Raw genomic sequence first — 57,671 nt, 5'->3', positions numbered from 1 at the left:
GCCGGACGGACTGGCGGTGGAAGGAGTTCGCGATGTTGCTTCTCATCTCCCCGGACGGCGTCGAGGAGGCTCTCGACTGTGCGAAGTCGGCGGAGCATCTCGACATCGTCGACGTCAAGAAGCCTGACGAGGGCTCTCTCGGCGCGAACTTCCCCTGGGTCATCCGGGAGATCCGCGACGCGGTACCGGCGGACAAGCCGGTGTCCGCGACCGTGGGGGACGTCCCGTACAAGCCGGGTACGGTGGCACAGGCCGCGCTCGGCGCGGTCGTCTCCGGCGCCACGTACATCAAGGTCGGCCTCTACGGATGCACGACGCCCGACCAGGGCATCGACGTCATGCGGGCGGTCGTCCGGGCGGTGAAGGACCACCGCCCCGAAGCGCTCGTCGTCGCCTCCGGCTACGCCGACGCCCGCCGGATCGGCTGCGTCAACCCGCTGGCCCTGCCCGACATCGCCGCCCGCTCCGGTGCCGACGCCGCCATGCTCGACACCGCGATCAAGGACGGGACGCGGCTGTTCGACCACGTGCCGCCGGACGCCTGCGCCGAGTTCGTCCGGCTGGCCCACGCCGCCGGCCTGCTCGCCGCCCTCGCGGGCAGTGTCGAGCAGGCCGACCTCGGCCCGCTGACCCGCATCGGAACGGACATCGTCGGGGTCCGCGGAGCGGTCTGCGAGGGCGGCGACCGCAACGCGGGACGGATCCGGCCGCACCTGGTGGCCGCCTTCCGGGCGGAGATGGACCGGCAGGCCCGGGAGCACGCGGCCGGCGTCACCGCCGTGAGCTGACCGCCGGCATGCCGACCTTCGAGCCCGGCCGCGTCCCCGGACGCCGAGCCGCACGTCTCGCCGTCGTCGATCCGGCCACCGGGGAGGTCTTCGACGAGGTCCCCGACCAGCAGCCGGACGCACTGGACGCCGTCGTCGACCGGTCCCGCCGGGCCTGGCACGGCTGGCGCGCCGATCCCGCCGCCCGCACCACCGCTCTGCACGCGGCGGCAGGCGCCGTGGAGGCGGCCGCCGACGACCTCGCCCGGCTGCTCACCAGGGAACAGGGCAAACCACTGGCCGAGTCCCATGCGGAGATCGCCCGTACGGCGGCCCGCCTGCGCTACTTCGCCGACCTGGCCCCCAGGACCCGGCGCATCACCGACGGCCGGCCCGTGGACAGCGAGCTCCGCTGGCGATCCCTCGGACCCGTCGCCGCGATCGTGCCGTGGAACTTCCCCCTCCAGCTCGCGGCGGCGAAGTTCGTGCCCGCGCTCGCGGCGGGCAACACCGTGGTCCTCAAACCGTCCCCCTTCACCCCGCTCGCCACCCGGCTGCTCGGCTCCGTCCTCGCCACCGTCCTGCCCGAGGACGTGCTGACCGTCGTCACCGGCCGCGAACCGCTCGGCGCCCGCCTCGCCTCCCACCCCGGCATCCGCCACGTCACCTTCACCGGCTCGGCGCCCACCGGGCGGGCCGTCGCCGAGGCGGCGGCGGCCTCGCTCGCCCGGGTGACCCTGGAACTGGGCGGCAACGACGCCGCCGTCCTGCTGGACGACGTGGAGGTGGACCGGATCGCGGACCGGCTGTTCTGGGCCGCCTTCCGCAACTGCGGGCAGGTCTGCATGGCGGTCAAGCGCGTCTACGCCCCGGCCCGGCTCCACGCCCGGGTCGTCGAAGCCCTCGCCGAGCGGGCCAGGACCGTCGCCGTCGGTCCCGGCCTCGATCCGGACACCCGGCTGGGACCGGTCAACAACACACCCCAGCTGGCCCGGGTCGAGCGGATCACGCGTCGGGCCCTGGCGGACGGGGCCCGGGCGGCGGCCGGCGGCCACCGGGCGGCCGGGCCGGGGTACTTCTTCGCCCCCACGATCCTCACCGACGTCCCGCCCGACAGCCCGGTGGTGACCGAGGAGCAGTTCGGGCCGGTCCTGCCGGTGCTGCCGTACCGGAACCTCGACGAAGCCGTCGACGCCGCCAACGGCACCGGCTTCGGGCTGGGCGGCTCCGTGTGGGGCGCCGACCTCGACCGGGCCGAGGCGGTGGCCGACCGGCTCGAATGCGGCACGGCCTGGATCAACCACCACGCCGAGCTGTCCCTCGCCCAGCCCTTCGCGGGCGCCAAGGACAGCGGGGTCGGTGTGGCGGGCGGACCGTGGGGGCTGTACGGCAACCTGCGGCCGTTCGTCGTCCACCGCCCGCGGGAGGCGTGACGGTGAGGTTCCGGGCGGCGGTACTGCGCTCGTACGAGGATCCGTTCACGCTCGAGGAGGTGGCCCTGCGGACGGAGCCCGCCGCCGGTGAGGTCCTGGTCGAGATCGCCGGCTGCGGGATGTGCCGGACCGATCTCGCGGTCCGGCGATCGGCCGGCAGCAGCCCGCTGCCGGCGGTGCTCGGCCACGAAGGGTCCGGGGTCGTGGTGCGGACGGGCGGCGGCCCGGACACCACGATCGGCGTCGGTGACCACGTCGTGCTGAGCTTCGACTCCTGCGGGCACTGTCGCAACTGCCGCGCCGCCGCCCCCGCCTACTGCGACTCCTTCGCCTCCCTCAACCTCTTCGGGGGACGCCGGGAGGACGCGCCGCGGCTCACCGACGCGGCCGGGGGAGCGCTGGCCCCCCGGTGGTTCGGTCAGTCCGCCTTCGCCGAGTACGCGCTCGTCTCGGCCCGCAACGCCGTCCGGGTCGACCCCGCGCTGCCCGTCGAACTGCTCGGGCCGCTCGGCTGCGGCTTCCTCACCGGCGCCGGAGCCGTGCTGAACACCTTCGCCGCCGGCCCGGGCGACAGCCTCGTCGTGCTCGGCGCGGGAGCCGTGGGCCTGGCCGCGGTGATGGCGGCCACCGCCGCCGGCGCGCTGACCGTGGCCGTGGACCGGCACCCCCGACGGCTGGCCCTGGCCGAGCGGTTCGGCGCGATCCCGCTGCCCGCCGAAACGACCGGACTGGCCGAGCGGATCCGGCAGGTCATCGGCGGCGGCGCGCAGTACGCGCTCGACACCACGGCCTCCGCCCCGCTCATCAACGACGCACTCCGGGCGCTGCGCCCCACCGGCAGCCTCGGCCTGGTGGCACGGCTGCGCACCGCGCTGCCGCTCGAACCGGGCACGCTCGACCGGGGCCGCAGCATCCGCCACATCTGCGAAGGGGACGCCGTCCCCGGACTGCTGATACCGCTGCTGATCCGGCTCTGGCAGGCCGGACGCTTCCCCTTCGACCAGCTCATCCGCACCTATCCGCTGGCCGACATCAACGAGGCCGAGCGCGACTGCGGCGCCGGCCGCGTGGTCAAACCCGTCCTGCTCCCGACCGGGAGAAGCCGGTGAGCGCGGCCCCCGGCACTGCGGACGACCCACCGCATCCGACGAGCAGAAAGCTCGCGGCCCCACTCCCGTCAACGGAGGAGACATGACCGGCACGGCGCCGCAGCACACGGAAGCGGAAGGCGTGGACGGGGGTGTGGGCCTGACCGCCCTCCTGGTCGCCGCGGCACGGGCGATCGAGACCCACCGCGACGACAGCCTGGCCCAGGACGCCTACGCGGAACACTTCGTGCGCGCCGCCCCGGCGTGCACGCACTGGCCGGTGCGCATCCAGCAGGTCCCGGAGGGGGACGGCGACCCGCTGTGGGGGCGGTTCACCCGCTACTTCGGCCTGCGGACCAGGGTCCTCGACGACTTCCTGCTCCGGTCGGTCCGTACGGGCCCCCGGCAGGTGGTCCTGCTGGGAGCGGGGCTGGACACGCGCGCCTTGCGGCTGGACTGGCCGTCCGGCTGCGAGGTCTTCGAGATCGACCGGGCGGGCGTGCTGGAGTTCAAGGAGCAGGTGCTCACGGACCTGGCGGCCACCCCGAAGGCGAAGCGTGTCACCGTACCGGTCGATCTGCGCGCGGACTGGGTCGGCGCGCTGACCACCGCCGGCTTCGACCCCGCCGCGCCGAGCGTCTGGCTGGCCGAGGGACTCCTCTTCTACCTACCGGGCCCCGCCGAGACGTCTCTCATGGACGCGGTGGACGGGCTGACCGCCAAGGGCAGCGCTCTGGGCTTCGAGGCCAAGCTGGAAAAGGACCTGCTGGCGTACCGCGACAGCCCGATCTACACGGCGACGCGAGAGCAGACCGGCATCGACCTGCTCCACCTCTTCGACAAGGGGCCACGGCCCGACTCCGCGGGCGCACTGACGGCCAAGGGCTGGTCCACCTCGATGCACACGCCCTTCGAGTTCACCCGCCGGCACGGACGTGGCCCCCTTCCCGAGCCGAACGACGCTCTGGAAGGAAACCGGTGGGTGTTCGCGTACAAGCCCCGGCCATGACACCGGCAGTGCTCACGACGACTCACGCACGCGGGCTGAGGGCGGGGCCTGCCGCAGGCCCCGCACGGTGGGACGCCTTCCGACGGGGGTGGTGGCAGCTCGGTTGCGTCGCAGCGGTCGCCGCCCACGCCGGTGCTGCCACTGACCGGCCGTGTCAGACGGACGGGGCGGCGACGAGCCGGTCGCCAGGGATCCCGGCCAGGTCCGGCGCGTAGTAGTCCTCGATGCCGGCGGCCCACGTACCCACGGCGATGCGGTCCTCGGCGTCCGGGCCGAAGGCGTCGAACAGGGCGTGGATGTTCGCCTCCTCGAAGCCGATCGCCGTCATGAGCGACACGAAGAGGGGACGTTCGATCAGGCCGTCGCCGTCGGGATCGCCGAGTGCGGCGAGGGCCTCGGCGAACTCGGCGATCGTGGGACCGAAACGCTCGGGGTCGAGCACGAAGGGACGGAACTCGTCCAGGGTGATCACGCCGTCGCCGTCGGCGTCCAGCTCAGTGGCCAGCGTCGTCCAGTAGCGGCGGAACGCGGCCCGGATGGCGGCCTTGGCGCCGTCGTCCGACGCGGCCGCCGCTTCGAGAACACGGTCCGTCATCAGGTCGAAGTCTGCGGAGTCGATGACTCCGTTGCCGTTGGCGTCGAAGAGGGAGAAGACCAGTTCGACCCGCTGGGCGGCCTCGGTTCGCATGTCCATCACCTGTTCTCTGCAACCCGAGGATCCCGGGCCTGTCCAATGGATGCCGCTACCTGACCGTTGGGAACACACGCCGATCCGGCGCGTGCAGCGGCCATGACCCATGGAACCGCCATCGAGGCCCGCAGACTCCCGATCTCCGCTTGTGGTGACAGAAGGACTGCTGGATGAGCATGTGTGACAAGTCGGATGCCTCGCCTGCGACAATCAGACTGTTTCGACCGATCCGTTCGTCAGCTCATACGACTCCGCTGGTGACGATTCCTGTCCCGCATCCGCTCGGGGCGGGGTGGACCGATCGGCTTGGCGGACCATCACGGGGTCTGGTGGCCGACGGGATGCGCGTCGGGGTCGTCGGCGAGTGCGACGGAGGCGGTGATGCGTTTGCCGACCGGTTCGCGGTGGATGCCGAAGGCGTGGGAGACGGCCATGACGATTTCCAGGCCGTGCTGGCCGATCCGTCCGGGGTCGGGTTCCCGGACGGACGGCAGGCTGGTGCTGCTGTCCCACACGCTGATCCGGACGGCGCCGTCGATGATCTGCAGGTCCAGCAGGCACGGGCCCGGCGCGTATTTGGCGGCGTTGGTGACCAGCTCGCTCACCACCAGTTGCACGGCGCCCATCGCCTGTTCGGGGACCGGCAGTCCGTGTTCAGCCTGCAGGGAGGTGAGGAAGGTGCGGGCCAGGGCCCGGGCCTCGGCGATGCCGGTGCTGCCGTCGTACGCGGCGCAGGCCGCGACCGGACGGTCGGGAACCGGCTCGAGGCCCTGCTCCAGGGCAGCCATGTTCATGGACCCGCCTCACTTCCGAAGCGCCACTCGTCATTGCGCACTCCGCCTACCCCCGGAACGTCACACCATCCCATCCTCCTTCCTCCGGGTCGCCCCACACGCCCGTTGTCTGAAAACACTCGGTCTGTGACGTGGGCGGGAGCGCGAGCCGACAGGGGCCGCAGTCCTGCCGTCGGCGAAACTGCCTGATCGGGCGGGTCGAGGGATGCGGGACCAGGTCGGGTCATGCACTGGTGTTCGGGAGAGGATCAAGGACCGCTAACATCCCCGCATGTCCGAAACGGCCGCGCAGCGCCTCCTGAAGAACGACCACCGCACCGCCAGGGCCGCCGCCGGCGAGAGCATCTCCCTTCCCGACGACTGCGCGAAGGCGCTCCTCGGCGAGCTGGCGTCCGGCGAGGTGGTCAGGGCCCTGTACCACGACGGCTGGGGCTACGCCGCACTCACCACCCGCGGTCTCGTTCTCGTCCGGAACCTGCCGGCGCCGAAGACGGCCCGCGTTCCCGCGCCCCTGCTGATCCTGCGCCCCGCGTACGGCATGTTCGGCTCCGTCGACGTCCTGGTCGACGGCAAGCCGCACAAGCTGCACGGCTCGAGACTGGACCCGAAGGGAGAGCTCCTCGGCGCGCTGGGGCGGCTCCTGCCCCCCGACTCGCCGTTGCGCCCCGGCCGCGGCAGGCGGCTGTCCACATGGGTGCGCAGGCACCCCGTCTCGGTGGCCGCCGCCGCGGCCGTGGTCGCCGTCGCCGGACTGAACCCGGGTTCGGGCGGGGAGAAGACCGTGGCGCAGGACCGGACGTACCGCACCGTGGACGTGCCCGACTTCAACGGGACGCCCCTGGCCCCGGCGGTGGCGAAGGCGCGCCTCGACGGGTGGCGCAAGGTGTCCGCCGCCGACGCCTCCTCCGACCGTCGGCCGGTGAAACCCACCGCGCCGGGCTGGCGGGTGTGCTTCCAGAGCCCGTCCGCCGGCGTGCCGACCTGGCCGTCCCTCACCACGCTGACGCTCTACGCGGTGCCGGAACGGGAGGCGTGCCCGGCATGGCTGCACGACTCCCGCCGGATCCTGATGCCCGGGTTGGTCGGCGAGCGGTTCGACGACGCCTCGCGCGCCCTCGACGACCGGGGGCTCGACCTCGTCGACGCCATCCACGCCCACACCGGTGAGCGCCTGGACGAGGGAGGTTCGCAGAACCTGGCCGACTGGCAGGTGTGCCGGCAGCGCCCGGAAGCGGGCAGCGAGGTCTCGACCACGACGCGGCCCGACCTGTGGCTGACCGGTCCCGGCGTCTCCTGCACCGAACCCAGCCCGAGCCCGAAACCGAGCCAGAAACCGAAACCTGAGCCGAAGCCGCGTCCTCAGCCGTCCTACGGTGCCACGGGCGGCGGCAGCGGAGCGGGCGGAACCGGTGCGGGCCCGTCGAGGGGCACGGGTTCCGGCAACGGCGGCTCCTCCAGCGGGTCGGGCAGCAGCACGGGCGGTTCGGGCGGCGCCGGCGGCGGCCTGGCGGGTGTCCAGTTCGGCCAGTACTGCTCTCCCGTCGGCGCCACCGCGACGACCGGCGACGGGCGGCCGGCGAAGTGCTTCATGGGCAGGGACGGCCAGGCTCGGTGGGGCTACAACTCCGGGTGACGCCACCACGATGCCGGCGCATCGCCGAGCCTGCCCACCAACCGACACCGACTCGGGCTTGTCCTGGTACCCGCGTACCTCGCGCGTGTCCGGCTGACGGCGAACGGGCCCGCCGTGTGAGGCACTGCAGCTGGTGGGCGTCACCGCCGGACTGACCGCAGGCGGCTCCGTAGCACGACCGGTCGTCTCGCGGTCACGACGCCGCTCCGGCTGCTTCGAGGCGTGAGCACATGTGCGCGGACGGGCGGTCCGGGGGAAGGAGAGAATGAGGCCATGGCGATGTGTGGGAAGTGCGGTGCGCAGAAGCGCCGTTGGCCTCGTTCCTGTACCCGGTGCCCTTCCCGGTCGGACCGGGGGGACACGGCCGCGGACGCTGCCGAGCTGGCCGCGGAGACAGGACTGCTCGGATGGGTCGGGCGAGGAATCATGAGCGTCGTACGGCTGGTACTGCGCGCGGTCGACTGACCGCCCCACGCGGATGCCCCGCCACCGAGCGCCTCGCCGCTGTTCATCCGCGTCGCCTCGGAGCGGGTGGGATGGGCGGGTATCCGGATGGAGCGGGCGGTATGAACAGACAGGACCGGGCGGATGCGGCGTGCAGTACGCCAAGGAACCGGCCGACACGCACATCCTGATCAACGCCGTCTGCCCCGGCTTCACCGCGACCGACCTGAACGGCTTCCGGGGAGTGCGCACCCCGCGGCGAGGCGCAGCCGCCGCGATCCGGCTGGCCACCGTGGAGGGCCACGGGCCGACAGGCCGCTTCTTCGACGACGGGGGAGAGGTGCCCTGGTGACGAACGGTCTGCGTGCGCCGTTCCAGGGGAACGGCGCACGCGCGTCCCGGAGCAGCCGTCGCCTGCTGGGCCGGCGTCCGGCGGGCGAAGTGCAGCAGCCGCAGCCGCGACGGCTCATCGTGCACGCGCGCTTTCAGGCGGCCTGTGCTGCGCACGAACATGGGGCAGACCCCGTTCCGGAGGGCACTGTCAGTGGCGGCTGAGAGGCTGCGCGCATGGACCGTGATGACGAGCAGCTGTTGCGCGGCCGGGTCTACGGCGCCGACCACGAGCGGCCGGGCCCGGTACCGGGCCGTCGCTACGCCGAACTCATCGGCGGGCCGCTGGACGGTCTCCTGCTCGACATCACCGATCGGACGCCGGACGAGACCGGCGTCGGCGTCGCGCTGGCCACCGAGCTGGGGCGTTTCGGCGCCGGCGGCCGAGCTCTGTACGATCCGCGTCCCGGTGATCCGGCCCGGTTCGACTGGACCGGCGACGCCCCCTGACCGCATCGGCCGAGTCGCCCCGCGGACCGGCCGGGGGCAGGCTGGAAGGCGTGAGCAGCGCGCCGATCGTCGTGCACCGGCCCGCCGGCACGGGCGGCCGCAGGGTCAGCGTGCGCAGTCACGGCCGGGACGAGATCCTCGGCACCGCCTACAGCGACCACGACCTGGTCGTGTTCCTGCAGAACGCAGGCGTCGACGACCCGGAGGGCGTGCTGGACGATCCGGGCTGGGTGGAATGGCGAGGCGGCCACGCCCACGAGTTCAGCGCGGCCTAGCCGGGACTGCCCGGTCGGCCCTTCACCACGCCGAGGAACGTGTCCGGACCAGGCTCGCCGACGGTCCTCGAACCGTCCGCAAGCCCACGCGTACGATCAGATCGGTGCTCGACACCCGCGACGCCTCCTCCTTCCGCGTGATGACTGTCGGACACGACTGGCTGCCTGTCCGTTCCCGCATCAGGCCTTCCTGGAAAGCCACGGGTACGTCCGGGGACAGGAGGCCGGTTGCGACGACCGCTGCGTGCGGCGCGACGTCTTCCTGGACGACCCCGCCCGGCGAATGTGCCCCTGCGCCACACACGGCCCGTCCCGGATCCATCGCCCTGCGTTGCGCCGTCAGGACGCGTGATCCGCGCGGGCGTCCCGGCGGGACCCGGCGCCGCCCCCACTGGTGCACCATGGAAGAGGACGGGGGTACCGTCACGGACAGGAGAAGCACATGGATCGGCGGGCGGCGGCAGCCGCCTCGGCGGAGCCCGGGCAGCAGACGCTCTTCGACTGGTCGGACACCGCGCCGCCCCGGGCCGCCGCGCACGGGGCGTTCCGGGACAGTCCGCAGGCCCGACGTCTGCTCGACGTGCGCGAGGTCTACGCGGAGCCGGCGGCCCTCGACACCCCGCGCGGGCAGCAGATCCTCGCCCGGCTGCCGGGCGTGCGGGTGACCGAGGTCGACAGCCACTGGAACATCCCCTCCCTCCACGGCAACGACGGCAACACCGCCCGGTGGGTCCGCGTCAAGACCGAGACCCTCGTGCTCGGGGTCAAGCACACCCTGACGACCCGCCCCAACGGCAGGTCCGCCGACTGGATCGCCCCCGGGCCTTCGAATGGCTGTGCGATGGCCTGCGTGTACTGCTACGTCCCCCGCCGCAAGGGCTACGCCAACCCCATCACGCTGTTCACCAACATCGAGGCGATTGTGGCCCACGTACGACGGCACGTACGGGCCCAGGGGCCCAAGGCCGAGCCCAACCAGTGCGACCCCGAGGCCTGGGTCTACGACATCGGCGAGAACGGCGACTGCTCCGTCGACGCCCTGCTCTGCGACAACACGGCCGATCTCGTCGCCGCCTTCCGCGGTCTGCCGACCGCCAAGGCGTCCTTCGCGACGAAGTTCGTCAACCCCGACCTGCTGGCACTCGACCCCCAGGGGCGCACCCGGGTGCGCTTCTCCCTCATGCCGGCCGACGACTCCCGCCTGCTGGACATCCGCACCAGCCCGGTCGCCGAGCGGATCGCCGCGGCCTCCGACTTCCTCGACGCCGGCTACGAGGTCCACTTCAACCTCTCGCCCGTCGTCCTGCGGCCGGGGTGGCAGCAGGACTGGGCCGACCTGCTCGCCCACCTCGACGACGTCCTGCCCGACCGGGTGAAGCGGCAGGCGGCGGCCGAGATCATCATGCTCACCCACAACGCGGCGCTCCACGAGGTCAACCTGGGCTGGCACCCGCGCGCCGAGCAGGTGCTGTGGCAGCCGGACGTCCAGGAGACCAAGCGGTCGCAGAACGGCGCCCTCAACGTCCGCTACGCCCAGGAGATCAAACAGCGCTCCCTGGCGCGGATGCGGCAGCTGGTGGCGGAGCGGGCACCGTGGCTCCGGATCAGGTACGCCTTCTGAACGGCCGGGTTCGCCTGCCGAACGCCGGCGCCGGTCGGAAGCCCCCTGCCGTCGCCCGGTGCGACGTACCGCGGCGGCGGTCCGCCGCTTCACCCGACCGCACCGTGTGCCGGGCGCATCCGGTGCGGTCGTCCGCACGGTGGAGACCAGGGACGGAGAGGCCACGGGCGCGAGACCACGGACGCGCGCACCGCGGACGACGGCAGGCGGGACGGGACCATGGGCGACGAGGACATCACCACGGCGGCGGACACCGGACGGCCGGTCGCCGGCGCCGCGACCTGCCTGGTGACCGGCGCCAGCGGGTACATCGGAGGCCGGCTCGTACCGGAGCTGCTGGACGCCGGTCACCGGGTGCGCTGCCTGGTCCGTACGCCGGCCAAGCTGCGCGACCACCCCTGGGCGCACCGGGTCGAGATCGTCCGGGGCGACGTCACGGACGCGGACTCGGTGGCGCGGGCCATGACCGGCGTGGACGTCGCCTACTACCTCGTGCACTCGCTGGGCACCGGCCGCGACTTCGAGCGGACCGACCGCGACGCGGCCCGCGTCTTCGGCGAGCAGGCCCGCGCGGCCGGGGTCCGCCGCATCGTCTACCTCGGAGGTCTCACCCCCGCCGCGGTGCCCGAGTCCCGCCTGTCCCCGCATCTGCGCTCCCGCGCCGAGGTCGGGCGCATCCTGCTCGACTCGGGCGTGCCGACCGCCGTGCTGCGCGCCGCCGTCATCATCGGCTCCGGCTCCGCGAGCTTCGAGATGCTGCGCCACCTCACCGAGCGCCTGCCGGTCATGGTCACCCCGCGCTGGGTGCGCACCCGCACCCAGCCCATCGCCGTCCGGGACGTGCTGCGAGCCCTGGTCGGCTGCGCCGGCCTGCCGCCCGACGTCAACCGGACCTTCGACATCGGCGGCCCGGAGGTGCTCACGTACCTGGAGATGATGCGCCGCTACGCCGCCGTGGCCGGCCTGCCCCGGCGGTTCATCGTGCCCGTGCCCGTGCTCACGCCCGGCCTGTCCAGCCACTGGGTCGGCCTGGTCACCCCGGTGCCGGCCTCGATCGCCCGCCCGCTGACCGAGTCCCTGCGCCACGAGGTGGTCTGCCGGGAGCGGGACCTCGAACGGTACGTGCCCGGTCTGCGCGACCGCCTCATCGGGTTCGACCGTGCCGTCGCCCTGGCCCTGCAACGCGTCCGCGACGCCCAGGTCGCCACCCGCTGGTCCTCCGCCTCGGCGCCGGGCGCGCCCAGCGACCCGCTGCCCACCGACCCGGACTGGGCGGGCGGCAGCCTCTACACCGACGTGCGGGAACTCGACGCGGACGTGCCGCCCGACGCCCTGTGGGAGGTGGTGGAGGGCATCGGCGGGGAGAACGGGTGGTACTCCTTCCCTCTGGCCTGGGCGGTACGCGGCCGGCTGGACCGGCTCGTCGGCGGAGTGGGCCTGCGCCGGGGCCGGCGGGACGCGCGCAGGCTCCGGGTGGGCGACTCGCTGGACTTCTGGCGGGTGGAGGAGATCGAGCGCGGCCGACTGCTGCGGCTGCGCGCCGAGATGCGGCTGCCCGGACCGGCCTGGCTGGAGATGCGCGTGGAGGGCGGGGACGGCGGGCCCGTCCGGTACCGGCAGCGGGCCGTGTTCCATCCCCGCGGCCTGCTCGGGCACCTCTACTGGTGGAGCGTGGCCCCCTTCCATGCAGTCGTCTTCGGCGGCATGGCCCGCAACATCGTCCGCGCCGCGTCCCGGGTGCGGGAGGGACGTGCGGGAGCCGCCGGCCCGGCCACGGACGGCCGCCCCACCGCATCCGGAGCCACCGCCGGGCCGGAAGGCGGTGCGGCCCGCGCCGCCCGCCGCCACCCGCCGGAGGGAGGCTGAACCATGCACGTCTCGGTCGTCCTGTTCACCTCGGACCTGCGCCTGCACGATAATCCGCCGCTGTGCGCCGCCCTGGAGGCCGCCGACGCCGTGGTCCCGCTGTTCGTACGGGACCGGGCGGTCGCGGCGGCCGGCTTCGCCCCGCCCAACCGCAGCGCCTTCCTCGCCGACTGCCTCACCGACCTCGACTCCTGTCTGCGCGATCGCGGCGGGCGGCTCGTGGTGCGCTCCGGCGACGTGGTCGACGAGGTGTGCCGGGTGGTGGCCGAGGCGGACGCCGACGAGGTGCACATGTCGGCGGCGCACAGCCGGTTCGCCGTCTCGCGGGAGGAGCGGCTGCGTCGCGCGCTGGAGGCCGCCGGCCGCCGGCTGTTCGTGCACGACGCGGTCACCGTGGCCGTCCCGCCGGGCGAGGTGACACCCGCCTCCTCCGGTCACTTCGCCGTCTTCACGCCGTACTACCGGCAGTGGGCGCGGGCCCGGCTCCGCCCCGTCCTCGCGGCCCCGCGCCGGGTGCCCGTCCCCGACCGGGTGCGGGGCGAGCCACCGCCCGCCCGCGCCGGGATCGCCGGCGTCTCGCCCGGCCTCCCGCCCGGCGGCGAGAGCGTGGGCCGCGCCCGCGTCGTCGCCTACTGGCGGCGCGGACTCGACGCCTACGACGACACCCGCGACGACCTCGCCACCGACGCCACCTCCCGGCTCTCCGCCCACCTGCACTTCGGCACCCTGTCCCCGGTGGAGCTGATCCACCGGGCCCGCCGCCGCGCCGGACCCGGCGCCGACGCCTTCGTACGGCAGCTCGCCTGGCGCGACTTCCACCGCCAGGTCCTCGCCGCCAGGCCCGAGGCGGCCCATGCCGACTACCGCACCCGGCACGACCGGTGGCGCACCGAGCGCACCGCCGCCGAGGACATCGAGGCATGGCGGCAGGGCCGCACCGGCTACCCGCTGATCGACGCGGCGATGCGACAGCTGCGCCACGAGGGCTGGATGCACAACCGCGCCCGCCTGCCGGCGGCGAGCTTCCTCACCAAGACCCTCTACGTCGACTGGCGGATCGGCGCCGCCCACTTCCTGCACTGGCTGGTCGACGGCGACATCTCCAACAACCAGCTCAACTGGCAGTGGATGGCCGGCACCGGCACGGACACCCGGCCCAACCGGGTTCTCAACCCCGTCGTCCAGGCCAAGCGGTACGACCCGGACGGCGCCTATGTGCGCCGCTGGGTACCCGAACTCTCGGGCCTGGGCGCCCCGGAGGTCCACGAGCCGTGGACGCTGCCCGCCCCGCTGCGTGCCGCCCTCGACTACCCGGAGCCGGTGGTGGAACTGGCCGAAGGGCTGCACCGGTTCCGGCAGGCCCGCGAGCGGCGGCTCTGAGAGGCCGTTTGGCGCCCCGGGCCCGCTGCGGTTCCGGCAGGCCAGTGAGCGGCGGCTCCGAGACGCCGGCTGCGCCCCGGGGGCCCGCCCCAGAACGCGTTCACCTCCCGCCGACCGCTCCCGCCGCCCGCCGCAGCAGGGCGCTACGGCCCCCGTCGGGCACCGTCCACAGCGGATGGCCGCGCAGGCCCCAGCGCCCGAGCAGCTCGTTGGCGGCGAGGAAGCCGCTGGTGGCCGCCCGTTCCATCAGGGCCACCGGCAGGCCGGTGCGCACCACGTCGCCCGCCACGACCAGCCCCGGGACGGGCGTGCGCACGCCGGGGCGGTCGCCGTAGCCGCCGACCGGGAACAACGGGCAGTCGGCGTGCCACTCGTGGCGGGCGTCCACGACCCGGGCCTGCCGCGTCTCCGGGTAGACGCGGTGCAGTTCCGCCAGCACTTCCTTCTGCCGCCGCTCCCGGTCGGCGTCGCCGGGCAGCGCGTAGGCGTGCAGTTCCAGCACCGAACCGCCCGTACGCGCGGCCCAGCGGGCGGCCTCGCCCTCCCAGCGGTTCAGGACGCTGACGTTGTCCAGGCATCCGTAACCGCCGGTGCCGAGGAATCCGGGCCGGTCGGCGCGGACCGGCCGGTCCAGCCACAGGCGGGAGACCAGGAACGGCGGGGCGGTGCACAGCCGCGCCATCCGCTCCCGCCACGCCCCGTCCCCGAGCCCGACCGAGCGGGCCACCAGATCCCGTGCCGCACCCGGATCCAGGGCCAGCACCACGGCGTCGCAGTGCTCCTCGTCGTCGGCGGCGGCCACGGCGAAGCCACCGCCCGGCAGGGCCGTGACCGCCTCGACCGGGGCAGCGGTGCGCAGGTCGGCGCCGAGTCCGGCCAGGTGGCCGGCGAGCGGGTCCCACAGGGCCCGCGGGAACGGTTCGTCCGGCACGTCGAACAGCAACCCCTCGGACGAGCCCAGGAAGTAGATGTGGAACATCAGCGCCATCTCGGCGGCCGACAGCCCCCGCGGGTCGGCGAAGAAGCTGCGCGAGAAGACCTCGAACGCCAGGTGCCGCGCCGCCGCGGGGAAGCGGATCTCCTCCAGGAAGTCATGGGCGCTGACGTGGTCCAGCCGGTCGTACACCCCGGGCACCCGCACGTCGAGCAGGGGCAGTGCGGCCCGGGCGTTCATCCGGGCCAGGTCGCGCGCCCGGAAGGAACGGCTCAGCGCCACGAAGCCGAGCGCGCTCAGCGGAGGAGTGCGCGGCACGCGCCGGAACGTGTCCTGGCCTCCGTCCGCGTGCCGGAGGGGGTAGTCGGGCAGGGCGGTCAGCCCGGACAGGGAGGGGTCCGTACGGCGCAGCAGCGCGCGCAGGTTGTAGTACTGACGGAAGAAGGCGTGGAAGCCCCGGCTCATCGTCACCGTGCTGCCGTCGGACAGCCGAGTGCTCCATCCGGCCAGCCTGCCGCCGAGCTGCTCCCGGCGCTCGTACAGGGTGACCCGCACTCCGCGCTCGGCCAGTGCGGTGGCGGCCGTCAGCCCGGCGATGCCGCCCCCGACCACCGTGACGCGCGGTGCGGACGCGGGGTCGGCGCGGGGCGCGCCAGGAGGGGCGGGCAGCAGCCGGGCCCGCCGGTCCCGGCCGGGACGGGGCGGTGTACGCGGCGCACAGCCGGTCATCGCGCGCTCCCCTCACTCCCCGGAGCCCCGGTCCCCGCCCCGACGCCTCCCGCGTCCGCCGGGCACCGCTCCTTCGCCGGGCGGCGCGCCACCACGGTGTGCGTGACGCCGGTCTGCCAGCCGGGCAGCGGCAGCACCCGGACCCGCTCGAAACCGGCCCGTTCCACCCTCCGGCCGAGGTCGCCCGCCGTGTCGAAGGCGAGGACGCTGCGCCACAGGTGCCGGTAGAGCGGCCCGTCCCCCAGCAGGGCGGCGACGGGCAGCACGAGCCCGCCGCAGACCGCGCTCCACACGGCGCGGTGCACCGGCCGCCCGCTCAGCGCGTACTCGTGCACCGCGAGGCGGCCGTGCGGCGCGAGCAGTTCCAGGGCCGTGGCCAGCACGGCGTCCGGATCGGCGGCGTTGCGCAGCAGGTAGGCGGCGAACACCGCGTCGAACGGGCCGCTCACCCCCGCCTCGGCCAGCCGCTCGACCGGGGCGTGCACGAACCGCACCGGCCGCGCCCAGGGCCGTGCCGCCGCACGCCGCAGCATTCCCGAGGAGGCGTCGACCGCCGTGATGTCCGCGCCGGGCAGCACGGCGGCCAGGGCGGCCGTGGACGCGCCCGTGCCGCAGCCGAGGTCCAGGACCCGCAGCCCGGCGCCGTCCGGCGGCAGGCCGAGCCGGCGGGCGGACCGGCGCAGATGGGCGTGGTACCCGGGGTTGGCCGCCACGAGCGCGTCGTAGCTGCGGGCGGCGTGGTCGAAGGCGCCGGCCAGGTCGGCGTCGCGCAGAAGGGGCATACGGTCGGGCTCCGGTGTCAGGCGGCGGGAGGGTCCCGGCGCGGGATGAGGGGCAGGGCGAGGGCGGAGGCGAGCATCGCGGCGACGGGGACGTGCGCGCCGATCGCGAGGTCCTCCGGCAGGCTGGTGCGGCCGTCCAGGAACCGCAGCAGCCGCGGGGCGGGCACCCGGGCGAACAGGCGGGTGAAGAACGCCGGGCCGTCCACCCGGCCGCTGTCCAGGGCGTGCAGCAGGACCGCGTCCATGAGGCGGGCGCGGGCCGGGTGGGGGAGCGGCGGCAGCGGGCGCCGTCCGGCGTGCAGCGCGGCGGCCACGGCGTCCGTCTGCCGCTGCACGGCGCTGAAGGTGTAGCCGGTCGACGGGCGGGTGGCGCCGGCGCAGGCGCCGATGCGGAACACGGCCGGCGCGGTCCGCCGGGCGAAGACGGCGTCCGTCATCGGGATCACCCCCTGTTCGCACTCCGTGACCTCGTAGTCGCCGGGCCCGCCGAGGCCGAGCACGCGTCCCGTGTAGTCCCGCAGCGCGCGGTCGTACGCCTCGCGGGACAGGACGCGGCGGGAGAACTCGGTGTACTCCACGAGCGCCTCGGCGGGGCCGACCGGCAGCACGTAGCCGAAGGAGAGACCGTGCGCGGGCTGGGGCGTGCGGAAGTCCATCAGCTCCACGGCCGACGGGTCGAAGGCGGGCCGGGCCGTGCGGACGAACCAGCCGCGGAAGTGCTGGAGGAGGGTCGTGCGGGCGGGCGGGAGGCGGGGCAGCGGGCGCGAGTCGAACACCCAGCGGGCCCGGACGACGACGCGACGGCCGTTCGCGCCGCGCGCGTGCACCAGGGCGCCGTCCGCCGTCTGCTCCACCCGGTCGACCGCCGCCTCGACCCGCCGCACCCGCCCGCCCGACGCGATCGCGTGGCCGGCCAGCGCCTCGAAGGCGTCCGACCGCAGCATCTTGTAGCGCAGCGGCGCGATGGCCGCGCTCACGGCCGTGCCGTCGGCGCCGCGTACCCTCAGCCGCTGCCAGGACGCGGTCAGCGCCTCGTCGTAAGGGCCCTCGCCCGCTTCCCAGAAGCACCAGGTGCGCGGCGGGGCGGCCGCCGGGCCCGGCGGGGCGGTCAGCAGCACCGTGTCCAGCCGGGCCGCGCCGGCGGGCGGCCGGGCCAGCCGCAGCGCGAGCGACAGCCCCGCCGCGCCCGCGCCCACCACGGCGACGTCGGCCTGCAGTTCCACGACCGCTGCTCCCTTCCCGAACTCCCCGGCCGCATCCGGCTTCCCGCGCGTTCCCGCCCGCATACGTCGTCCCCGACCGGGAACGCGTGCCCGGATCACCGGCGGGTCGACGGCGCGCGAGCCCTGCGCACGGCGGCCCGACGTCCAGTGTTCCGGGCGGGCGGCGCGGACGGATGCAGCGCGGGGTGTGTCGTCGTGCTCCGCACCCGGCCCGTCCGCTCCAGACCCGTTCGGCGCATCCGGACCGGCGTCCGGCGCGGAATGTGTCTCGACGGAGAGAACGACGGCAATGACGACGGGTGAGAGGATCCGCGATGCGCTCCAGCCAGGCGACCTTCCGGCACACGGCGGACCCGCCGGGCGGGCCCCCGGAGGCTTCGGCCGGCCGGCCCGGCGCCGACGGTCCCGCTCGTGACGCCGTTCCCGGCGCCGCGTGGGAGGAGACGCCCGGGGCCGGCGCCGACCGCCGCGGCGTTCCGCGTCGTCGGCCGGCCCGCCGAGACGCCCACCGCTCCGACGGCACGGGAGCGTCGGACGGCCACGGCCACGGCCGCGGCGTCGGCGTCGGCTCGGCTTCGCCGCCGGGCGTCTCCGGCCGTGGCGACGCGGCTGATGGCGTCGCCGTCGCCTTCGCCGACGCCGCGTCAGGAGCCCTCGACGCCTCGGCGACCGCCGGTCCGGGCGGTGCCCGGTCCGGTGCGGTCACCTCCGCGGACCCCGCCGCCGTGGACGCCGGGGTCGTCGACGCCGGCCCGGCCGCGGCCCTCCAGCCGGTGCTGGCCCGGCTGCTGGCCGCCCGGCTGGAGCATGCCCGCCGGCTCGACCCGGTCTTCGCCCGGGACCTCGCCGAACGCGTCGCCGGCCTCACCCTGCACGGCGGGCGCCGGATCCGCCCCCGCATGCTGTGGTGGGCGCTGCGCGCCTGCGGAGGCGGCGACCCGGCGCAGGTCCGGGCGGCGCTGCGGGCCGGCGCGGCGCTGGAGCTGCTGCAGACCTGCGCCCTCGTGCACGACGACGTCATGGACGCCGCCGAGACGCGCCGGGGCCGTCCCGCACTGCACACCGCGGTCGCCCGCCAGTACGCGGGCGGACCGCCCGGCTCGGCACGGCGGCTCGGCGACGCGGCCGCCGTGCTCGCCGGCGACCTTGCGCTGACCTGGGCGGACGACGAGATCACGGACCTGCTGCTGGACGGCGCGGCCCTGCCGCCCGGCGCCGTGGCGCGGGTCCGTGAGCTGTGGCGCGCCACACGGACGGAGATGGTGGCCGGCCAGTATCTGGACGTCCACGGTCAGGCGAGCGGGTCGCGCTCGACGTCGCACGCCCTGCGCGCCGCCCGCCTCAAGAGCGCCCTCTACACGGTGGAGCGCCCGCTCGGTCTCGGAGCCGCCCTCGCGGGCGCCCGCCCGGCCGTCACGCAGGCGCTGCGCCGGGCCGGCCGCTGCGCCGGGCTCGCCTTCCAGCTGCGCGACGACCTGGACGACCTCTTCGCCGACCCCGCCGTCACGGGCAAGCCGTCCGGCGGTGACGTGCGCGAGGGCAAGCCGACCTACCTCATGGCGGCGGCCCGCGCCCGCGCCGCCGACGACCCGGCCGCGCTCGCCGTCCTCGATGCGGTGTCCGGCGACACCGCCCTGACCGAGGACGACCTGGACCGGGTACGCGACGTCCTGACCGGCACCGGAGCCCGGGCCCTGGTGCGGCGTGAGATCGAGCGGCTGACCGACCGTGCGTTGCGGATCCTGGCCGCCGCCGCGCTGGAGCCCGGCCCGGCCGCAGCGCTGCGCGCACTGTTCACGGGCATTACCGGGTTCACCGGGTCGGTCGGGTCCGGCGGGTCGGTCGGGTCCGGCGGGTCGGTCGGGTCCGCTGGGCCTGCCGGGTCGGCTGGGTCGGCCGGAACCGCCGGATGCACCGGCGTGACCGGTGCGTCCGGCTCCGGCGCGTCCACCGATGCCTCCGGCCGCACCGGCCCCACCCGCGAGCCCGGCTCCGCCCGCGAGCCCGGCTCCGCCCGCACGTTCGGCGCCGGCCCCTCGGCCGTGGACGCTCCGCCGTGCGCCGTAGCGCTCGCCGGCGATTCCCGGACGGAGGGCGGCCGGTGACCAGGACGCTGAAGGGGCCGACCGATCACGTGGTCGTCGTCGGGGCCGGCCTCGCCGGGCTGTCGGCCGCCCTGCACCTGCTCGGCGCGGGCCGCAGGGTGACCGTCGTCGAGCGCGACGCCGGGCCCGGCGGACGCGCCGGGATGCTGGACCGCGGCGGTTACCGCATCGACACGGGGCCCACCGTGCTGACCATGCCGGACATCGCCGACGAGGCGTTCGCCGCGGTGGGCGCCTCGCTGCGCGACCGCGTCGAGCTGATCCCGCTGCACCCGGCCTACCGGGCGTCCTTCGCCGACGGCAGCACGCTGGACGTGCACACCGACGCCGACGCGATGGAGGCGGAGGTGGAGCGGTTCGCCGGTCCCGCCGAGGCGGGCGGCTACCGCAGGCTGCGCCACTGGCTGACCGAGCTGTACCGGGCCGAACGGCAGCGGTTCCTGGACGCCGACTTCGACTCCCCGCTGCAACTGCTCGGCCCCGACCTGCTCCGGCTGGCCGCGCTCGGCGGATTCGGCCGCTGGGAGGCCGGCGTCGCCCGCCACCTGCGCGACGAGCGGCTGCGCCGGGTCTTCACCTTCCAGGCGCTCTACGCGGGGGTGCCGCCGACGCGGGCCCTGGCCGCGTACGCCGTCATCGCCTACATGGACACCGTCGCCGGTGTGTACTTCCCGCGCGGCGGCATGCACGCCCTGCCGCGGGCGATGGCCAAGGCGGCCCGGGAAGCGGGAGCGGTCTTCCACTACGGCAGCCCGGTCACCCGGCTGGAACGTTCCGGCGAGCGGATCACCGCCGTGGTCACCGGCGAGCAGCGCATCCCCTGCGACGCCGTCGTCCTCACCCCCGACCTGCCGGTGACGTACCGCCTCCTCGGCCGCACCCCACGCCGCCCCGCGCGGCTGCGGCACGCGCCGTCGGCGGTGATCCTGCACGCCGGCTGCGACCGGACCTGGCCGCAGCTGGCCCACCACACCCTGTCCTTCGGCCGGGCCTGGCGACGTACCTTCGACGAGCTCACACGCACCGGCGAGCTGATGAGCGACCCCTCCCTGCTGATCACCCGTCCCACCGCGACCGACCCCGGCCTCGCCCCTCCGGGCCGGCATCTGCACTACGTCCTGGCGCCCTGCCCGCACACCGGCATCGGCCCCGGCGCGGCCGACTGGCGCGACCTCGGGCCCCGCTACCGCGACACGCTGCTGCGGGTGCTGGAACGCCGGGGACTCGACGGCATCGCCGCGGCGATCGAGGAGGAGTGCCTGGTGACGCCGGCCGACTGGACGGCGCAGGGGCACGCCGCGGGAACGCCGTTCTCCGCCGCCCACACCTTCGCGCAGACCGGCCCCTTCCGCCCGCGCAACCTGGTGCGCGGCACGACCAACGCCGTCCTCGCCGGATGCGGCACCACGCCCGGGGTGGGGGTGCCGCCGGTGCTGCTGTCCGGCAGGCTGGCCGCCGCCCGCATCACCGGCGCGAGCCGCACGACCGCCGGGACCGGGCGCGCACCGGGCGCCCGTCGCCGTCCGGAAGGAGCCCCGGCGTGAGGTCGCGGGCCCCCGCGCCCGCCCTCCGGCCGCCCGCCGTCCCGGCGCCACCGGGCTCCCTTGGACCGCTGCCCGACACCCGGCCCGGACGGCGGGCCCGGGCGACCGCCGCCGGGCCGGCCGGCGGTCCGCCGCCACGCCGCCGGGCGACCGCCCCGCATCCCCGCGTCCCGTACCCCCGCTCGGAAGGAGCCCGCCCGTGACCGCCAGGGAACTGGACGCCGCCGGCATCACCGCGCCGGCGCTGCGCGCCGCCTACACCCGCTGCCGCGAGCTGAACGCCCGGCACGGCCGCACCTACTTCCTCGCCACCCGCCTGCTCACCCCCGACCGGCGCCCGGCCGTGCACGCCCTGTACGGCTTCGCCCGCTGGGCCGACGACATCGTCGACTCCCTCGACAGCGCCGCCGGGCCGGCCGAACGCGCCCGGGCCCTCGACCGGCTGGACGACGACCTGGCCCGGGGCCTGGCCGGCGGCGCGGGCGCCACACCGGTGGTGCGGGCGGTCTGCGACACCGTCCGCCGGTACGCCGTCGACCCCCGCCACCTCGCCGACTTCCTCGCCTCGATGCGCAGCGACCTCACCGTCACCTCGTACGCCGACCACGCCGCGCTGCGCGCCTACATGCACGGCTCGGCGGCCGTCATCGGCCTGCAGATGCTGCCGGTCCTCGGCACCGTGACGCCCCGTGCCGAGGCCGAGCCGCACGCAGCCGAACTGGGCGTCGCCTTCCAGCTCACCAACTTCCTCCGGGACGTCGGCGAAGACCTCGACCGCGGACGGGTCTACCTCCCGCAGGACCTCCTCGGCGCCCACGGCGTCCACCACGACCTGCTGCGCCACTGCCGCGACACCGGCCGCCGCGACCACCGGGTCACCGCGGCGCTGAAGGACTTCGCGTCGCTCACCCGCGCCGCCTACCGGCGCGCCGTGCCCGGCATCGACATGCTCGACCCCGTCTCCCGGCCCTGCATCCGCACGGCGTGCGTCCTGTACGGCGGCATTCTGGACGCGGTGGCCGCCGACGGCTACGCGGTGCTGCACCGCCGCGCGGTAGTGCCCCGGCGGCGCCGCGCCCTGGTCGCCGCGGACGGCCTGCTGCGGGTCGCGGCGGCCCGCGCCGCCGCCCGGCGCGTCCCCGCCGGGCCGCCCCCTCCCGCCGCGGCGGAGCCGGCCGCGGCCCGTCTGCACACCCGCCGCGTCGCCCGTCACGAGGAGGCCGTGTGACACCCGCCCGTCCCGACCGCCGCCGCAGGCGGCTGCCGCTGAGCCTGAGCCGTGACCGGGTCGCCTGGGAGCGCCAGCGCCCCACCTGGCGGGAAGCCCGGCCGGGGCTCATCGCCGCCGCCCTCAAGCGGGCCCGGACCCGCCCCACCGGCAACTGGTACGTCGTCGGCGCCTCCCGAGACCTGCGCCCCGACCGGCCCCTGGGCCGCACGGTCGCCGGACGGGAGGTGGTGCTGTGGCGGGACGCCGGGGGGCGCCCGGTGGCCGGTCCGGGCGCCTGCCCCCACCTGGGCGCCCCGCTGCGCGACAGCCCGGTGCGCTGTGGCGCCCTGGTGTGCCACTGGCACGGACTGACCCTCGACGGCGCGCCGTTCGCCGGCTGGGAGCCGTGGCCGGTCCACGACGACGGGGTGCTGCTGTGGGTGCGGCTGGACGAGGCCGGGGAGGAGGAGCCGACCGCCGGCCCGTCGGTGCCGCCCCGCCCCGCGACGGCCGGGTCGCTGACCGCCGTGTACACCGGGGTGGGCGTCTGCGAGCCGGAGGACGTCGTCGCCAACCGTCTCGACCCCTGGCACGGGGCCTGGTTCCACCCGTACTCCTTCGTCGACCTGACGGTCGTCCGCGCACCCGGCGAGGGGGACGAGGACGACTCGTTCACGGTCGACGTGTCCTTCAAGGTCGCCGGACCGCTGGTCGTTCCCGTGCGCGCGGTCTTCACGGCGCCCGGTCCGCGCACGGTCCTGATGCGGATCACCGAGGGCGAGGGGCGGGGCTCCGTCGTGGAGACGCACGCCACGCCGCTGGGGCGCGACTCCCTGGGCCGTCCGCGCACGGCGGTCGTCGAGGCCGTCGTCGCCACGTCCGAACGGCTCGGCTTCGCCGTCGCCCGCCGTGCCGCCCCCTTGCTGCGCCCGCTGATGCGGGCCGCCGCGGGCCGGCTGTGGCGGGACGACCTGGCCTACGCGGAGCGCCGCTGGGCCCTGCGCAGCTCGGGACGGTTCCCCGGCTGAACGCACCGGGTCCGTTCGCCCGGCGCAGGGCGTTCAGCGTGCCGCCGGGGGCGGCGCCGCGCTCCCGGGGTAAAGGGCGCCCAGGGTCTCCACGGCGTCCAGCAGACCGAGCAGCGGGGGAAGCCGGCGCTCGTCCGCCGGTCCCAGCCCGGACCGGCGGGCAGCACGAGGGGCCGGCCGCGCGCGCCCGCCGGCCCCCACTCCATGGCGGCGACGTGCCGGGCCAGTGGTCCCGACGCCGTGGAGCGGGCCTGCGCCCACAGCACGACGGCGGCCGGCCCGGTGCGCCGCACGCACGCAAGCAGAGCCTCCGCCGGCACCGCGGCCCCCAGCGTCCGCGTCGGCAGCCCCCGCTCGGCCAGCGGAGCGGTCAGCGCCTCCAGCGGGAGGGAGTGCAGCTCACCGGGCGTGCAGGCCAGCACCACCGGCGGGGCGCCGGTGACCGGCTCGACGCACGGCAGCGCAGTGGCGCGTTGCGCAGGGCGCCGGCGACGTGCCAGGACAGCAGGTGTTCGACCTCCACACAGCGGTCGCCGGACGACTCCCATTCCGGCCCCTCCAGCCGCACCGCGGCACGGGCCAGCCCCCGGCACTCCTGCCGCACGTCGCCGAGCGGCAGCCCGCTCGCGGGCCCGCCGGGCCGCGCGGCGCCGGCCGTGCCACCGGAGACCCGAGGCGGCTGCCGCGGCGGGGGGCGGCGCGGCAACCGTGTCGCCGAACCGCGCGCCGGCCGCCCCGAACCGAGAGCACGATGGCCTTGGCCGACAACGGCCGCTGGGGCTGGGTTCCCGAGGTCTGCTTCACGGGAGGCGCGGACGACGAGGACGACGCCGGCCTGCTGATGCCGGGCTCGATCACCTGTGTCCGGCCGTGCGGCAACCTCTACCCGATGCCGCCGTGGCGGGTCTGACGCGGTTGCTGTCCGTCCCTCGTCGAGTGGCCCCGCCCGAGCCGGTGACTCCTTCGGGGACCGACGCCTTGGGCCCCGTCCTCCATGGGCGGGGCCGTCGTCGTCCACGGCGTCGGCCCGTCGGTGCGGGCTCGTGGTCGGTGGGGTGGATCCGCGCGAAGACGTCCCGGTGGCGAGGCCGCCATGCACACCGGCAGCCCACACGGTCCCGTACGACCCCACCTGCCTGGTCGAGCGGCAACTCCCGCTCGACCGCGAACCGTACGAGTGTCCCGTCAAGACCGTCCTCATCGGCCGTCATCCTGCCCAGGGCCGTGTTGATCTTCCCGATGGCGTTGATCACTGCGGTCCGGGCCTTGACGGACTGCGCACCGGAGGAGTTGAGACGGTCGCGCCAGTCGACCGTACTCGCCCGCACTCGCCGAGTGCCCATGCTGGACACCGGCGTCCGGGAGGGGTCCCGGAGGCGCCCCCGTCACTCCCGGGCCTCCAGCAGCGCCTGGCGGAACTCCGCCGCGGTGCCGAAGCCGATGCGCGGGTGTTCGGTCAGGGCGTGGTCGATCACCTTCGCGAGACGCTCCGGCACCCCGGGGTTCCGGTGGCGGATCGGCACGGCGGGACTGTCCAGGACCACCCGCCATCGATCGGCGTGCGGCGGGAAGTCACGCGGAGCCGAGCCGGTGAGCATGTAGTACAGGCAGGCCGCGGCGGCCCAGACGTCGACCTCGGGCCGTGCGTGCTTGAACTGGAGCACCTGCTGCCTGGACACGTACGACGGACTGCCCGCGCTGGTCCCGGTGTGCGTCAGCCCGCTCAGGCCCGCCGCGTCGAACGCCTTGGCCAGACCGAAGTCGCCGACCTTGGCCATGCCGCCGTGCAGAAAGATGTTGCGCGGGCTCAGGTCCCGGTGGACGAGCCCGCGGACCGCGAGCGGGCTGCCCTCGGCGTCGTAGGCCCGGACGTCCGCCCGGTGCGCGTGGTCCAGGCCGTCCAGCACCTGAAGCGTGATGCCGAGCGCCTGGTAGTCCGGCAGCCGGCCGCCCCGCCGGTGGACCAGCCCGGCGACGTCTCCTCCGTCGCAGTGCTCCATGACGAAGAAGAAGATGCCGTTCCAGCAGCCGTGGTCGTGCAGGCGTACCAGATGCGGGTGGCGCAGCATCTCGACCGTCGACATCTCGCGCAGGAACCGCGCCCTGGCCGTCTCGTTCGCCGCGGCCTGCGGCAGCATCACCTTGATCGCGCACGGCTCGTCCGTCTGGGGGTCGTGGGCGAGGTACACCGCGCCCATGCCGCCCTTCCCCAGCCGCCGCCGGATCGTGTAGCCGCCGAACAGGTTCAGGTTCCCGGTGCCGTCCTCGGCCACCCGCAGGAGCTGCTGCACGACCCGCTCCGGGTCGCCCTTGCACGCCGCGCACAGCTCCCCGGCGAAGGGCCGGCGGATGTGCTGGGCGCCGAGCCCGCCGCCGCACGCCGAGCACGCACCCTCCGGGCGCGGTGGCGGAAGGGCGCCGGGGGCGGACGGCGGTTCTGTCGTACGGCACAGACGGCACCGGCGGGCGTCCGGGCTGCCCGCTCCCTCCGCCGCCTCCTTCTCGGTCCCGGGGACCGTCGTGCCGCATGTGGCGCAGCGGGCGGGGACGCGGACGCCGACCCGCAGCCGGACGCCGCCCAGCCGTATCTCGTCGCCGTCCGCCAGATCACGCTCCGACCACGCGGTCCGGTCCGCCCCCTGCGACGGTGGCCGGGCGTTCCGTCGGCCGATCCTGTCGCCGTTGACGAACGTGCCGTTGGAACTGCCGAGGTCGCGGACCCGCACGTCGGGGGGATTGATGTCGAACAGGCAGTGATGCCGGGAGAGCCCCGAGGTCCCCTCGTCCTCGGGGAAGCGCAGCGTGCAGTCCTCCGTCCTTCCGACGACGCACGTCGTGCGTTCGGAGAACTCGAACGTCCGCCCCTGGAGCGGGCCTCGGAGCACCGTCAGGGACACCTGGGCAGAGCGTCCGCCCGACTGCACGGCTCCCGGCCGCCCGCCCGGCTCCGGCCGTCCCGGCAGCAGCGCGGCGCGCAGATCGGGGACACCCATCTCGGCGGCGAGCGCCGCCCACGGCGCGGAGGGGGTTTCCAGCACGGCGGCCAGGAGGTCGGACAGTCCCGCCCCGTCGCGGTGCTGTGCCACGGCCAGTTCCGTCGCCCGGGCGAACAGCCGGTGGGCGACGTCGCTCCCGGGCGGCACGTCGTCGCCCCGGGCCCGGTCCGGTCGCGCGACCCGGGCGCGCAGCCGGCGACGGAAGGACGTGGTGTCCAGTCCCGCCCGCTCGAAGGCGGCCCTGAGCTCTCGCACCTCACCGTCGAGCCCGGCGTCGGCCGCCGGCAGCTCGCACGTCTTGCAGATCCCGAGCAGGACGTGCACCGGCTCCACCGCGTCGGCGCCGCCGACGGCGGCCTCGCCCAGGGCGAGCATCAGGACCAGGCCGACGGCGCCGTCGTCGGGAGCGCCGGTCATCGAGGACCTCCGTCGTCGTGCGTCAGCGACCTGAGCCCGTCCTCCAGGCCCAGCTCTGCGGCCGGCTCGTCCCAGGGCGGAGCCGGCGTCTCCAGCAGAGCCCGCAGAAGTTCGGCGAGACCCACGGACGCGCCGGACATCCACGCCCCGGCCCCGGCGCCGGACGACCCCGCCCCGGCCCCCAGCTCCTCGGCCCGGCGGAAGACCGCACGGGCGGCGGGCGTCCGGTGCATGACGCCGTCGCGGGGAGCCCCGCTCGGCGACCCGTCGGGCGCCGCGCCGGGCGCGGGACGGGTGAGGCGCCTGCGCAGTCGGCGGCGGAACGGGGCGACGTCCAGCCCCGCCCGGCGGAACCGGCCCCGCAGCGCGTCGATCTCGGCCCGCAGCGCGGGAGCCGTGCGCAGCACGGCAACCGCCGGTTCGGGCAACCGGCTGTCGCCCAGTTTGCACACCCCCAGCATGAGGTGCGCCGGTTCGATCGCGGGCGCGCACCCCGCCGCGGCCTCGGCGGCCGCGATCTGCCAGGCCAGCAGGACGCCTTGCGAATACCGGGAGCCCTTTCGCCCGGCTCGCCCGCCGGACGCGTCCGCGAGGCCGCCGTCGCGCCGACCGGCCTGCCCGGCTTCCCCGGTGCGGCGCGGCGCGTCCGGGCCGCCGCCTTGCAGAACTGCCCCGACACGGCGGAGTACGTCGTCGAGGTCGCCGTCGCTTCGGCTGCCGACCCGCGCCGCATCCCCGAGACCGCGGAGCACGTCCGCGAAGTCGCCGCCGCGACCGTCCCGCAGAGCATCGCCGACGTGGCCGATCGCGTCCGCGAGGTGACCGGGGCCGATCCGGCCGGGTCCCTCGAGGACCTGGGCCAGGCACTCCAGCGCCTCCTGGTGCCGCCCCATGGTGGTGAGGAGCCTCGCCCTGGCCTGGAGGGCCTGGGTGTAACCCGGATAGCGTTCGAGCGCCTGATCCAGACAGGCCAGCGCCTCGTCGCGGCGCCCCAGCGCGATCAGGGCGAGGGCCTTGTTGTGCAGCGCCCAGCCGTCGCCCGGAGCGACCCGCAACGCCTTGCCGAACCAGGCGAGGGCCTCCTCGTGCCGGCCGAGCTCGTCCAGCGCCGCTCCTCTGCGGATGTACAGGTCCCGGTCGCCGGGCAGGGGCTGCGCCGGCGTCGGCGCCGGCCGCCGGACGACCCTCTCGTACACGGCCTGCAGTTCCCCGCGCAGGCCGCGGAAGCTGCGCGGTCGCCGTTGCGGTTCCCGTTCCACGCAGGCGAGGATCAACTCCCGCAATCCCGCCGGGAAGTCGTCCGGGCCGGTCCGTGCCCTGATGTGCTCCGCGGCGATGCTGCCGCTGACCGGCAGATCGCCGGTGACCATCTGGTGGAGCAGCACGCCGAAACCGTAGATGTCCGTCCGTACGTCCACGCGCGCCCCGATCCGGGACTGCTCGGGCGCCCGGTAGCTGCGGGTTCCGCCCGGCACCAGGTAGACGGCCCTGACCTCCGGCCGCAGCTCCAGCAGCCGTCCGCCGACCGCCTGCGCGGGACCGAACACCTGCGCCAGGCCGAAGTCCGTGACCTTGAGCGTGTCGTCCTCGGTGAGCAGGCAGTTGGCCGCCTTCACGTCCCCGTGCAGGACACCGAGGGTGCGGGAGGCGTGCTCCATGCCGTCGCAGAACTGCAGGCCGAAGCGGAGCGCGCGCTCCAGGACGAGCGGCCCGCTGGCCAGGGCGGTGTCCAGGTCGCCGCCGGAGACGTACTCCAGCAGCAGGCAGTGGTGGTGCTCGACCCGCTCGACCCACAGTGCCGTGACGATGTTGGGGTGCCTCTCCAGCAGCACCCACGTCTGGGCCTCGTTGGCGAAGCGCTCCCGGTCCTCGTCGCTCCACGGCTGCGGCAGGTTGAAGGTCTTGAGCACGTAGCGGCGGTACCCGACGCGGTCGAAGAAGCTGCTGCGCCCCTCCGGCTCCACGATCGACACCGCGCCGTGCCCGCCCATCCTGCGCTCCAGCACGCGGTAGGAGTTGTCCGGGCTGCGCACCACCTGCCCCAGCTCGAAGGCGTGCCGGGCGGGTGGTCTGGCGGGCAGGCCGGCGAGCGCGGCCGCGGCCAGGGGCGAGGCCGGGTCGGTGCGCAGGGCGTGCTCGTAGATGCGGCGGGCGACCTCGGTCCTGCCGGTCTCCTCGAAGCACTTGCCGAGGTCGAGGTGGGCCGTCACCAGATCGGGGCGCAGACGCACGGCGTCCCCGAAGGCCTCGATCGCCTCCCGAAGGTTTCCCGCCGAGAAGGCCCGGCTGCCACGCTCGCGGAGCCGCTCGTAGCCGCCCCCGGGTTCATGGCCGCTCCCGGGCTCGGGGCCGTTCCCGGACGACGACGCGTCGCGCACGTACGTTCACCTGCCTCTCACGGTTCATCGGCGGCGCCGCTTGCGCCCCTGCCCGGGCTGCCGCTGCGGGCGGGCGGCCTCCTCCAGCGCCGCGCGGACGTCCTCGCGGTCCGGCGCCAGTTCGACCGCCCGCCGCAGCAGTTGACCGGCCTCGGCGCGCTGCCCGCCCCGCTGGCGGTAACGGACCTTGGCGAGCAGGACGATGGCGTCGACGTCGTGAGGGCTGAGCGCGCGGGTGACCGCCAGATGCTCGGCGGCGCCGTGCCACTGCTGCCTGCGGGCCAGCGCGACCGCCCGGTTGAAGTGCTCGTCGGCCAGCGCGGCGATCCGCGCCAGCGGACGCAGGTCGCCGCGGCACACCGGGCACTCGGGAGCCGGTGCGGTCAGCGTCCGGCCGCACAGGGGGCAGTCGATCACGGCCACTCACCGCCTCCGCGTCGCCTGAGCGGGATCACTCCGGGGTCGTCGCCCGTGATCTCCTCCATCCAGTGTTCGATCCGTGCGGCCAGCGGCTGCACCTCATTGCGGTGGATCCCGGCGAAGCGATCGGGGGACCGTACGTCGTTGGTGTCGACGCTGCCCACCGCCGCGACGATCGCGGCCACCTCGGCGAGGAACTCCTCGACCCGGCCGGCGTACTTCCCGCCGGTGACCCGGTCGGTGTCCCGCAGGGCGCGGTCCAGCTCCTGCAGCTCCTGGTGGAGCAGGAACCGGAGGTTCGCCGGGCTGGGCGGCGGCTGACCGGCGCTCACCCTCCGGTGCACGGCGACGCAGCGGTCCTCGACGGCCTGGTTGATGCTGTGCCAGTCCAGGGCGTTGCCGGCCCGGTACGCCGCGAGCCCGGCCGCCCGCAGCCCGGGAATGCTCTCGCGGTGCTGCTGCGCCTCGGTGGCGTCGGTGCGGGCGAGCCGGTCGCAGAGCGCGGCGAGTTCGGCCAGCCTGTTCTCGAACTCCGGCAGCGGCGGGTGCATCGACTCCGCGGCCGGGAGCCGGACCCTGTCCAGCAGCGTCCGTGCCTCGCGCAGCCGGTGATGGCACTTGGCCCGGTCCTGACGCTGGTCCAGCAGTGCCTCGCACTCCCGCAGGACGACGTCCAGTTGCGGCCCGATGCGCATGGCGTCCTCCGGCCGGGCCACCGCCCGCCGCTCCTGCCAGCCGGACCCGATGTCCGCGTACCGCTGCCGCAGTTCCTCCCAGGAGGGCACGTGTTCGCGCGGTACGGAGATCAGCGCCCGTCCCTGCATGCCGACGGCGGGGACCCGGACCTCCGCGTCGATCGACCAGTCGGGCCGGAACTCCAGCTCCAGCTCCACCGGTGTGCCGGCCGGCAGCGTGCCGGGCAGGTCGTGGATCTCCACCTGGCCGATGGGGATCAGCCCCTCGTGCAGCCGGACCCGCAGCACCACGCCCTGGCCGGCGGTCTCCAGCGGGAAGCCGGTGTGGTACGGCAGTCTGGTCCCGGCCTGGGCGATGCGGTGCGGCCCGCCCTCCAGCTCAACGAAGAAGTCGTGCGCCAGCACGTCGCCCTCGTCGGTGGGCGGCGGCGCCTGGTCGGGCGTCACGGTGAACCGGCGGGTCTCGATCTCCTCCCCGTCCGCGACGACCGTGACCGTCAGCTCGTTGTCCCCGTCGTGCAGCGCGACGTCCTCGAAGACGAACCGCCCCTCGGCGTCGGTCCGCTGACGCAGGTTCCGGACCCCGTCCCCGGAGCGCAGCACGACCTGCACGGGGCCCGTCACCGTCCCGTCCGGGCCCGGGTGAACCCGCCCGGCGATGTCGGTCGCGGGCAGGGCGGCCGCCACCTGGTCGATCTCCAGGACGCCCTGCCGGACACCGGTGGCGCCCGCCTTGACGCCGGCGCCGACGGCGACGCACAGGTCGGGGTCGATCAGGCGCGGCTCGTGCCCGTACCGCTCCCGCAGCAGGCGGCCGACCAGCGGCACCCGCGACGAGCCGCCGACCATGACGACCTCGTCGAGGTCGGCGGGGGCGATCCCGGCCCGTTGCAGCGCGGCGTCGCAGTGGGCGAGCGTGCGCTGCACGTCGTCCCGGATCAGTTCTTCGAACTCGGGGCGGCCGAAGGGCAGTTTGATGGTCATGGGGATGCCGGCCCGGTCGGCCTCGCCCTCCACGTAGATCTCGGTCTGCTGCTCCCGGGAGAGGAAGTGCTTCTCCGATTCCACCCGGACCAGCAGGCGGGCGAGCAGGCGGGCCTCTTCCGGCCGGTCCGGTTCGAGGCGGAGGTCGTAGGCGGGGCGCCGCTCGGCCATCCAGCGCACGATCGCCTTGTCGAACTCGTAGCCGCCCAGGTAGCGGTCGCCCTCGAACGCGAGGTGCTCGAAGCCGGCTTCCGGGGACCAGGCCACTACGGACACGTCGAACGTGCCCCCGCCCAGGTCGTAGACGAGGAACGTCTTCGGCTCGGTCGGCCGCTGCCCGTGGGTGGAGGCCAGGGCGGCCGCGAACGGCTCGATGAGCGTCTCCACCTTCGCCAGGCCGGCGTCGAGGCCGGCCTGCACGGTCTCGTTCTTGGCCCGCATCTCGAAGAAGGCGGGCACCGTCACCACGGCGTGGTCCACCGGGACCCGCAGCACCTCCTCGGCGAGGGCCTTGAGGTGGCGCAGGACGTGCGTGGAGGCCTGCTGCGGCGTCAGGTCGGCGTGGCCGGCGGTCACCGGCTGGTCGGTGCCCATCATGCGCTTGAAGAACATCGCGGGCGGCGGCTGCCCGTCGCGCTTGACCATGTTCTTGGCCAGGCTGCCCACGACCGGGGCGCCGTCCTCGCCCAGCCACACCACCGACGGGGTGATGGGCGCCTGGTACGCGTCGGTGATGATCAGCGCGCCGCCGACCGGCCGCAGCCGGCCCGATGCGATCAGTTCCCGCTTGCCGGGGACGTCCGCGTCGGCGGGCACGGCGACGCAGCTGTTGGTGGTTCCGAGGTCGATTCCGACGGTGATGCTCATTCCTGTTCCTCCTGCCGTTCGTCGTCGGCCCGCGGGACGGCCAGATACACCCGCGCTCGCTGGGTCAGCTTTCCGTCGGCCATCAGCACGCCGGGCTGCAGCGTCTCGGCCACCACGGGCCGGTCCAGGCCCGCCACCGGTTCGCAGCCCTCCACGTCGGCCCACATCCGGACCTCCTCGTAGGGCGTGCCCGCCGGATCGAGGTAGCGGGCGCCGGCGGCCTCCAGGGCCCTGGCCAGCCGGTGCGCGAGCGACGGCAGCGCGTCGGCGGCGGTGGCCGGCGTGACGCCGTGCAACCCGTGCAGCACGCCGGCGACGTCCCGGGCGAGGTGTTCGAGGGCGCTCCTGTGCGCCTCGACCTGTCGGCGGGTCTCCTCCGCCGCCGCGTCGCCGGTCCGCGCCTTCTCACGCAGCAGCCGCCACACGACGCCCTGCGGGGGCTCCGGCCGGTCGGCGAGGGGACGTTCCCGCTCGTCGATCCGCATCGCGTCGGCCGGCCGTGTCATCGGACCGATCCGGTCGGACCGGCGGCTCGGGCCGATGGCTCGGGCCGGTGGGTGCACAGCTGCGCCAGCAGGCGCTGCGCCGGGTCCTTGATCCGGTCCTCCGCCGCGTTCACCTCGGCGACCCGCAGGGTGCGTCCGAACAGCGGGTAGCGGTCGGCGCGCCGCTCGATGCGCTGCCGCCGCTTCCTGACGTGGCTGCGGATCGCCCCCCGCCCGCCGACGTCCGGGGCGAGCGCGAGCACCTGGAAGGGCGTGGCGCGGTACGGGTTGTGCCCGTCGCGCCAGGCCCACGGATTGTCGGTCATGGATCATCTCTCCTGGTCGTCTCACACCTGCCGCAGCGAGAGCAGGTTCTCCAGCGAGCGCACGAACTCCTCGAGGCCCGGATCGGCCGCCGCGTACGTCCCCGCCGCGTCGAGGAGCAGCCGGGCCCGGGACAGTTCCCGGTCACCGATGCCGAACGCGGTGAGCAGGAACTGCGCCTCCACCGCGTCCAGCCAGGCCAGGAAGCGCGGCAGCCCCTCGTTCCGCAGCTCCGTCACCTCCGTGCAGCGCGGATCCTCGCCCAGCTCCGGGTACAGCTCCAGCGCCCGGTCCACGTGGCGGGCGGCCCGCCGGCCGCGGTGCCGGGCCTGCTCGACCTCCGACGGCGAGCCCAGCGCGTCCGGCGAGGGCCTGACCGCGCCGAGAGCTCCGAAGGCCCGGAGGGCGAGCAGACACTCGTGCCGCGCCAGCTCCTTGGCGAGCTCGCCGCCGGGCGCCGCCGAACGGGGAAGCCCGGTGCGGACGAGGGCGTCCACACGGTCGAGCAGCTCCTCCGTCCGCCGCTGCGCGTACGGCTGCTCCCGCAGCCGCTCGATCCAGCTCCTGCCGGTGAGGAGCAGGGCGTGCAGCAGGCCGTGATGGTCCGGGTCCAGGAGCAGCCATGACTCCAGGACGTCGATCGTCTCCGCGAACCTGCCCTCGGCGACCGCCGCGGGGACGCCGTCGAGCAGGTCCCGCACGAGGCCGTCGCGCGCCTCGGCCACGATCGCGTCGGGGAAGGCGGAGCCGGTCACCAGCCGCACGTGCCGGCGCGCCCGGCCGGGATCGGTGAGCCGCAGCCGGGCGGCCAGGGTCACATGGGGTTCCAGCAGGTCGTACGGCAGCCGCGTCCGCACCTCGGCCACGATCGCGTCCGGCACCGGGGCGCCCATGGCCTCGTCGAGGCGCTCGTGCATCCGGCGCCAGAACTCCGGCTCCCCACAGAGCGTGGCCCAGTGCCGCAGCGCCTTCTCGAAGTGGGCGAAGGCCGCGTCGTCGTGGGCCGCCTCCAGGTCGTAGGCGCGGGCGTGGTGCGCGATGGCGAGGTGGTGGACGACCTCGACGTCGTCGCCGTCCTCCTGTTCCCACAGCCGGATCGCCGCAGGGGTCCAAGGCTGCAGCTCCCCGTCCTGCCACAGCGCCTCGTAGGCGGACGCCGGTTCGGCGGGGAGCACCGGGGCGGGCCCGGACCGCGGCCGTTCCTGCTCCGCGGCCGGAGTCCCCGGCTCGGGCCCGAGGGGCGTGGGCCGCTGCGCGGGGGTGGTCGGCATGGATGCGGCGGGCGTGGGTTCGCGGCCGGCCGTCGTGGGCTCGCGGCCGGCCGTCGTCGGCTCGCTCCGGGCGGTCATCGGCTCGTCCCCTCCCGGCTCCGGCGGGCGAAGCCGCGGCCCAGCTCCGTGCCCGCGAAGGCCGTCGCCATCGCCTGGTACGTCACCCGGCAGCGGCGCCTGCCCAGCCCTTCCATCGCCATCGCCCGGGCCTCGACGGGGTCCTCGCGGAGGAGGGCCAGCTCGGTCGCGACGAGGTACACCTCGGCGACCATCGCGGTGTCCGGCAGCGCCCGGTCGACGTCGAGCGCCTCGCGCACCAGCTCGTGCGCGAGGTCGAGGTCGCCGCGCCGCATCGCCGCGCGGGTGTGCGCCACCAGCTCCTCGGCCCGCCGGCGCGGCGTCGGGGTGCGGGGCGGGGGCGCCGGCGCGGTCGCGTCCAGGGCGCGCAGGAACGCGCCGGCGTCCGGGTACCGGTCCGTGGCCAGGGGGCTGAGCGCGCGCTGGACCACCGCTTCGAGCGGGTGGCCGCGCAGTTCGGGGTTGCGGGCGCCGGCCGGTTCCACGTCGCGCAGCCTCAGCCGTACGAGCGCGTCGGTGTCGGTCCGGCCCCCGTCGCCCGGCGCCGCGGCCCGGAGCTGGTCCTGGCGCGGGAGGCGGCCGGTGAGCATCTCGTAGCAGATGAGGCCGAGGGCGTAGACGTCGGCCTCGGGGCCCGCGTCCTGCAGCTGCAGCACCTCGGCCGGCAGGTACCACGACGTCCCCCGGGAGGCGGGAGCGCGGCGCAGCAACGTGCTGACGCGGCGCGCCAGCCCGAAGTCGCCGATCTTGAGCGAACCGGACGCCGAGACCAGGATGTTGCCCGGCTTCAGGTCCAGATGGACGACGCCCCTCTCGTGCAGGAAGGCGAGGCCCTGGCAGATCTGCAGCGCGTGGTCGCGCACGGTCGCCACCGGCAGCTGGCCGCCGCGCAGCCGCCCGGCCAGGTCGCCCCGGGCCAGTTCCGTCACCAGGTACGGCCGTCCCGTGCCGCCGCCCTCGACGCCGGCGTCGTAGCAGGTGAGGAAGCGGTCTCGGACCACCGGATCCGGACACTCGGCCACGGTCCGGATCAACTGCAGCGCCTCGCCGAGCAGTTCCCCCACCGGGACCGCCGGGATCGCCGGGCCCTCGTGGAAGAGCTTGACGGCGACCTCCCGGAGCGTGTGCCCGAGGACGCGGAACTCCGCCCGGTGGACCGTGCCGAACGCTCCCTGCCCGAGCCTCTCGTGCAACAGGTAGCGACCGTCGAGCAGCTCAGCCACCGATGCCCACCCCCCTGATGCCCGCCGCACCGGTCCCCGCCCCACTGATGTCCACGACCGACAGCCGCTCGCCGTCCGGCACGATGCGCACCCGCTCGACGAACTCCCCACGGCTGTCGGCCTCGTCCAGCAGCCGCAGCAGGGGAGGGAGGACGCCGTCGACGTAACGGTTCACGCCGCGGGCGGCCTCCTCCCGGCGCCGCGTCATCGCCAGTTCCGCGATCCGCGCCGCCAAGTCCCGCGTCCAGCACAGCTCCACCCCGAGCTGCCCGGCCACCCGGGCGGCCTGCCGCCTCAGCCCGCCGAGTGCGATGGCTTCGAGCTGGTCCCGCCGGAAGGGCTCGAAGAGGACCACCTCGTCGATCCGGTTGAGGAACTCGGGCCGGAAGAACCCCGCCATGATCCGCCGCACGTGCGCGGCGGCCTCCGGCTCCTGGCCGTCCCGCGACGGCGCCACGTCGGCGAACTCGGCGGCGCCGAGGTTCGAGGTGAGCACGATCACCGAGTCACGGGCGTCGCGCACCGGTCCCGCGGGATCGCTGATCCGTCCCTCGTCCAGCAGCCGCAGGAGGGCGTCGAGCACCCTGCCGTCCGCCTTCTCGACCTCGTCGAAGAGCAGCACCCGCCGGGGGTTGTCGCGCAGTCCGTTGGTGAGCCTGCCGTCCCCGTAGCCGACGTAGCCGGGCGCGGCGCCGATGAAGTTGTTCATCGACTCCTTGGTGTTGAACTGCCCCATCTCGAAGAAGAGCACGTCGTCCTCCGAGCCGTACACCACGTCGGCGAGCGCGCGGGCGGCCAGGGTCTTGCCGGTGCCGCTGGGACCGCAGAACAGGAACCTGCCCAGGGGGCGATCGTGCAGGCGCAGGCCCCGCCTGAGCGACCGGGTGATCATCTCCAGGTGGGGCGCCAGGCGGTCGATGACCGCCTCCCGTCCGATCAGGCGCTCGCGCAGCCGGTCGAGCGACTCGTGCGGCGGCGGCACGTGCGCCGCGGCGTCCGGCGCCTGCTCGGGGAGCTCCTGGTAGTACTCCTCGGCATAGCGGCGCAGCCGGGTGATGTCGACACGGGCGTCGCGCAGCAGCCCCGCGGCCAGGCCGGCCGGAGTGTCGAGCAGCGCGGCGAGCAGGTCGCGCTCGGCGATCAGGTCACTGCCGCGCTGCGCCGCGACCGCGGCGGCCTGCTGCAGCGTGCGCGCGAGCGGCTCCGGGAGGCGGTCGCGGGCGAGCGCCCCGCCCGGGCCGGACGGGCCCCGGCCGCCGCCCGCGAGTCCCGGGCCGGACGGGCCCCGGCCGCCGCCCGTGAGCCCCGGCCCGGACGCATCCCGGCCGTCGCCCGTGAGGGACGCCATCCGCAGGCGCAGGACGCGAACGTCCCGGCTCAGGAAGCGGCACCCCTGCTCGATCAGGCCGTTGGGCACCTCGGCCATGGCCCGCAGCAGGTGAGCGGTGGTCAGCAGGCCGGGCGCCGGGTCGTTCCTCGGCCCGGCCATCGCGGACAGCACCTGCCGCGCGCCCGGGCTGAAGCAGTCGAGCAGCAGTCGGCCGTCGTCGCCGAACACCTCCCGCGCCCGGCCGGGTTCGGCGTGGCACTCGCTGATCCACTGGTCGAGATCGGCCCGGGCGTATTCGCGCAGCAGCAGCGCGGCGGGCGGTTCCAGGCGGGGCAGGACCGAGGCCAGCAGTTCCCGTTCCCCGGCCCCGGCGGGCAGCGCGCCCAACGCCTCCCGGGTCGCCGAGGCAGCGGTGCGGTCGGTCAGTTCCGTCGGCGGCATCCCGTCGTGTGCCGGGCTCTGGGTGCGCAGCGCTTCCACGAACGCCTCCACGGGGATGCGGCTGCGACCGAACAGCCCCGCGGTCACGCTGCCCGGCACCCGGGCGAGCGCGATCAGCACGTGGGACGGCTCGACGAGGGCGGCACCGGTTTCGACGGCCGCGGCGACGGCGCCCGAGAGGCCGTCGGCCGCCGCCAGCAGCGCCGGTTCCAGCCGGTCGATCCCAAGGTGGTGCAACGTCCTGCCTCCCCCGAAGACCCTGCGCCGTGTGAAGCGCTCCTGGCGTCCGTCACCCGTGTCGGGCTGCCGGTACCGGTGTACCGGCGCCGTCTCGGGACCCCTCCCGAAGCGGTGCCGCCACAGTCGTGCGGGACGGGCCCGGCACGACCGAGGGGCGCCGTCGCAGCGAGCGCCGAGAGGTGGGGACGTGAGGCGGAGAGACACGCAGGACCGTTTGGCCTGCTGGTACCGGCAGTGGAAGCACCCCCGGGAGTTCCGCATCGCCCCGGAACGGCTGGACGCCGGCCAGCGCGAGCGGATCGCCGACCACCTCGCCGTGCTCGACACCGCCCTCGCCAACCTCGAAGCGGCCGGAGCCGCCGCACGGCGCGCCGCCGCGACCGCCGCGGCGACGCCGAGGGCGCAGGAGTTCGACACCGCCCGGCTCGCCGAGGCGGCCACCGGCGTGTGGAAGGCGGAACGGAGACTGGGGCGGCAGGACGACGGGCCGGGAAACGCCTCCCGGCAGATCGGCCGCAGCCTGCGTACCGCACGCCAGGCACTGCAGGAAGGCGTCGAGCTCAGAATCCTGGATCACGACGGGGACCACTACGACCCCGGCCTGTCGCTGAAGGTCCTGTCGTTCGAGGACGACCCGGCCCTCACCCGTGAAGTCGTCCTGGAGACCTTCCTGCCCTCGGTCTACTTCCGCGGACGCCTCATCCAGATGGGTGAGGTCGTCGTCGGCAGGCCGCCTCTTTCCTGATTCGCACACGCAGCCGATCGTGGATTCGGCAGGGGAGATCAGATGCGTGAGACCATCGATTTCGGCATTGACCTCGGGACCACCAACAGCGCCGTCGCCGTGGCGGAGAACGGCCGGTCCCGGATCATCAAGAACAACGAGGGCTGGGACTGCACCCCGTCCGCGGTGTGGATGCCGCGGGAGGGAGTGACCTACGTCGGCCGCAGGGCCCGCGAGCACGCGGAGACCGATCCGGACGACGCGTACGCCGAGTTCAAGCTGCGGATGGGTGTGGCCGGCGCCGAGTACCGCTTCCGCCGGGCGAATGTCTCCCTGACCCCCGAGCAGTTGTCCGCCGAGGTGCTGAAGTCACTGTGCCAGGACGTCGCCGCCGACGTGGAACTGAGGGAGCCGCCGGCCGTCGCCGTCATCACGGTGCCCGCGGCGTTCGCGCTGAACCAGTCCAGCGCCACCGGCAAGGCGGCGGCGCTGGCCGGGCTCGGGGAGCACTGCCCGCTGCTGCACGAGCCGAACGCGGCCGCGCTCGCCTACGGCGTGGACAACGCCGCCGAGTCCGCGCACTGGATGGTCTTCGACCTGGGCGGCGGCACGTTCGACGCGGCCGTGATGAGCAAGCGGGACGGGGAGCTCCAACTGCTCCAGCACGCCGGTGACCGGCACCTGGGCGGGAAGGACGTCGACTGGGCCATCGTCGACCTGCTGCTGGCGCCGGCCGTCGAACGCGACCTCGGGCTGAGGGAGTTCGTCCGCGGCAACGCGCGGTGGCGGACGAACTTCGCCAAGCTGAAGGGGGCCGCCGAAACCGCCAAGATCGAACTGTCCCGGGCCGGTTCGGCGACACTGTTCGTCGAGCTCAAGGACGACAGCGGCACAGAACAGGAGCTCGCGTACACGCTGACCCGCGGCGCCCTGGACGACATCGCCCTTCCCTTCTACACCCGGGCGATCAACCTGTGCCGCAAGGCGCTGACCGACGGCTCGCTGCGCCCCGACCACATCGACCGGCTGCTGCTCGTCGGGGGCGCCACGCTCGCCCCCGGCCTGCGCGAGCTGCTCGCCGACCCGCGGGACGGGCTCGGCATCCGGCTCGACCACAGCCAGGACCCGTCCACGGTCGTCGCCCGCGGCGCCGCCATCTACGCCGGCACCGTCCGCGCCCCCGCGACCCGGCCGCGCCCCCGCGCCGGCGAGTTCACCGCCGACCTGTTCTACGAGCCCCAGTCGCTGGACACCACCCAGATCCCCGTGTCCGGCAAACTGCACCGCACCGGCCGGGTGGACTGGACCGGCTACAGCGTCTCCCTGCACAACCCGGACGGGATCCCTGCCTTCCACGGCCCGCGGGTCGCCCTCGGCGCGGACGGCTCCTTCTACACCACCGTCACCATCACCCCCGACACCAAGTCCCGGTTCACGGTGGAGCTGACCGACGCCTCGGGCGCGAGGCAGAAGCTCACCCCCGACACGCTGACCATCACCCACACGAACACCCTGCCGCCGGGGCCGGTCCTCACGCACTCGCTCGGCATCGGCACGCACGACGGCGCCTTCGCCGCGATCGTCCGCAAAGGGGCGGCGCTGCCGACCGACGGAAGCAGCACCTTCCACACGACCATCGCCCTGACCCGGGACCATCCCGACGCGGTCATCCGCATCCCCCTCCTCGAAGGCGAGGACGCGGAGGCGAAGAACAACAAGCAGGTAGGCGAGGTCACCTTCCGCCGGGGCGACCTGCGCTACGACCTCCCGGAGGGCAGCGAGGTCGAAGTGAGCTACGAAATCCGCAAGATCGGGCAGGCCAGGGCCGTCGTGGAGACGATGGGCGTGGAGTTCGAGGCCGGGGTACGGCTGGAAAGCGCCCAGCCGGAGCACGCCGAACTCGTCGCCGAGCTGCGCCGCCTGGAGCGGCGGACGGCCGAACTCACCGAACGCGTGCGGGAGACCAGGGCCGTCGCAGCGCAGCCCGTCCTGCGGGAGCTGTCCGGCGAAACGGAGCAGCTCCGCGTGAAGATCGACCACGCGGTCACCGACATGAATGGGGCCCTGGAATGCGACCAGCTCCTTCGCGACCTGCACGCGCGGCTCGACCGCGTCGAGCGCGAGGCCGTCGAGGCGCCACGGCTGATGCTGGAACTGGGAGACGCGCTCAAGGAGTGCGAGGGCCTGCTCCGGCGCGGCGGAAGCGCGGCCGAGCGGCAGGAACTGGAGCGCCTGCGCGGCCGGGCCGGCCAGGCCATGCAGAACGCCGACGTCGCCCGACTCGAACGGCTGCGGGAGCAGGCGCGTGACCTCTACGTCGACCTGAAACGCGCCACCGGCGAGCTGGAGTACGAGCTGTTCGAGGAGTTGTCCCGGATGCGCCACGTGATGACACCCCGCAACGAGGCGGACGCCGTGATCGCGCGCGGCAAACGGGCCGTCGCCGCCCGCGACCGGGACACCCTCCTCGACGTCCTCCAGCGGCTCTACGAGATGCTGCCCCCCGAGCTCACCCGGCAGCTCGACGCGCCGGGCGGTCCGGTCGAGGGCGGGGTGATCCGCCGGTGACCGCGACGGAAACCCAGCCCGTGACCGTGTCCGGGCCCCGCACCGACCGCGACCTCGCCACGGGGCTGCGCGTCGAGTACACCGTGGCCCGGGCCACCGCGAAAGCCCGCGCCGGCGACCTGGACGCGGCGCTGCGCGAACTGGACCGCGCCGACGACCCCGCCGTCACCCGGCACCGCGACGTGACGGACCTGCGCGCCCGCGTGCACGCCCAGCGCGGCGAGCTGGAGGCCGCCGAACGATGCTGGCGCCGGCTGCTCGACGAGCACCCGGACGACGAGTCCGCCGAGGCCGCCCTCGCCCGGATCCGGCGGTTCCGGCGCACGGGCCCGGCCGCCGCCCTCGCCCGAGCCCGCCACCGGGGCCGGCCCGCCGTGGCCGTCGCCTTGTGCGCCGGGGCGGTCACGGCGGCGTGGGTCCTCGCCACCCAGCTGCCGTCCGGTGCCCGGGAGCCGGTGTCCGACTCCGCGGCCGTTCCCCGTGCCGGACAGGACGTACGGCAGGAACCGAAGGAACAGCCCGGGCGAGCCGCCGCCGCGGCGGCCGAGGCCCGGCGTGCTCAGGCGCTCGACGCGCTCGCACAGGCGGTCCGCACCCCGGGGACCCGGGTGGAGCGGCACGAGGACTCCGTGGAGGTGGTCTTCGCGCAGGGCCTGTTCGCGCAGGGAGCCGAGCCGACCGACGCGGGGGTCGCACAGCTGACCCGGGTGGGTGAGCGCCTCGCCGGGCAGCGGAACCTGCGCGTCGAGGTCCTCGGACACATCGCCGACGTGCCCGGCGCCCCCACCGGCGGAGGCTCGCTCACCTCGCTGTGGCGGGCCATGACCGCCGCCCGCGTGCTCAGCGACGCCGCCGACCGGCCGCTCACCGGCTTCCTGGTCGCCTCCGCCGAGCAGCGGGACGCCCCGCACGACACCGACGCGGCGAACCGGACCGTCACGCTGGTCCTGACCCCGCACACCGACTCGTGACACGGCAAGAGCGCCGTTGAACTCGCAACACCTGGGAGGACGCCTTGCCGAACGGCACCGCACCGGTGGTCCTGGAGCGCCTTCGCGAACTCACCGTCCCCGAGCTCTATCAGCGCAACGCCTTCAGGCTGACCGGGCTCTCCACCATGGCGACGCGCCGCACGATCCGCCGGCAGAAGCAGCACATCACCACCGCCGCCCGCGCCGGGGTGCACCTTCCCGCGGGCGAGCTGCCCGTGCCGGGCCGACGGAGCGCGGAGCAGTACGCGGCCGCCTTCGACGTCATCGACCATCCGCAGCGCCGGATCGTCGACGAGCTGTTCTGGCTCTGGGACGCTCCGGACGGCTCCTGCGGCTGCGACCGGGAGCTGCACCAGGCGCACGACGCGGCAGTACGGGCCCATGCCCGGGCCCTGGACGAGGAACTGTCGGGCCGCGCGGCGCCCGCCGAGGGGGAGGACGGCTGGGGAGCGGCCGCCGCCGGCTGGCAGCGAGCGCTCGGCCACCCCGGATTCTGGGACCATCTCCGCCACCGCATCACCGCACTCGACGATCACCGCCTGGACCCCTCGGCGCTCCCCGTGCTCGAAGGCGAGGTCCGCCGCACCCTGGTCACGCCCTTGGCGGTACTCGCCGCCAAAGCGGCGTCGCCGCAACGGATGACCGGACACTTCGGCGCCTGGTCCTGGGCCGGCGAGCACCTGCTGGACGAGGCCGTCGAGCAGCAACTGCGCCCGGATCTGGACGCCGTGCGGGTCGCCTTGGACCGCGCCCGCGACCTGCACCCCGAGCACACCGTCCGGGCGGTGTCGGTCGTGGAGAAGAAGGTGGTACCGCGGCTGACCAGGCTGCGCGCCTTCGGCACCGACGGCGTACGGCGCCACACCGCCAAACTCAGCGACCGGACGGCGCTGCTGCTCAACAACTGCGTCATCTCCTCCGGCGCCGGCACCTCGTTTCCCGCGGGGGAGGACTCCAGGCTGCTCGAACTGGCGCTGGCGCTGGCCGAGACGGAGGAGACCCGCAGGATCGTCACGGACAACCGCAAGTTTCTGGGGCTCGCCTCGACCGTGAAGTCGCTGGACGAGGTGCGCAGGCTCCTGGACGACGAGAAGCCCCGGCGAGCCGCCGAACGGCTCAGGAAGCAGGTGCTGCCCGAGCTCACCGAGCTGAGCCGGAGCGAGGACGGCGAGAAGCGGCGGAGCGCGGCCCAGCTGGCCGACGCGACGGCCGTCCTGCTCAACAACTGCGCCGTGGCGCTGTCCCCCGCCTCCGAGCCCTCACCCGCGCGGGAGAGCTTCGACCTGCTCGACGAGGCGGCGAAGCTGGCGGGCACCAGGAAGACGCGCAAACTCGTCAGGAAGAACCGTCGCGGGCTCACTCGGCAGTCCCGCCTCGGCCCGTACATCGCGGCGCTCGACGCGACCGTGTCCGACCTCCGCAGCGCGCAGGAACTGCTGCGCGGCGACGAACCGGATCGCGCCGCCACCCGGCTCACGGAACGCGTGGTGCCACGGCTGGAGGAACTGCGCGGGGCCCCGTGGAAGTTCCGGTTCGCCGCCTCCAGGCTCAGCGACCGGACCGCGATCCTGCTCAACAACTGCGCCGTGGCGCTCGTCCCCGAGGCCACGGCGCCCAAACAGCGCAGCATCCGGCTGCTGGAAGCCGCTTCGGCCTTGGCCAGGAAGAGGGGGACACGCAGGCTCATCACGAGAAATCTCACCCGGTTCCGCTACGCGGAACAGATGTACGGGAACCGCGCGCCGTCGAGGTTGTCCGACCCCTGGTCGAATCCTTTGGCCGGCCTGCTCGGACACGACGACGGGGAGCTGTCCCGTCTGCCCTCCTCGGTACGCGAAACGGTGATGCGGCTGCCACCGGAACAGCGCGCCAGGTTCCTCCTGCACTACCGCGACAGGCGCTGACGTCCCGCGCGGCCCGAACCCGGCGGTACCCGCCGGAGCCGCCGCGAGGGCGGTGACCGGCGTGGACCGTCCTCCACGGAGGGCGCCCCGCTGTCCATGCATGGAGGCGCCTCGCTGTCCATGGGTTTCCGTGGCGACGCCGCCGATCGTCCATGAGGCCGGGGGCCTTGTGGGGCGAGCCCTCGCAAGACCCCGGCCTCGGCGGTGCCGGGCACTGCGCGGGCGCGCCGTTCAGGCCCGCAGCAGCTTTTTGACGATCTTTCCCGCGGGGTTGCGGGGCACCTGCTCGATGAACTCCACCCGCCGCGGGCGCTTGTAGGGCGCGAGCAGTTCCCCGACGTGGGCGAGCAGCTCCGCGGGCCGCGTGCCCGGTTCGGCGACGACGTACGCAAGCGGCACCTCGCCGTAGTCCTCGTCGGGCATGCCGACGACCGCGGCGTCCCGGACCGCGGGGTGCGTCATCAGGGCGCGCTCGATCTCCGAGGGATACACGTTCTGCCCGGCCCGGATGATGACGTCCTTGGTGCGGTCCACGAGGTGGATGCGCCCCGCCTCGTCGACGAAGCCGAGGTCACCGGTCCTGATCCAGCCGTCGAGCACGATCTCGCGCGTGGCTTCCGGGTCGTTCCAGTAACCCTGCATGACACCCGGTCCGCGCACGACGATCTCGCCGATCTCGCCGCGGGGCAGCTCGAGTCCGGCGCCGTCGACCGCGCGGGCGGACATGCCGGGCACGACGCGCCCGCACGGGATGCGGGCGGTGACGTCCCCGGGCGCCGGGTGCTCGTCGGGGCCGAGGGTGACGAAGGGACCGCCGACCTCGGTCATGCCGTAGACCTGCCGGAAACCGCAGCCGAGGCGCTCCACGGCGTCCGCGTACACGTCCAGCGGCATGGGGGCCGCGCCGTAGAGCACCTCGCGCAGGGAGGACAGGTCGGCGTGCGCGGAGCCCTTTGCCTGGAGCATGAAGCGCAGCATCTGCGGCACCAGCCACATGTGGGTGGCGCGGTGCTCCTCCACCGCGGCCAGCGCCCGCTGCGGGGTGAAGCCGGGCATGAGCACGATCGTGGCGCCGGCGGCCAGATAGGTCAGGGACACCACCATGCTGCCGTGGTACAGCGGGCAGCAGTTGACCATGACGATGCCGTCGGTGGGACGCGCCATGACCAGCCAGCCCAGCGCGATGGCACGGAACGAGGCGCTGTCGACCGTGACGCCCTTGGCCTGCCCCGTGGTGGCCGACGTGTGCAGCACGGCGATCGGGTCGGCGTCGGCCACCTCGGGCAGCTCGCGCTCGGCGGCCAGGGTGCCCAGGGCGTCGAACGCCGGCTTGTCCAGCGCCACCCTGATCCGCACCGACGCCGGCAGTTCGGGGTGCCGGTCCAGCAGCTCCGACTCGCCGAGGACGGCCACCGCCCCGACGCGCTCGACGATGCCGGCGACCTCCGGAACGGCCAGGCTGTGGTTGAGCGGAACGAACAGCGCGCCCAGCCGGGCGAGCGCGAAATAGGTCTCCAGGACCTCGATGCGGTCCTTGGACAGCACCGCGACGCGGTCGCCGCGCCCGATGCCCAGCTCGGCCAGTCCGCGCGCCAGTTCACGCGTGCGGTCGTGGAACTGCGACCAGGTGACCCGGCGCCGCTCGTCGATCAGCGCCGTCCGGTCGGGCCAGCACTGGCGGTTGCGTTCCAGCAGCTGCGTCAGCCACATCACGCACCGCCGGCGCCGACGGAGGAGTGCTCGGCCACGAACCGCTCGTAGTCGGCGATCGTGCGCAGCTCCTCCATGTGGTCGGCGGTGATCTCCACACCGAGCCGCTGCTCCACGAGCAGGACGAGACGCACCAGGTCTCCGGAGTCGATGCCGCTCGCGGCGAGGTCGACGTCGTCACCGACCCGCTCGGCGTCGGCGAACTCGGCGGTCCCGGTGAGTTCGACCAGCAACTCCCTGATGGTGCCCATGCTTTCCCCTTCCGGCGCGGCGAACGGCCGCCGAGCGCGTCTCGTGGGTCCCGTGTCACCCGAACAAGAGGTCTGCGCGGCGCACGGCAATCCCCGCTTCCGCGCGTGACCTTTCTCACCCGTCCGGTCCGTCCGGCGCGGGGATAGCGCGGGGCGCGAGGGGCCTCTTTCCGAGACGGAGAACGCGCCACCCACCGCCGGGTGGCCCCTTTGCGAGACGGAGAAGCGCCACCCGCCCGATCCGGGACGGGCGCCGCCGACGCACCGGGCGCGCCGCGGCCCGGCCAGTGCCGAAGGAGTGATGCCAGTGCCCAGGCCCTGCGTCCGGTCCGCGGACCGGCACGTGCCCGCCGTGGCGGGAACCGGCCGCGGAGGCGGCGCATGACCGCACAGCCGGCCACCTCCGCGTCCGCGTCCGCGTCCGCCACCTCCGGGTCCGCGTCCGCCGCCTCCGCCGTGCCCTCCGCGCAGGACGAGCTGCTCGCGCACTTCGACGGCCTCATCGCCGCGGGGGAGACCGTCGAGCCCCGCGACTGGATGCCCGACGGCTACCGCAGGATGGTGCTCCGGCAGATCGCGCAGCACGCCCACTCCGAGATCATCGGCATGCAGCCGGAGGGCTCCTGGCTCACCCGCGCCCCCTCCCTGCACCGCAAGTCGGTGCTCATCGCCAAGGTCCAGGACGAGGCCGGGCACGGCATGTACCTCTACTCCGCCGCCGAGACGCTGGGCGTGGACCGGGCCGAACTGCTCGACGCCCTGCACAAGGGCCGGCAGCGGGCCTCGGCCACCTTCAACCACCCCGCGCTGACCTGGGCGGACACCGGCGCCATCGCCTGGCTCACGGACGGCGCCGCCGTCATCAACCAGGCCCCCCTGTGCCGTACGTCCTACGGGCCGTACGCCCGGGCCATGCGCCGCGTCTGCCAGGAGGAGGCCTTCCACGTACGGCAGGGATACGACCTCATGCGCGCCCTGTGCGAAGGCACCCCGGAGCAGAAGGCGATGGCCCAGGACGCGGTGAACCGCTGGTGGCTGCCGGCCGTGGCCCTGATGTTCGGGCCGCCCGACACCGGCACGGACGGAACCGGCACCGCCGCACTCGGCGCCGCCGTCTCCCGCCGCGCCATGGCCTGGGGCATCAAGCGCCACACCAACGACGGACTGCGCCAGCGCTTCGTCGACACCTGCGTCCCCCAGGCCGCACGCCTCGGCCTCACCCTCCCCGACCCGGCGATCCGCTGGAACGAGGAACGCGGCCACTACGACTTCACCCCCGTCGACTGGGACGCCTACCGCGCGGCGCTGGGCGACGACACCCACTGGTCCCGGCAGCGCGTCGCACACCGGCGCGCGGCGCACGAGGACGGCGCCTGGGTACGGGAGGCGTCCGCCGCGTACGCCGCGCGCTGCGCGGCCGACGACACGTCCCCGGCCCCGTCCCCGGCCCCGTCGTCGGCCTTGTCGTCGGCCTCGGAGGCGCGGACGGCCGGCGACGCGGCCACGGCGGAGGCCGCACCGGGCGGAACGGGAACGGGAACGGAGGAGCGCGCGTGAACCGTCAGCCGGAGGGCGCCCCGGCGTCCTGGGAGGTCTTCGTCCGGCCCCGCCGCGGCCTCGCCCACCAGCACGTCGGCTCCGTGCGCGCCGCCGACGCCGACACCGCCCTGCTGCGGGCCCGTGACCTGTACACCCGTCGCGGCGACCCGCTGTCGCTGTGGGTGGTCCGCTCGGACGCCGTGCACGCGGCGTCCCCCGACGAACGCGACCCGTACTTCGCGGGCGCACGCCACAAGCCCTACCGGTACCCGGAACACTTCGCGCCGCTGACCGAGAAAGGCCCCGACGGTGACCACCTCGACTGACCCGGCCACGGTCGCCGAAGCCGCACGCGCCGAAGCCCCGCGCGACGCACGCCTCGACGCCCACCTCGCCGTGCACCTGCTGCGCCTGGGCGACGACGCCCTCGTCCTCGGGCAGCGCCTGTGCCAGTGGATCACGCGGGCCCCGAGCATCGAGGAGGACATGGCCCTGTCCAACATCGCCCTCGACCTGATCGGCCACGCCCGCACCCTGCTCACCCTCGCCGGGCAGGTGGACGGCACCGGACGCACCGAGGACGAGTTCGCCTTCACCCGCTCCGAGCGGGAGTTCACCAACGCCCTGCTGACCGAGCTGCCGAACGGGGACTTCGCCGTCACCGTCGCCCGGCAGCTCGCGTACACGCACTACGCCGTCCCCTACTACGAGGCCCTGGCCGGCTGCGCGGACGACCGGCTGGCCGCCTTCGGCCGGCGGGCCGCCAGGGAGGTGGCCTTCCACCGGATGCACGCCGACAACTGGACGCTGCGGCTGGGGCTCGGCACGCCCGAGAGCTCCCGCCGCATGCAGCGGGCCCTGGAGCGGGTGTGGCCCTACACCGCCGAACTGTTCGACGAGGACGAGGTCGTACGCCACCTCGTGTCGGCCGGCACGGTCCCCTCCCCGGCCCCGCTGCGCCCGGTGTGGGAGCGGGCCGTGGGCGAGGTCGTGACCCGCGCGGGCCTGACCGTGCCGGACCCGGACTGGCGGGCCCGGGGCGGGAGGGCGGGCCTGCACACCGAGGAGTTCGGCCCGCTGATCGCCGAGATGCAGTCGGTCCACCGCCAGTTCCCGGGAGGCCGCTGGTGAACGGCCCGACCCGGCCGGCCCCGGCGGCGCCGCGCCCCGTCGTATCCCTGCGCCCCGCCCGCACGACGGCGGAGGTACGGGCTCTGGTGGAGGCGCTGCCCGATCCGGAACTGCCGATGATCGGCCTCGGCGACCTCGGTGTGATCCGCTCCGTCGCCCCGGCCGCCGACGGAGTGCTCGAGGTGGAACTCACCCCGACCTACCTGGGCTGCCCCGCGCTGCCGGCCATGGTCGCGGCGATCCGGGACGTCCTCGCCGCGAGCGGCCACCCCGAGGGGCGGGTCCGGCAGGTGCTCTCCCCGCCGTGGACGACGGACCGCGTCACGGCGGCCGGCCGGGAGAAGCTCGCCGCCCACGGCATCGCCCCGCCCCTGCCCGTCGCCGCGAGCGGCCCGGTCCCCGTGGCCCTGGCCGCCGTGCCCTGTCCCCACTGCGGCTCCCGGGCCACCCGGCCGCACAGCCCCTTCGGGCCCAACCGCTGCCAGTCCGTACTGCGGTGCACGGGATGCCAGGAGCTGTTCCCCCACCTGAGCGCGCTGTGAGGCAGACCGTGAACACCGCCGCCACCACCTGCCGGGACTCCGGCCCTCCGGACCCCGCCGCCCCCCGCGAGGACTCCGCCGCCCCGCCTTCGCCCCCGGCCACCCCCCGCCAGGCGTCTCCCGGCCGCCCCGGGGCCGCGGGGCGGCGCACCGGCCGGCACCGGCTCGCGGTCGTCGACGTCCAGCGGCTCACCGCGGACGCGGTCGCGGTGACCCTCGACGTGCCCGACGTCCTGCGCGACGTCTTCGCCCACCGGCCCGGGGAACACGTCGTCGTCCGGCACCGCCGCGCCGACGGCGCCGAACTGCGCCGCAGCTACTCGGTGTGCCCCCCGCCGGCCGACCCGACGGCACTGCGCCTGGTGATCCGCCGTGGGGCGCCCGGCGGCTTCGGAGACCACGCCGTCACCGGCCTGGTGCCCGGCGACGTGCTGGAACTCTCCCCGCCGACGGGCACGTTCGCCCTGCCCGAGCATCCCGGCGGCCACCACGTCCTCGTCGGGGGCGGCTCCGGAATCACCCCGCTCGCCGCCCTGGCCGCCGCCGCCCTGCGCGAGGACCCGGCCTGCCGTGTCAGCATCGTCCACTCGGTCCCCACGGCCGCCGACGCCCTGCTCGCCGACGAACTCGCCGAACTCAAGGACGCGTTCGTCGACCGCCTCACCGTCACCCATGTGCTCACCCGAGAGTCCGGCAGCGGCCTCCCGGGCGGTCGGATCGACGACGCGAAGCTGTCCCGGCTGCTCACCGCGCTCGACGCGCTCCCCGGCCCCGACACCACGTTCGCGCTGTGCGGCCCGGCAGGCATGGTCGCGGCGGTCCGCCGTTCACTCACGGAGTGGGGCGCCGACCCGGCCCGGATCCGCTCGGAACTGTTCACTCCCGCGGACGAGTCATCCGCGGACGCCCCGTCCCCGAGCGCACCCCCACTCCCCAGCACACCAGCCCTCAGCGCACCAGCTCACAGCACACCGTCCCCGAGCACACCACCCCCCACAGCTCCCACCCCGCACGGAACCCGCATCACCGCACTGCTGGACGGCCGCAGCCGCACGGTCACCGCGTCCCGGGACGCCACCGTCCTGGACGCGCTGCTGCCCGCCCACCCCGACGTGCCGTACGCCTGCCGCGAGGGCATCTGCGGCAGTTGCCGGGCCCGGGTCCTCACCGGACGCGTGACCACGGGCCCGCAGCACGCGCTCGGCGCCGAGGAACAAGCCGCCGGCTACACGCTCGTGTGCCGAGCCCGGCCCCTGAGCTCCGAACTCACCCTCGACTTCGACGTATGACCGGGGGAGCGGACCCGCCGCGCCCCCTCCACCCGTCACCCACAAGTCACCCACCCACAAGCCACCCACCCACCAGTCACCCACCCACCAGTCACCCACCCATCAGTCACTCACCAGCCACGCACCAGAAGGAGAAGACGTTGAGCACCACCTTGCGGCACGAAGGCAGGACCGCCCTGGTCACCGGAGGCAGCCGCGGCATCGGCCGGGCCATCAGCCGGCGCCTCGCCCGTGAGGGCGCCCTCGTCGCGGTCCACTACGGGCACGACGCGACGGCGGCCGAGCGCACGGTCAAGGAGATCGAGGCCGACGGCGGCCGGGCCTTCCCCGTCCACGCCGAACTCGGCGTACCCGGCGACGCCGACGCCCTCTGGGAGGCCTACGACCGGGCCCTCGCCGACCAGGAAGACACCCGCCCCGGCGTGGACATCCTCGTCAACAACGCCGGCATCACCCTCCCGCGCCCCATCGCGCATGTCACCGAGGCCGACTACGACCGCGTCTTCGCCGTCAACACCAAGGCCCCCTTCTTCATCATCCAGCGCGGACTGGACCGGCTGCGCGACGGCGGCAGGATCATCAACGTCTCCTCGGTGGCCACCCGCGTCGCCTTCCCCCCGATCGCCGCCTACACCATGACCAAGGCGGCCCTCGACTACCTCACCCTCTCCCTCGCCCAGGAACTGGGCCCCAGGGGCATCACCGTGAACAGCGTCGCGCCCGGCTACACCGAGACCGAGATCAACCCCACCCTCAGCATCCCGGAGATCCGCCAACGGTACGCGGCCGCCTCCGTCTTCGGCCGGCTCGGCGCCCCCGCCGACATCGCCGACGTGGTCTCCTTCGTGGCCGGCGACGACGCCCGCTGGATCACCGGACAGTGGATCGACGCCTCCGGCGGCGTCCACCTCGGCGTGTGAGAGAGCCGCCCCCGCGGCACCGACGGCAGCACCAGGAGATGCCATGAACGACAGCACGTCAGCCCCCGTCCCGCCCATCGCCGCCGCCGAGGACGACCTCGACCCGCTGACCCGGCCCTTCCCGGGCGCCAGCCCCTACGACACGTACGTGCACGCGTCCGTCCTCAACACGCTCCAAAGCCCCCTCACCGAGGCCCCCGACGAGATGGGCTTCCTCATCACCACCCAGGTGATGGAGCTGTGGTTCACCCTCGTCGTCCACGAGTGGCGCACCGCACGGACGGCCTTCGCCAAGGACGACCTGGACGCCGCCATGGACGCGCTGGTACGCAGCCGGCGCACCCTGACCGCCCTCAACGCCGCCTGGGCGCCGATCGGCGCGCTCACCCCCGCCCAGTTCAACGGCTTCCGGGCGGCGTTCGGACAGGCGTCCGGCTTCCAGTCGGCGATGTACCGGCACATGGAGTTCCTGCTGGGCGACAAGTCCGCCGGGATGCTCCGCATGCACCAGGGCGACGCCGCGGTCCACGAGGCGCTGGCCGAGACCTACCGCGAACCGTCCCTCTACGACGAGGTGCTGCACTTCCTGCACCGGCGGGGACTGCCCGTCCCCGAGCACGTCCGGGACCGCGACCCGGCCGTCCCCCACACCTGCGACCCGGGCGTGGTCGAAGCCTGGCGGCAGGTCTACGCGGGCCCCCAGCACGACCCGCTGCTCGTCCTCGGGGAACTGCTCACCGACATCGCCGAGCTCGTCGCCCGCTGGCGCTTCGACCACATCATGGTCGTCCGCCGCGCGATGGGCGCCAAGAGCGGCAGCGCCGGCTCCACCGGGCTCGCCTGGCTGGAGGAACGAGCGACCCGCCCGGTCTTCCCCGAACTGTGGGAGGTGCGCGGTGGCGTCTAGGACGATCTCCGCCTTCGCCGCCGAGGAGGAGAAACGGGTCCTGAGCCTGAAGCCGGTCCTCGCGCCGGTGCACGGCCGCTACGGGGACCACCCCCACCAGGTCTACGACGCCTGGCCCGCCGAGGACCCCGCCGCCCCGCTGGTGATCCTGCTGCACGGCGGCTACTGGCGCTACGACCGCATGCACCTGACCCCCTTCGCCGCCTACCTCTCCGGGCAGGGTTTCGACGTGCTGCTGCCGGGCTTCCGCAGGTCCGGCGGCGCAGGCGGCTATCCGCAGACGTTCGACGACGTCGCGCGGATCGTGGACACGCTGCCGCGGGGGCGGCCGTACGTCCTGGCCGGGCACTGCTCGGGCGGCCACCTCGCCCTGTGGTGCGCGGCCCGCGGCCTGCTGCCCCCCGGCTCGCGCTGGCACACCCGGACCCTGCCGACCGCCGTGCTGGCGCTCGCCCCGATCACGGACCTCGCCGCCACCCGCCGCGACGGCCTCAGCGACGACGCCGCCCTGCAACTCCTCGGCGGCGCTGAGCTGTTCGAGGAGCGGCTGCCCCGGGTGGACCCGATCACCCTGCTGCGCGACGCGGGCACGACCGGCGTCCCGACCGTACTGCTGCACGGCGCCGTCGACGAGGAGGTTCCGCAGGCCCAGTTCACGGACTACGCGTCCGTGCACCGCGACCTGCGGACCGTCGTACTGCCCGGCACCGGCCACTACACGCTCATCGAACCCGGAGCGCCCGGCGCCCGTGCGGTGGCCGACACGCTGGGGGAGATGGCGGCCGGCTTCGGCGCCCGGCACCCCCGGGACGACGACCGGAAGGCCGCAAGCCCCCGGTGATCCGCCGCCCCGTCGCCGGACCCCGCCGTCCGACGACGGGGCGCCCGTACCGGACGTCCGGAGCCGCGTACGGCCGCGGGTCCGCCGACCTGTTTGACGTGCGCCCGGCACGACCGACCCGCGGTGTGGTCGGTCCGAGGACCGGGCGGCGCACGGCGTCACCCGTTCGTGTCGCCCTCCGGAACATTTCGGACGTTCCTGTCAGCAATCGGGGCGCTGTCCCGTTCAAGACCCGGGGAGCAAGCGAACCACAGGAGCACCACATGAAACACCGCATCGTCGTCCTCGGCGCCGGCTATGCCGGGGCCTACGTGGCCGGAACCCTGGCCCGTCGGCTGTCCCCGGACGACACCGAGATCACCGTGGTCAACGCCGAACCGGACTTCGTCGAGCGGCTGCGGCTGCACCAGCTCGCGGCCGGTCACCCGATCGAGCCGCTCAAGCTCGCCGACGTCTTCGCGGGCACGGGCGTACGGCTGCGCCTGGCCCGTGTCACCGCCGTCGACCCCGAGCGCCGGGTCGTCGCCCTCGCCGACGCCGAGGACGAGCTCGCCTACGACACGCTCGTCTACGCACTCGGCAGCCACGTCGCCCACAACGGCGTCCCGGGTGTGGACGAACACGCCTTCGACGTCACCGGCCGGCCGTCGGCCCTGCGCCTGCGCGAGCGCCTGGACACCCTGGAGCGGCGGGGCGAAGGCGGCAGCGTGGTGGTCGTCGGCGACGGGCTGACCGGCATCGAGACCGCCCCCGAGATCGCCGAGGCCCGGCCCGGCCTCGCGGTCACGCTGATCGCCCGGGGCGAGCTGGGCGCCCGGCTCTCGCCCGGAGCCCGCGGCCACCTGCGCCGGGCCTGCGACCGGCTGGGCATCACGGTCCTGGAGCACACCAGCGTCGAAGCCGTCGAGGCGACGAAGGTGCTGTGTTCCGGCGGCACCACCCTGGCGTCGGACGCGACCGTGTGGACGGGCGGGTTCACGGTCCACCCCATCGCCGCCGCCAGCGGCCTGGAAGTCACCGAGAACGGCCGGATCGTCGTCGACCGCACCATGCGGTCGGTGTCGTACCCGAACGTCTACGCCGTCGGCGACGCCGCCTACGCCGTGGGCGACAACGGTATCGCCGTGCCGATGTCCTGCGCCTCCGCCGGCTGCACGGGGCGCCAGGCCACGGAGGCGATCGTGAGCCGCCTGACCGGCCGCAAGGTCCCGACGGTCGCGCTCACGTACCTGGGCAACCACATCAGCCTGGGGCGGCGCGACGGGATCCTGCACCTGGTCGACGTCCGGGCGCAGCCGAAGCCGGGGTACGTGGGCGGCCTGAAGGCCGCGCGGGTCAAGACGGCCATCATCCGGATGTCGCTGTGGGCCGTCTCCCACCCGACCTTCGGCCTGCCCACCCGCAGGCGTCGCCTGGCCGCCGCGCCGGACGCGTCCGCCGAGAAGGCTGCCGCATAGCGGAATAGGGTGTTCCGCGTGAACAGCACCACCACCACTGATCGCTTCGACGCGGGTCGGTTCGAGGCCAGCCGGAACCGGCTGGCCTCCTTGGCGTACCGGCTGCTGGGCTCCGCCGCCGACGCGGAGGACGCCGTACAGGACGCGTTCCTGCAGTGGCAGGCCGCCGACCGCCGACGGATCAAGGTGCCGGAGGCATGGCTGACCAAGGTCGTCACCAACCTCTGCCTCGACCGGCTCCGCTCGGCCAGGGCCCGCCGCGAGCGCACCGTCGGCGCCTGGTTGCCGGAACCCCTCCTCGACGGCGACCCGATGCTCGGCCCGGCCGACACCGTCGAACAACGCGAATCGGTCTCCCTGGCGGTGCTGACCGTCATGGAACGCCTGTCCCCCCTGGAGCGGGCCGTCTACCTCCTGCGCGAGGCGTTCTCCTACAGCCACGCCGAGATCGCCGGCATCCTCGACATCACCGAGTCCGCGAGCCAGCAGCACCTCCACCGGGCCAGGCACCGCGTCACCGCAGCGCGCCGCGGCGGCGAGGTCGACCCGGCGTCCGCCCGCAGGATCGTCGAGGAGTTTCTCGCCGCCGCCTCCTCCGGCCGCACCGAACGCCTGGTCGCCCTGCTCACCGACGACGCGACCGCGATCTCCGACGGCGCCGGCCGGGCCGAGACAGCGCAGCGGTACGACACCCCGCAGCGCGTCGCCGCCGTCGCACGCGGCCTCAAGCCCACCCCCGCCAAACGGCGCCTGCTCGGCGGCACGCCCGCCGTCCACTACGCGCTCGTCAACGGCGCCCCCGCCCTCCTGCTCGTGCTCGGCGACCGGGTCGTGGCCGCCGTCGCCTTCGACATCGCGGACGGCCGGATCGCCACCGTGCACGGCATCGCCGCCCCCACCCGCCTGTCCCGTCTCACCGAGACCTGGCGCCGCCGCGAACCGGACACACCGCTCCTCGCCGAGTGGTGACACGGACCGACCAGGACCGGAGGCGTCCCGGATCACCGGCACGCTCCCACGCCCCGCACCCGAGCACACGTACTCGGGCGCGGGGCTGGATCAGTGCTCGGGGCAACCGGGCGCCCGTCCGCGCGCCGCCGTCAGGCCGGCATCTTCGCCGTTGACCGGCTGCTGGCCGGCTGCGCGCCGGAGCTGCTGGAGCCGCCGGTCAATGTGGTCCGGGTCGGTCTTCATCCGGAGGGACTGGCGGGCCGGACCGGCAATCGCGCGGAGTGGGGCGGCCATCTGCTGCGGCAGGTGCGCCACCGTGCCGACCGCACCCATGACCGGCGGCACCGCGAGCTGGCCGCGGAGATCGCCGGCTACCTCGGCGGGTCCGGTGCCGCGATCCCCGGCACCGGACCGGTGATCACCCTGGAGATCGACGTGGACGGCGCCCGGCTGCGGTTCTTCGGCACTTCCGCCACGCTCAGCACCGCCACCGACGCGGCCTTGGAAGGACTGCATCTGGAGACGTTCCCGCCGGCCGACGAGGAGACCCGGCGCAGGTTCGGTCGGATGTAGATCCGGGCAGTCCGGGATCGGCCGACCGGGGGTCGGCCGCGGAAGGCGAGCAGGTCGGAGCCCCGCCGTTCCGATACAGCGAGCACGACCCAATCTCTACCCACTTCCAAGTGAAAGCTGCTACCTTTTAGTTGTCACTGTTAAAGACGGTGGTCGGCGTCGATCGGTGCAAGGATCGGCGCGCAGTGACGAGGCCGACGAACACCGTCGGCCGGCACCGACCCCGCAACGGACGTCGCGTGGGCGTTTCCCCCGGCGACACGCGGCCAGGGCCCTCGGCATTCGCCGAGGGCCCTTCTCCTTCACCACCCTGTGCCGGGCTACTCGGCCACCCGCGCCCGCGTGACCGACCGGCCCCGGTCATCGAGGCCGGCCAGCACCGCCTCCACGAACCCCCGTCGGTCGTCGTCGTGATCGCGGAACCACCGCCCCACATGGTGATCCGCGCCCGGAAGGTCGAAGCGTGCGTACCGGGCGCGCGCGGCCAGCGCATCCTGTACGGCCTCGGTCACGGCGGGTGGGATCACCGCGTCCGTGCCCGGCACGGCGAGCACCGCCCGGCCCTCGTACGCCCGCAGCACCTCCAGCGCACGCGACCGCCGCCAGCTGTCCGGCCGCCGGATGATGCCACTGAACCGCCCGTTGCCCTCCCCGAAGGGCACGTCCCACGCCTCGGCGGCATACACGGCGGGGGCGCACAGCCCCAGCGCCGCCACTCGGTCCCCGTAGTGCGCGACGAGATCCGCCACCGTCTGCCCGCTCATGCTGAACCCCACCGCAACCAGCGGCCCGTCCGCCCCCGCGTACGCGTCGATCACCGCCACGACTTGCTCGAACCGCCGCCGCAAACTCGACTCACTAAGCGCACCGGTGCTTTCACCGTGCCCGGAGAAGTCGAAGGCGATCCCGCGACAGCCGTGCGCCACGAACTCCCGCACCACCGGGAGCACCCGTTCGGCGCTGCTGGCGCCCGCCCCGTGCAGCACCACAGCGGTGGCCCCGGACGGGGGACCGCCGAGCACACCGCTGAGCCGTTCACCGTCGTGGCCGTGTGTGAAGGGGAAGAGCATGTCCCCATTGTCGGTGGGGCGACCCCGCCCCGGGAGGGCCCGGGCTCAGCCGATGATCGCGACCGGGGCGTCCCAGGCGTTGCGGTCCACGGTGATGGTGTGGCCGCCGCGGGTCTCCTTGCTGTTGGCCGTGTACTGGTGGCCGCGGCTGTGGTCGGTGTACAGCCTGGGGTCCCAGTGCCAGTCGGCCCGCCGCCGGCCGGTCAGTGCCCCCCTTGGGCGCCCGCGCCGAAGGAGGGCCGCGACGCGGACGTCAGCCGTCGTACGACAGGCCGTGCCCGGAGGGGAAGAGGACCTCGGTCGGGTCGTCGGCGCGCTGGACGGGCACGGGCAGTCTGCCGTGCGGCTCGACCCGGCCGGCGATCACCCGGGCGGCGGCGCGCAGTTCGACCTCGGTCCAGCAGTAGGAGGCCAGTGAGGCCGGGACGTCGCCGAGGTGGGCGATGTCGTAGGGGTTGCGCACCGCGAGGTGGACGACCGGGACGCCCGTCGCGAGCAGCCGGGACATCAGGGTGCGCTGGGCGCTGGTCGCGCCGACGTTGTCCGTGGTGACCACGACCGCGTCCCGTCCCTGCGCCGCGGCCACGGCCTCGTCGATCTTCGCCGCGTCGGGCGCGCGGCCGGTGGCGAGGTGGGTGGTGCTGTAGCCCAGTTCGTCGAACGCCCTGGCCAGTTCGGGCACCGTGGTGCGGGTGCCGTCGGTCGGGAAGGCCGGGCTTGCGCCGACCACGAGCAGCTTCTTCTGGCCACGGCGCAG

48 protein-coding genes and 3 pseudogenes (1 of these 51 only partly in view) are annotated in these 57,671 nt (G+C 74.7%); 31 read left to right on the top strand and 20 right to left on the bottom strand.

Annotation, left to right across the window (positions count from 1 at the left end):
- The first annotated feature begins 32 nt into the window (after positions 1-32).
- The 4 genes from ABZY13_RS08165 (at position 33) to ABZY13_RS08150 (ending at position 4,297) form a co-directional block, all read left to right on the top strand.
- The gene (locus ABZY13_RS08165; RefSeq protein WP_356628144.1) at positions 33-788 is read left to right on the top strand and encodes a (5-formylfuran-3-yl)methyl phosphate synthase; all 756 of its coding nucleotides are present in this window, start codon (positions 33-35) and stop codon (positions 786-788) included.
- 8 nt (positions 789-796) lie between these two features.
- Positions 797-2,200, top strand: a complete 1,404-nt coding sequence (locus ABZY13_RS08160) for an aldehyde dehydrogenase family protein (protein ID WP_356628058.1) — start codon at positions 797-799, stop codon at positions 2,198-2,200.
- A gap of 2 nt (positions 2,201-2,202) precedes the next feature.
- The gene (locus ABZY13_RS08155; protein ID WP_356628142.1) at positions 2,203-3,309 is read left to right on the top strand and encodes an NAD(P)-dependent alcohol dehydrogenase; all 1,107 of its coding nucleotides are present in this window, start codon (positions 2,203-2,205) and stop codon (positions 3,307-3,309) included.
- Positions 3,310-3,391: 82 nt separating this feature from the next.
- Positions 3,392-4,297: a class I SAM-dependent methyltransferase gene (locus tag ABZY13_RS08150; RefSeq protein ID WP_356628057.1), complete on the top strand. Its 906-nt coding sequence runs from the start codon at positions 3,392-3,394 to the stop codon at positions 4,295-4,297.
- 154 nt (positions 4,298-4,451) lie between these two features.
- Here ABZY13_RS08150 and ABZY13_RS08145 read toward each other — a convergent pair whose 3' ends face one another.
- Positions 4,452-4,985 carry an EF-hand domain-containing protein gene (locus ABZY13_RS08145; protein WP_356628140.1) on the bottom strand — a complete coding sequence of 178 codons (534 nt, stop codon included), beginning with the start codon at positions 4,983-4,985 and terminating at the stop codon, positions 4,452-4,454.
- A gap of 320 nt (positions 4,986-5,305) precedes the next feature.
- Complete coding sequence (locus ABZY13_RS08140; RefSeq protein WP_356628138.1) at positions 5,306-5,776, bottom strand: ATP-binding protein; 471 nt, start codon at positions 5,774-5,776, stop codon at positions 5,306-5,308.
- Between the two features lie 277 nt (positions 5,777-6,053).
- On the opposite strand from ABZY13_RS08140, the gene ABZY13_RS08135 reads away from it, so the two are divergent.
- From ABZY13_RS08135 to ABZY13_RS08105, 7 genes and pseudogenes are all read left to right on the top strand, one after another.
- Entirely contained in the window at positions 6,054-7,415 is a 1,362-nt protein-coding gene (locus ABZY13_RS08135; protein WP_356628056.1) for a hypothetical protein, read from the top strand.
- 595 nt (positions 7,416-8,010) lie between these two features.
- Positions 8,011-8,211: pseudogene (locus ABZY13_RS08130) on the top strand (dehydrogenase); the annotation flags it as partial.
- A 215-nt stretch (positions 8,212-8,426) separates the two neighbouring features.
- A complete protein-coding gene (locus ABZY13_RS08125; RefSeq protein WP_356628055.1) occupies positions 8,427-8,699 on the top strand; it encodes a hypothetical protein in 273 nt (90 codons plus the stop codon).
- A 50-nt stretch (positions 8,700-8,749) separates the two neighbouring features.
- A complete protein-coding gene (locus ABZY13_RS08120; RefSeq protein WP_356628054.1) occupies positions 8,750-8,974 on the top strand; it encodes a hypothetical protein in 225 nt (74 codons plus the stop codon).
- Between the two features lie 442 nt (positions 8,975-9,416).
- Positions 9,417-10,595, top strand: coding sequence for a spore photoproduct lyase family protein (locus ABZY13_RS08115; RefSeq protein WP_356628053.1), 1,179 nt, complete (start codon positions 9,417-9,419; stop codon positions 10,593-10,595).
- A gap of 219 nt (positions 10,596-10,814) precedes the next feature.
- Positions 10,815-12,461: an SDR family oxidoreductase gene (locus tag ABZY13_RS08110; RefSeq protein ID WP_356628052.1), complete on the top strand. Its 1,647-nt coding sequence runs from the start codon at positions 10,815-10,817 to the stop codon at positions 12,459-12,461.
- Between the two features lie 3 nt (positions 12,462-12,464).
- Positions 12,465-13,841, top strand: a complete 1,377-nt coding sequence (locus ABZY13_RS08105; RefSeq protein WP_356628051.1) for a deoxyribodipyrimidine photo-lyase — start codon at positions 12,465-12,467, stop codon at positions 13,839-13,841.
- A gap of 100 nt (positions 13,842-13,941) precedes the next feature.
- Here the strand turns inward: ABZY13_RS08105 and ABZY13_RS08100 are convergent, their stop codons facing one another.
- Genes ABZY13_RS08100 through ABZY13_RS08090 form a run of 3 tightly spaced genes read right to left on the bottom strand, consistent with a single transcriptional unit; the run spans position 13,942 to position 17,509 of the window.
- On the bottom strand, positions 13,942-15,504 hold the full coding sequence (locus ABZY13_RS08100) for an NAD(P)/FAD-dependent oxidoreductase (protein ID WP_356628050.1): 1,563 nt from the start codon (positions 15,502-15,504) through the stop codon (positions 13,942-13,944).
- Entirely contained in the window at positions 15,501-16,286 is a 786-nt protein-coding gene (locus ABZY13_RS08095) for a methyltransferase domain-containing protein (RefSeq protein ID WP_356628049.1), read from the bottom strand. Before ABZY13_RS08095 ends, ABZY13_RS08100 begins: the two co-directional genes overlap by 4 nt.
- A gap of 17 nt (positions 16,287-16,303) precedes the next feature.
- The gene (locus tag ABZY13_RS08090; RefSeq protein ID WP_356628048.1) at positions 16,304-17,509 is read right to left on the bottom strand and encodes a lycopene cyclase family protein; all 1,206 of its coding nucleotides are present in this window, start codon (positions 17,507-17,509) and stop codon (positions 16,304-16,306) included.
- A gap of 314 nt (positions 17,510-17,823) precedes the next feature.
- On the opposite strand from ABZY13_RS08090, the gene ABZY13_RS08085 reads away from it, so the two are divergent.
- The 4 genes from ABZY13_RS08085 to ABZY13_RS08070 all read left to right on the top strand — a co-directional run bounded on the left by ABZY13_RS08085 (position 17,824) and on the right by ABZY13_RS08070 (position 23,396).
- Positions 17,824-19,614, top strand: a complete 1,791-nt coding sequence (locus ABZY13_RS08085; protein ID WP_356628047.1) for a polyprenyl synthetase family protein — start codon at positions 17,824-17,826, stop codon at positions 19,612-19,614.
- Entirely contained in the window at positions 19,611-21,158 is a 1,548-nt protein-coding gene (locus tag ABZY13_RS08080; protein WP_356628046.1) for a phytoene desaturase, read from the top strand. Before ABZY13_RS08085 ends, ABZY13_RS08080 begins: the two co-directional genes overlap by 4 nt.
- A 199-nt stretch (positions 21,159-21,357) precedes the next feature.
- Positions 21,358-22,386 (top strand): phytoene/squalene synthase family protein, encoded by a 1,029-nt coding sequence (locus tag ABZY13_RS08075; RefSeq protein WP_356628045.1) that lies wholly within the window; start codon positions 21,358-21,360, stop codon positions 22,384-22,386.
- On the top strand, positions 22,383-23,396 hold the full coding sequence (locus tag ABZY13_RS08070) for a DUF5914 domain-containing protein (RefSeq protein WP_356628044.1): 1,014 nt from the start codon (positions 22,383-22,385) through the stop codon (positions 23,394-23,396). The genes ABZY13_RS08075 and ABZY13_RS08070 overlap by 4 nt, the downstream gene beginning before the upstream one ends.
- Before the next feature lie 33 nt (positions 23,397-23,429).
- Here the strand turns inward: ABZY13_RS08070 and ABZY13_RS08065 are convergent.
- Positions 23,430-24,021, bottom strand: a pseudogene (locus tag ABZY13_RS08065) (transcriptional regulator); the annotation flags it as partial.
- A 126-nt stretch (positions 24,022-24,147) separates the two neighbouring features.
- Between ABZY13_RS08065 and ABZY13_RS08060 the strand changes: the two are divergent.
- Entirely contained in the window at positions 24,148-24,306 is a 159-nt protein-coding gene (locus ABZY13_RS08060; protein WP_356628043.1) for a hypothetical protein, read from the top strand.
- Positions 24,307-24,781: 475 nt separating this feature from the next.
- Here the strand turns inward: ABZY13_RS08060 and ABZY13_RS08055 are convergent, their stop codons facing one another.
- The 9 genes from ABZY13_RS08055 to ABZY13_RS08015 are packed head-to-tail and all read right to left on the bottom strand — an operon-like array spanning position 24,782 to position 37,542.
- Complete coding sequence (locus ABZY13_RS08055; protein WP_356628042.1) at positions 24,782-26,809, bottom strand: protein kinase; 2,028 nt, start codon at positions 26,807-26,809, stop codon at positions 24,782-24,784.
- Positions 26,806-29,187 (bottom strand): protein kinase, encoded by a 2,382-nt coding sequence (locus ABZY13_RS08050; protein WP_356628041.1) that lies wholly within the window; start codon positions 29,185-29,187, stop codon positions 26,806-26,808. Before ABZY13_RS08050 ends, ABZY13_RS08055 begins: the two co-directional genes overlap by 4 nt.
- Before the next feature lie 24 nt (positions 29,188-29,211).
- A complete protein-coding gene (locus tag ABZY13_RS08045; RefSeq protein ID WP_356628040.1) occupies positions 29,212-29,610 on the bottom strand; it encodes a hypothetical protein in 399 nt (132 codons plus the stop codon).
- Entirely contained in the window at positions 29,601-32,153 is a 2,553-nt protein-coding gene (locus ABZY13_RS08040) for an Hsp70 family protein (protein ID WP_356628039.1), read from the bottom strand. Before ABZY13_RS08040 ends, ABZY13_RS08045 begins: the two co-directional genes overlap by 10 nt.
- A complete protein-coding gene (locus ABZY13_RS08035; RefSeq protein WP_356628038.1) occupies positions 32,150-32,659 on the bottom strand; it encodes a hypothetical protein in 510 nt (169 codons plus the stop codon). Before ABZY13_RS08035 ends, ABZY13_RS08040 begins: the two co-directional genes overlap by 4 nt.
- Entirely contained in the window at positions 32,656-32,964 is a 309-nt protein-coding gene (locus ABZY13_RS08030; RefSeq protein WP_356628037.1) for a hypothetical protein, read from the bottom strand. Before ABZY13_RS08030 ends, ABZY13_RS08035 begins: the two co-directional genes overlap by 4 nt.
- A 21-nt stretch (positions 32,965-32,985) precedes the next feature.
- Entirely contained in the window at positions 32,986-34,311 is a 1,326-nt protein-coding gene (locus tag ABZY13_RS08025) for a hypothetical protein (protein WP_356628036.1), read from the bottom strand.
- Entirely contained in the window at positions 34,308-35,534 is a 1,227-nt protein-coding gene (locus tag ABZY13_RS08020; protein WP_356628035.1) for a serine/threonine-protein kinase, read from the bottom strand. Before ABZY13_RS08020 ends, ABZY13_RS08025 begins: the two co-directional genes overlap by 4 nt.
- Positions 35,527-37,542: an AAA family ATPase gene (locus tag ABZY13_RS08015; protein ID WP_356628034.1), complete on the bottom strand. Its 2,016-nt coding sequence runs from the start codon at positions 37,540-37,542 to the stop codon at positions 35,527-35,529. The genes ABZY13_RS08020 and ABZY13_RS08015 overlap by 8 nt, the downstream gene beginning before the upstream one ends.
- A gap of 190 nt (positions 37,543-37,732) precedes the next feature.
- Here ABZY13_RS08015 and ABZY13_RS08010 point away from each other — a divergent pair, with 190 nt between their 5' ends.
- The 4 genes from ABZY13_RS08010 to ABZY13_RS07995 are packed head-to-tail and all read left to right on the top strand — an operon-like array spanning position 37,733 to position 43,733.
- Positions 37,733-38,290 carry a hypothetical protein gene (locus ABZY13_RS08010; protein ID WP_356628033.1) on the top strand — a complete coding sequence of 186 codons (558 nt, stop codon included), beginning with the start codon at positions 37,733-37,735 and terminating at the stop codon, positions 38,288-38,290.
- A 42-nt stretch (positions 38,291-38,332) separates the two neighbouring features.
- Positions 38,333-40,837, top strand: coding sequence for an Hsp70 family protein (locus ABZY13_RS08005; protein WP_356628032.1), 2,505 nt, complete (start codon positions 38,333-38,335; stop codon positions 40,835-40,837).
- On the top strand, positions 40,834-41,808 hold the full coding sequence (locus ABZY13_RS08000) for a tetratricopeptide repeat protein (protein WP_356628031.1): 975 nt from the start codon (positions 40,834-40,836) through the stop codon (positions 41,806-41,808). Before ABZY13_RS08005 ends, ABZY13_RS08000 begins: the two co-directional genes overlap by 4 nt.
- Positions 41,809-41,852: 44 nt before the next feature.
- Complete coding sequence (locus ABZY13_RS07995) at positions 41,853-43,733, top strand: hypothetical protein (protein WP_356628030.1); 1,881 nt, start codon at positions 41,853-41,855, stop codon at positions 43,731-43,733.
- A 231-nt stretch (positions 43,734-43,964) separates the two neighbouring features.
- On the opposite strand, the gene ABZY13_RS07990 is transcribed toward ABZY13_RS07995, so the two are convergent.
- The gene (locus tag ABZY13_RS07990; protein ID WP_356628029.1) at positions 43,965-45,443 is read right to left on the bottom strand and encodes an AMP-binding protein; all 1,479 of its coding nucleotides are present in this window, start codon (positions 45,441-45,443) and stop codon (positions 43,965-43,967) included.
- Entirely contained in the window at positions 45,443-45,694 is a 252-nt protein-coding gene (locus ABZY13_RS07985; protein WP_356628028.1) for an acyl carrier protein, read from the bottom strand. The genes ABZY13_RS07990 and ABZY13_RS07985 overlap by 1 nt, the downstream gene beginning before the upstream one ends.
- Positions 45,695-46,075: 381 nt before the next feature.
- On the opposite strand from ABZY13_RS07985, the gene paaA reads away from it, so the two are divergent.
- From paaA to ABZY13_RS07930, 11 genes are all read left to right on the top strand, one after another.
- On the top strand, positions 46,076-47,251 hold the full coding sequence (gene paaA / locus ABZY13_RS07980) for a 1,2-phenylacetyl-CoA epoxidase subunit PaaA (protein WP_356628027.1): 1,176 nt from the start codon (positions 46,076-46,078) through the stop codon (positions 47,249-47,251).
- Positions 47,248-47,559, top strand: a complete 312-nt coding sequence (paaB, locus tag ABZY13_RS07975; RefSeq protein WP_356628026.1) for a 1,2-phenylacetyl-CoA epoxidase subunit PaaB — start codon at positions 47,248-47,250, stop codon at positions 47,557-47,559. The genes paaA and paaB overlap by 4 nt, the downstream gene beginning before the upstream one ends.
- Positions 47,560-47,629: 70 nt before the next feature.
- Complete coding sequence (gene paaC, locus ABZY13_RS07970) at positions 47,630-48,364, top strand: 1,2-phenylacetyl-CoA epoxidase subunit PaaC (RefSeq protein WP_356628136.1); 735 nt, start codon at positions 47,630-47,632, stop codon at positions 48,362-48,364.
- Positions 48,365-48,411: 47 nt separating this feature from the next.
- Positions 48,412-48,906 carry a 1,2-phenylacetyl-CoA epoxidase subunit PaaD gene (gene paaD, locus ABZY13_RS07965; RefSeq protein WP_356628134.1) on the top strand — a complete coding sequence of 165 codons (495 nt, stop codon included), beginning with the start codon at positions 48,412-48,414 and terminating at the stop codon, positions 48,904-48,906.
- On the top strand, positions 48,903-50,195 hold the full coding sequence (locus ABZY13_RS07960) for a 2Fe-2S iron-sulfur cluster-binding protein (RefSeq protein WP_356628025.1): 1,293 nt from the start codon (positions 48,903-48,905) through the stop codon (positions 50,193-50,195). The genes paaD and ABZY13_RS07960 overlap by 4 nt, the downstream gene beginning before the upstream one ends.
- A gap of 140 nt (positions 50,196-50,335) precedes the next feature.
- A complete protein-coding gene (locus ABZY13_RS07955; protein ID WP_356628024.1) occupies positions 50,336-51,115 on the top strand; it encodes an SDR family oxidoreductase in 780 nt (259 codons plus the stop codon).
- A gap of 43 nt (positions 51,116-51,158) precedes the next feature.
- Positions 51,159-52,022, top strand: a complete 864-nt coding sequence (locus tag ABZY13_RS07950; protein ID WP_356628023.1) for a tryptophan 2,3-dioxygenase family protein — start codon at positions 51,159-51,161, stop codon at positions 52,020-52,022.
- Positions 52,012-52,863, top strand: a complete 852-nt coding sequence (locus ABZY13_RS07945) for an alpha/beta fold hydrolase (protein ID WP_356628022.1) — start codon at positions 52,012-52,014, stop codon at positions 52,861-52,863. The genes ABZY13_RS07950 and ABZY13_RS07945 overlap by 11 nt, the downstream gene beginning before the upstream one ends.
- A gap of 263 nt (positions 52,864-53,126) precedes the next feature.
- On the top strand, positions 53,127-54,320 hold the full coding sequence (locus tag ABZY13_RS07940; RefSeq protein WP_356628021.1) for an FAD-dependent oxidoreductase: 1,194 nt from the start codon (positions 53,127-53,129) through the stop codon (positions 54,318-54,320).
- Between the two features lie 9 nt (positions 54,321-54,329).
- On the top strand, positions 54,330-55,289 hold the full coding sequence (gene sigJ, locus ABZY13_RS07935; protein WP_356628019.1) for an RNA polymerase sigma factor SigJ: 960 nt from the start codon (positions 54,330-54,332) through the stop codon (positions 55,287-55,289).
- 93 nt (positions 55,290-55,382) lie between these two features.
- A complete protein-coding gene (locus ABZY13_RS07930) occupies positions 55,383-55,844 on the top strand; it encodes a hypothetical protein (protein ID WP_356628018.1) in 462 nt (153 codons plus the stop codon).
- A 320-nt stretch (positions 55,845-56,164) separates the two neighbouring features.
- Here ABZY13_RS07930 and ABZY13_RS07925 read toward each other — a convergent pair whose 3' ends face one another.
- The 3 genes and pseudogenes from ABZY13_RS07925 to ABZY13_RS07915 form a co-directional block, all read right to left on the bottom strand.
- On the bottom strand, positions 56,165-56,914 hold the full coding sequence (locus ABZY13_RS07925) for an alpha/beta fold hydrolase (protein WP_356628017.1): 750 nt from the start codon (positions 56,912-56,914) through the stop codon (positions 56,165-56,167).
- Positions 56,915-56,959: 45 nt separating this feature from the next.
- A pseudogene (locus ABZY13_RS07920) lies at positions 56,960-57,100 on the bottom strand (peptidoglycan-binding protein); the annotation flags it as partial.
- A gap of 67 nt (positions 57,101-57,167) precedes the next feature.
- Positions 57,168-57,671: the final stretch of a glycoside hydrolase family 3 protein gene (locus tag ABZY13_RS07915; RefSeq protein ID WP_356628016.1), read on the bottom strand. The gene runs 1,323 nt beyond the window's last position; the window shows 504 of its 1,827 coding nt (coding positions 1,324-1,827); its start codon lies off the right edge, out of view; its stop codon occupies positions 57,168-57,170.

Source organism: Streptomyces sp. NPDC006610 (assembly GCF_040611575.1).
Lineage (GTDB): Bacteria > Actinomycetota > Actinomycetes > Streptomycetales > Streptomycetaceae > Streptomyces.
The sequence above is the reverse complement of the archived record's forward strand: the minus strand, read 5'-3'. Positions and strand labels throughout refer to the sequence as shown.

Excerpts from the sequence above, each read along its gene's own strand:
- ABZY13_RS08165 (WP_356628144.1), top strand. The coding sequence starts at position 33 with ATGTTGCTTCTCATCTCCCCGGACGGCGTCGAGGAGGCTCTCGACTGT.
- ABZY13_RS08160 (WP_356628058.1), top strand. The coding sequence starts at position 797 with ATGCCGACCTTCGAGCCCGGCCGCGTCCCCGGACGCCGAGCCGCACGT.
- ABZY13_RS08150 (WP_356628057.1), top strand. The coding sequence starts at position 3,392 with ATGACCGGCACGGCGCCGCAGCACACGGAAGCGGAAGGCGTGGACGGG.
- ABZY13_RS08145 (WP_356628140.1), bottom strand. The coding sequence starts at position 4,985 with ATGCGAACCGAGGCCGCCCAGCGGGTCGAACTGGTCTTCTCCCTCTTC.
- ABZY13_RS08140 (WP_356628138.1), bottom strand. The coding sequence starts at position 5,776 with ATGGCTGCCCTGGAGCAGGGCCTCGAGCCGGTTCCCGACCGTCCGGTC.
- ABZY13_RS08135 (WP_356628056.1), top strand. The coding sequence starts at position 6,054 with ATGTCCGAAACGGCCGCGCAGCGCCTCCTGAAGAACGACCACCGCACC.
- ABZY13_RS08125 (WP_356628055.1), top strand. The coding sequence starts at position 8,427 with ATGGACCGTGATGACGAGCAGCTGTTGCGCGGCCGGGTCTACGGCGCC.
- ABZY13_RS08115 (WP_356628053.1), top strand. The coding sequence starts at position 9,417 with ATGGATCGGCGGGCGGCGGCAGCCGCCTCGGCGGAGCCCGGGCAGCAG.
- ABZY13_RS08110 (WP_356628052.1), top strand. The coding sequence starts at position 10,815 with ATGGGCGACGAGGACATCACCACGGCGGCGGACACCGGACGGCCGGTC.
- ABZY13_RS08105 (WP_356628051.1), top strand. The coding sequence starts at position 12,465 with ATGCACGTCTCGGTCGTCCTGTTCACCTCGGACCTGCGCCTGCACGAT.
- ABZY13_RS08100 (WP_356628050.1), bottom strand. The coding sequence starts at position 15,504 with ATGACCGGCTGTGCGCCGCGTACACCGCCCCGTCCCGGCCGGGACCGG.
- ABZY13_RS08095 (WP_356628049.1), bottom strand. The coding sequence starts at position 16,286 with ATGCCCCTTCTGCGCGACGCCGACCTGGCCGGCGCCTTCGACCACGCC.
- ABZY13_RS08085 (WP_356628047.1), top strand. The coding sequence starts at position 17,824 with ATGCGCTCCAGCCAGGCGACCTTCCGGCACACGGCGGACCCGCCGGGC.
- ABZY13_RS08060 (WP_356628043.1), top strand. The coding sequence starts at position 24,148 with ATGGCCTTGGCCGACAACGGCCGCTGGGGCTGGGTTCCCGAGGTCTGC.
- ABZY13_RS08055 (WP_356628042.1), bottom strand. The coding sequence starts at position 26,809 with ATGACCGGCGCTCCCGACGACGGCGCCGTCGGCCTGGTCCTGATGCTC.
- ABZY13_RS08040 (WP_356628039.1), bottom strand. The coding sequence starts at position 32,153 with ATGAGCATCACCGTCGGAATCGACCTCGGAACCACCAACAGCTGCGTC.
- ABZY13_RS08035 (WP_356628038.1), bottom strand. The coding sequence starts at position 32,659 with ATGACACGGCCGGCCGACGCGATGCGGATCGACGAGCGGGAACGTCCC.
- ABZY13_RS08030 (WP_356628037.1), bottom strand. The coding sequence starts at position 32,964 with ATGACCGACAATCCGTGGGCCTGGCGCGACGGGCACAACCCGTACCGC.
- ABZY13_RS08025 (WP_356628036.1), bottom strand. The coding sequence starts at position 34,311 with ATGACCGCCCGGAGCGAGCCGACGACGGCCGGCCGCGAGCCCACGACG.
- ABZY13_RS08005 (WP_356628032.1), top strand. The coding sequence starts at position 38,333 with ATGCGTGAGACCATCGATTTCGGCATTGACCTCGGGACCACCAACAGC.
- ABZY13_RS07990 (WP_356628029.1), bottom strand. The coding sequence starts at position 45,443 with ATGTGGCTGACGCAGCTGCTGGAACGCAACCGCCAGTGCTGGCCCGAC.
- ABZY13_RS07985 (WP_356628028.1), bottom strand. The coding sequence starts at position 45,694 with ATGGGCACCATCAGGGAGTTGCTGGTCGAACTCACCGGGACCGCCGAG.
- paaA (WP_356628027.1), top strand. The coding sequence starts at position 46,076 with ATGACCGCACAGCCGGCCACCTCCGCGTCCGCGTCCGCGTCCGCCACC.
- ABZY13_RS07950 (WP_356628023.1), top strand. The coding sequence starts at position 51,159 with ATGAACGACAGCACGTCAGCCCCCGTCCCGCCCATCGCCGCCGCCGAG.
- ABZY13_RS07940 (WP_356628021.1), top strand. The coding sequence starts at position 53,127 with ATGAAACACCGCATCGTCGTCCTCGGCGCCGGCTATGCCGGGGCCTAC.
- ABZY13_RS07925 (WP_356628017.1), bottom strand. The coding sequence starts at position 56,914 with ATGCTCTTCCCCTTCACACACGGCCACGACGGTGAACGGCTCAGCGGT.